This window comes from Variovorax sp. Root411, assembly GCF_001425205.1.
In the GTDB taxonomy this organism is placed as follows: Bacteria; Pseudomonadota; Gammaproteobacteria; order Burkholderiales; family Burkholderiaceae_C; genus Variovorax.
This window is the reverse complement of record NZ_LMDW01000019.1, coordinates 168,504-223,631: the sequence shown is the minus strand read 5'-3', so window position 1 is coordinate 223,631 and position 55,128 is coordinate 168,504. Positions and strand designations below refer to the sequence as shown.

Here is a 55,128-nt window from a genome sequence, read left to right as displayed (position 1 = left end):
GCTGGCCTATGCGAAGACCTTGCCGGGGCTTTTCGCCTCGGTGCTGGTGCCCAACTTGAAGGGTGCCGAGCGTGCCATCGCGGGCGAGGCCGATCTCATGATGGTGCCGTTGTCGGCCAGCCATGCCCACAGCCTTGCCAACCTGCGCAAGACGCCCGACGAGGTGGTGGCCGAGGTGGCCCGCATCCGCGCCGCACGCGACGCCGCGGGCTCGAAGACGCTCATCGACGGCGGCGTGGGCACGGCCTTCGGCTGCACGCTTCAGGGCCACGTTTCCCCCGACGAGGTGCTGCGGCTGATGCAGGCGCTGCTCGATGCGGGCGCCGACCGCGTGAGCCTCGCCGACACCGTCGGCTATGCCGATCCGGCGATGGTGCGCAGCCTGTTCGAGCGCGCGCTGCGCATCGCGGGCGACCGGCTGTGGTGCGGCCACTTCCATGACACGCGCGGCCTCGGGCTGGCCAATGTCTATGCCGCGCTGGAAGTCGGCGTCACGCGCTTCGACGCCTGTCTCGCCGGCATCGGCGGTTGCCCGCATGCGCCCGGGGCCAGCGGCAATGTCGATATCGAAGACCTCGTCTTCATGCTCGAGAGCATGGGCGTTGCGACCGGCGTCGATCTGCCGAAACTGCTCGACCTGCGCAAGCGCGTGGCGGGCTGGCTCGAAGGCGAAACGCTGCAGGGCACGGTATGGCGCGCAGGCTTCCCGAAAACCTTCGCGGCCACGGCGGGAGTTGCGGCATGAGCACGACCGGCACCCAAGAAAAGCGCCTGCCACTGGCCGGCATCCGCGTGGTCGAGTTCACCCACATGGTCATGGGACCGACCTGCGGCATGGTGCTCGCGGACCTGGGGGCGGAAGTCATCAAGGTCGAGCCCATCGAGGGCGACCGCACGCGGCACCTGCTGGGCGCGGGGGCGGGTTTCTTTCCCATGTTCAACCGCAACAAGAAGAGCATCGCGCTCGACCTCAAGAAGCCCGAGGGCATCGAGGCCGCGCTGCGCCTGTGCGCCACCGCCGACGTGGTGGCGCAGAACTTCAAGCCCGGCACCATGGACAAGTACGGCCTGGGCTACGCCGCCCTCGGCAAGCTCAACCCGCGCCTCGTGTATGTGAACCACACGGGCTTCCTGCCCGGCCCTTACGAACACCGCACCGCGCTCGACGAGGTGGTGCAGATGATGGGCGGACTGGCTTACATGACGGGCCGCCCCGGCGACCCGCTGCGCGCCGGCACCAGCGTGAACGACATCATGGGCGGCATGTTCGGTGCCATCGGCGCGATCGCCGCGCTGATGCAGCGCGCCGAGACCGGCAAGGGACAGGAGGTGCAGTCCGCGCTGTTCGAGAACAACGTGTTCCTGGTCGGCCAGCACATGCTGCAGTACGCCATCACGGGGCAGGCCGCAGCGCCGATGCCCGAGCGCATCTCGGCCTGGGCGCTGTACGACGTGTTCACCGTGAAGGACGGCGAGCAGATCTTCCTGGCCGCGGTGAGCGACGCGCAGTGGAAGACCTTCTGCGATGCGCTGGGCTTCGACGATCTGAAGGCCGACCCGGCCCTGCGCACCAACAACGACCGCGTGCGCTTGCGGCCCACGCTGCTGGCCGATCTGCGCCAGCGCCTGGCCGATCGTTCGGCGGCGGAGCTGTCGGCGATCTTCGAGGCGAAGGGCCTGCCGTTCGCGCCGATCACGCGGCCTGAAGACCTCTACGAGGACCCGCACCTGAAGGCCACGGGCGGCCTCGCGGACATCCGCCTGCCGGACGGCGAACGCGCCGGAGAAATGGCGCAGACGACGCTGTTCCCGATCACGCTCGGGGGCGAACGCCTCGGCGTTCGTATGCACCCGCCGACGCTGGGCGAGCACACCCGCGAACTGCTGGCGGAGCTGGGCTATGCGCGCGAGCAGGTCGACGCGCTGCACGCCGATTCCGCGGTGGCCTGATCGAAGCGATTTTCAAACCATAAAGAGAGACAAACCGATGACCAAGACGCTTTCCCCCATGAACCGCCGCACGGTGCTCGGCCTTGGCGCATGCGCCGCCGCCGTGGCCGCGTGCCCCGCGTTCGCGCAGGGCTCCGACAAGCCCATCCGCTTCATCCTGCCGATCAGCGCCGGCTCGGGTGTCGACACCATCGTGCGCGCGGCCTCGGTCGCGCTCGGCAAGGCTTTCGGCCAGCCGGTGGTGATCGAGAACCTGCCGGGCGCGGGCGGCATCACCGGCGCGGCGGCCATCGTCAAGGCCGCGCCCGACGGGCTCACGCTGGGCATGGTGTCGAACAACCACGTCATCAATCCGGCGGTGTTCAAGAAGATGCCCTTCGACGCGATCAACGACATCACGCCGATCTGCGTGGTGGGCGCGACGCCGCTGGTGCTGGTGGCGAACCCCAAGCTGCCGGCGAAGAACGTGCCCGAGCTGATCGCGCTGCTGCGCGCCAAGCCCGGCGGCTACAACTACGCGTCGTCGGGCAACGGCACCATCCTGCACCTGGCCGACGAGATGTTCATGGACGAGGCGGGCGTGAAGGCGCGGCACATCCCGTACAAGGGCACCGGGCCGATGATGACCGACATGATCGGCGGGCAGGTCGAGATGGGCGTGGTCGCGCTGCCGGCCGTGCAGCAGCACATCCGCAGCGGTGCGCTGCGGGCCATCGGCATGTGCGGCGCGACGCGCTCGCCGGCCGCGCCGGACATTCCGACCATCGCGGAGCAGGGGCTGCCGAACTACGTGGTCGAAGGCTGGTTCGCGGTGATCGGCCCGCCGAAGATGCAGGCCGCCGACGTGCAGCGCGTGCACGATGCGGTGGTCGCGGCCTTCACCAGCGCGGAGGTGAGCGAGGCGATGGACAAGCAGGGCAATGTGATCAAGCCGACGACGCCGCAGCAGGCGGCGAGTTTCTTCCGTAGCGAGGCCACGCGCTATGCCGCGCTGGTGAAGAAAGCGAACGTGGTGCTGGAGTGAAGTCTTGCTCCTTCCCCTTCCGGGGGAAGGCTGGGATGGGGGCAGCGCCCAACGAGCGCTGTTCGGAAGTCGAGGCCGCCGTGCCACCCCGACCCTCCCCCGGGAGGGGAGGGAGAAATGCAGGTCAAGCAGGCCCGACGGCGCGGTACAGCGCCCGCACGAAGTCCGACTGCGTGATCATCCCAGTCAACCGCTTCTCGCCGTCGATGATCGGAATGTGATGGTGCCCGCCCTCGGAGAACAACGGCACCAGGTCGACCACGGGCCGGTCGGCGCTGGCCACGCGCACCTGGCGCGTCATGATCTGGCCGACCACCTCCGGCTTGTCCGACATCACCGAGCGCGTGGCGCGGATCAGGTCGCGCAGCTTGCCTGCGATGCCGTCATGGTGCTGCAGGTCGAGCTGGCGGAAGAAGTCGGCCTGCGTGACGATGCCGACCACGCGGCGCGTGCGGTCGGTGACGGGCAGGGCCTTGATGTGTCGTTCGTGCATCAGCGCCCAGGCTTCCTGCAGCGGCGTGCCGAACTCCACCGAGATGGGCACGCTGGACATGATGTCCGCGCAGTGCAGCGTGCCCAGGCGCCGCTTGTACGACTCGAGCTCGGTCTGCTGGATCAGCGATTCGAGGTCGTCCCGGCTGATGTCGAGCACCTGGTTGTAGCGCGCCAGCACCGCGTCGATGTCGGCCTGGCTGAAGCGCGCATCGGCCGCGGGCGGGCGCACCACCTGCACGTGCGGATAGCGCCGCCCGGTCAGCGAGTTGTAGGCCACGCCGGCCAGCACCAGCAGCAGCGAATTGGTGAAGAAGGGAAAGAGGGCCGACGAGAAATGCGTGGTGTGGGTCAGCACCGCGAGCAGGGCCGCGGCGCCGCCGGGCGGATGGAGGCAGCGCGCGCTGAACATCACGCCGATGGCGCCGGCTACGGCCACTGCGGCGGCCAGTGCGGGGTCGGGAATCCAGCTGACGGCCGCGATGCCGACCACCGCCGACAGCGTGTTGCCGCCGATGACCGACCACGGCTGCGCGAGCGGGCTGGCTGGCACCGCGAACACCAGCACGGCGCTGGCGCCCAAAGGCGCGATCAGCCAGACGGTGGCGCCGAGCGGGCCGGCCATCCACCGGCACAGCAGCGCGGTGGCCAGCAGGCCGAGGCCGGCGCCCGCAACTGCGCGCAGGCGCTCGCGCGCATCGACGGTGGTGCGGCCCGGCAGCCAGGCGCGCGCATGAGTCAGGAGTGCCTCGAATCGCATCGCAACCCCCGTGCTCAGCCTTCGTGAGCCACCATGCGGCCGATCTCGGGCCATCGGCCGTGCAGCCACACCCAGGCGATCAGGCCGATGGCGAGCATGCCCATGGAGGTCAGCGCCAGCGCGAGCGTCGAATGCATCACCAGCGGCGCCACCGCGCCGGCCACGACGCCATTGGCGGTGGAGCCGATCACGGCCTGCAGCGACGAGGCCATGCCGCGGCGCTCCGGGTGCAGGTCGAGCACCAGCAGCGTGACCACCGGCACCATCAGCGCCCAGCCGAAGGCGAACACCGCGAGCGGCCACAGCGCCCAGGCCACGTGCGCCTCGAAGAAGGTGTTGGCCACCACGTTGACCACCGAGGTCGCCAGCATGATGACGAAGCCGTCGCGGATCTGCCGCTTGGGCGCCACCTTGCCGGCCATGCGCCCGCTGGCGCGCGCGCCGAGCATGATGCCGCCGATGGTCAGCAGGAAGAACCAGAAGAACTGCTGCGGCTGCAGCGCGAGGTGGTCGCCCAGGAACGCGGGCGCGGCCAGCACGTAGAGGAACATGCCGTTGAATGGCACGCCGCTCGCGAAGGCCAGCAGCAGGAAGCGCGGGTCGGAGCACAGGTCCCAGTAGCCGCGCAGCAGATGCCGCACCTGGAAGGGCTGGCGGTGGTCCTTGTGCAGCGTCTCGGGCAGCAGCTTGTAGTTGGCGGCGAACAGCACCACGCCCACGGCCACCAGGAACCAGAACACCGCATGCCAGCCCGCGTGCACGAACAGGAAGCCGCCGACGATCGGCGCGATGGCCGGGGCCACGCCGAAGTAGATCGTCACCTGGCTCATTACCCGCTGCGCCTCGGCCGGCGGGAACATGTCGCGGATCACTGCGCGCGAGACCACGATGCCGGCGCCGGTCGACAGGCCCTGCAGCCCGCGGAACAGCACGAGCTGCGTGATGTTCTGCGACAGCGCGCAGCCCAGCGAGGCGATGGTGAACACGGCCAGTCCCCAGAGCACCACGGGCCGTCGGCCGAAGCTGTCCGACAGCGCGCCGTGGAACAGGTTCATGAACGCGAAGCCGAACAGGTAGGCCGACAGCGTCTGCTGCATCTCGGCCGGCGTGGCACCGATGGATTGCGCAATGCCCGAGAAGGCAGGAATGTAGGTGTCGATGGAGAAGGGGCCCAGCATGCCGAGCACTGCGAGCAGCACGGCCAACGCCCAGCGCGGGGCTTGCCAGAGCTTGTCTGCATCGGGATTCATGAGGTTTGCTCCATTGTTCTTATCGTAAATGCCAAAAAAGAAAGCGCCCTTGCGGGCGCCTTCTCGTCAGAGAAATACCGGGTGACCGGCTTAGAGCGTATCAATAAAGCTGCGCAGCTTGTCGGAGCGGCTCGGGTGCTTCAGCTTGCGCAGCGCCTTGGCTTCGATCTGGCGGATGCGCTCGCGCGTCACGTCGAACTGCTTGCCGACTTCTTCCAGCGTGTGGTCGGTCGACATCTCGATGCCGAAGCGCATGCGCAGCACCTTGGCTTCGCGCGGCGTGAGCGAGTCCAGGATGTCCTTCACCACGTCACGCAGGCCGGCTTGCATGGCGGCCTCGATGGGCGCCGTGTTGCTGCTGTCCTCGATGAAGTCGCCCAGGTGCGAATCGTCGTCGTCGCCGATGGGAGTTTCCATCGAGATCGGCTCCTTCGCGATCTTCATGATCTTGCGGATCTTGTCTTCCGGGATCTCCATCTTCGCGGCCAGGATGCCGGCGTCGGGCTCGAAGCCGAACTCCTGCAAGTGCTGGCGCGAGATGCGGTTCATCTTGTTGATCGTCTCGATCATGTGCACCGGGATGCGGATGGTGCGCGCCTGGTCGGCGATCGAGCGGGTGATGGCCTGGCGGATCCACCACGTCGCGTAGGTCGAGAACTTGTAGCCGCGGCGGTATTCGAACTTGTCGACCGCCTTCATGAGGCCGATGTTGCCTTCCTGGATCAGATCGAGGAACTGCAGGCCGCGATTGGTGTACTTCTTGGCGATGGAGATCACGAGGCGCAGGTTGGCCTCGATCATTTCCTTCTTGGCGTCGCGCGACGACGACTCGCCTTCGTTCATGCGCTTGTTGATGTCCTTGAGCTGGGTCAGCGGCACCACCACGCGCGACTGGATGTCGGTCAGGCGTTGCTGCAGTTCCTGCACCGGTGGGATGTTGCGTGCGAGCACGGCGCTCCAGGGCTTGCCGGCGGCGGCCTGCTTCTCGACCCACTTGAGGTTCAGCAGGTTCGACGCGATGCGGTTGCCGTTCTTGTCAAAGCCGCTGAAGTCGCGGATGAACTCGTCCTGCGGGAAGCCGCACTTGTCCACGATGATGCGGCGCAGCTCGCGCTCCTTCTTGCGCACGTCGTCGACCTGCGTGCGCACCAGGTCGCACAGCTTCTCGATGGTCTTGGCCGTGAAGCGGATGGTCATCAGCTCTTCCGACAGGGACTCCTGGGCCTTGACGTACGCAGGCGTGCCGTAGCCTTCCTTGTCGTAGATCTTGTGGACCTTCTCGAACATTCCGGCGATGCGGTCGAAGCGCTCGAGCGCTTCGCGCTTGAGTTCCTCAAGCTTCTTGGTCAGGGCCTTGGAGCCGCCCTTGCCGTCATCGTCGTCTTCCTCGTCGAATTCGTCGAAGTCTTCTTCGGCCACGTAGTCGTCGGCCTCGTTGGGATTCGAGAAGCCGTCGACGATGGTCGAGATGACGACCTTGCCTTCGCGGATCTCGGCGGCCAGGCGCAGGATTTCGGCGATGGTGGCGGGGGAGGCCGAGATGGCTTCCATCATGGCCATCAGGCCGCCTTCGATGCGCTTGGCGATTTCGATTTCGCCTTCGCGCGTCAGCAGCTCGACCGTGCCCATTTCGCGCATGTACATGCGCACCGGGTCGGTGGTGCGGCCGAATTCGCTGTCCACCGTGGACAGGGCAGCTTCGGCTTCTTCCTCGGCTTCTTCCACCGTGGTGGCGGTGGGCGCGGTGTTGTTCAGCAGCAGGGTCTCGGCGTCGGGCGTCTGCTCGTACACCGCCACGCCCATGTCGTTGAGCATGGTGACCACGACTTCCATGGTCTCGGCATCGACCAGCTTGTCGGGCAGGTGGTCGGAGATTTCGCCGTGCGTGAGGTAACCGCGGGTCTTGCCCAGCGTGATCAGGGTCTTCAGGCGCGAACGGCGCTTGGCCAGGTCTTCTTCGGAGAGCACGGTCTCGTCGAGGCCGAACTCCTTCATCAAGGCGCGTTCCTTCGCCTTGCTGATCTTCATGCGCAGCGGCTTGACCTTTTCTTCAGTGGTCGTGGCAGCCGCGGGCTCGTCGCCGGCCAGATCTTCCTCGATGTCCGACAGGTCGATGTCGTTCTCGGGCGCATCCTTGTCAGCCTTGGGCTTGCGGCCGCGCTTGGCGCCGGTGGCAGGCGCGGCGGCGCCGGCGGCCTTGGGCGGGCGGCCGACTTTCTTGGCTGCCGGGGCGGCTGCTTTTTTGGGATCGTCGAGAGAGGTCGTTTTCGTGGGCACGGTTTTCACTTTCGTTGCGGCTGCCGATCCGGATGCGGCGGCGGCCGTCTTGGTTGCCGGCTTCGCGCCGGCTTTCAACGGTTTCTCTGCTGCGGGCTTGGTGGCGACGCTTTTGGCAAGTGAAGGAGCAGGCTTCTTTGAACTGGGCATACGACCTCGTTACGGCAAGAAAGAACAAGCGAAATCACAGGCGCACCGTCACGCGGACAGCGCCACCACAGCCCGTGCACAGGCACGGACTAAAAACAAATGGGAAAGAGGAATGAATTCCTCAACAGGCAAGATGTCGGGCGAACATTTGGTATGCAGTCCTTGCGGTTATTGACCCTTTCCGCCGGAATTTACCGTTGGAGTGCGTTGCGCTAGGGGTCGGCCCGGAGGTGCTGCTGTCGCTCTTGCCTAATTTCGCCAGTTGCGAAGCCCTACATTATAGCGTGTTGCGCAAATTTCAAGCAGTTTCTGAACCCGAGGCGCGCAGGCGGGCGCGCAATTCAAGCCGCCGGGTCTCCAGCGCCTTGTAGCGCTCCAGGGCTTTCGGGTCTTTCCCGACGGCCGCGATGGCTTCGCTCTGCTGGGTCTTGAGGCGGTCGTCGAGCATGAAATCGAGCACGTTGGCGAGTTCGCGGGCAGCGTCGGCCAGGTGCTGCGCTTCTTCGCCCTCGGGGATGGGGCCGGCTTCGGAGACGGACATCAACCGCTCGGCCAGCGGCTCGAAGCCGAGTCCGCGCAGGCCTTCGCGCAGGGCTGCCCAGGGCTGGACACCGTGCTCGTGCAGCTGGCTGTCGAGCCAGGTGAAGAGGGCGCCGTGGTGGCCGGGCAGTTCGCAGAGCATCAGGTGAAGCTCGTGCGACAGGGCTTCCCACTGCGCCATGTTCGACAGCAGCAGCCGCACCGCCACGTCGGGGCGGCTGGGCGGGGCGCCGCGGCCGCGCAGGGGCTCGATGGGTTCCTCGAACTTGCCGCCCCAGCGCTTTCCCTTGGTGAACTTGCCGCGCTGCTGGAACTTGGGCTTGCTATCGCTTTCATAGCGCGGCGGCTCGTAGTCCTGGGGCGGGGGCATGTCCGGGTAGTAGTCGTCGCCGCTTCCACCGCCGTAGCCGGGCGCCTCGCCATGGCGCTGCTGCTGCGCGGGGGCGCCCCCGGCCTTGCGCGGGCCGGGCGTCGAGGCCCAGAGGTCCGACAGCGCCGCCGCATCGAGCTGCACCAGCGTTGCGATCTCGCTCAGCAACTGGCGCTTGAGTGCGCCGTCGGGCATGGCGCTCCAGAGCGGGCGCACGTTGCTCGTCATGTGGGCGCGGCCCTCGGCGGAAGTCAGGTCGCAGCCTTCGCGGGCGGCTTCGAGCATGAAGCGCGACAACGGCGTCGCCTCGTTCACGAAGCGGGCGAACGCGTCGGCGCCATGTTCGCGGATGAAGCTGTCGGGGTCGTGCTCGGCCGGCAGGAACAAAAACTTGATGCTGCGCACATCGGTGGCATAGGGCAGCGCGCCGTCGAGCGCCTTGCGCGCGGCACGGCGGCCCGCGGCGTCGCCGTCGAAGCTGAACACCACCGATTCGGTGAAGCGGAAGAGCTTCTGCACGTGTTCCGTGGTGCAGGCCGTGCCGAGCGTGGCCACCGCGTTCGGAAAACCGAGCTGCGCCAGCGCCACCACGTCCATGTAGCCCTCGGTGACCAGCGCATAGCCGCGGTCGCGGAAGGCGGCGCGCGCTTCGTAGAGCCCGTAGAGCTCGCGGCCCTTGCTGAAAACGGGCGTTTCGGGCGAGTTCAGGTACTTGGGCTTCTCGTCGCCCAGCACCCGGCCGCCGAAGCCGATGCATTCGCCCTTCACGTTGCGAATCGGGAACATCACGCGGTCACGGAAGCGGTCGTAGCGCTTGGCCTCGGCCTCGCTGAGCTGGCCTTCCTCGTTGTTGACGATCACCAGCCCGCTCTCGGCAAGCAGCGGGTCGTCATAGTCGGGAAACACGCTGGCCAGCGCGCGCCAGCCGGCCGGTGCATAGCCGATGCCGAACTGCTTGGCCACTTCGCCCGACACCCCCCGTCCCTTCAGGTATTCGATGGCGCCGGGCGCCTGGCGCAGGTGCTTGCGGTAAGCGTCGCCGGCTTTTTCGAGCACGTCGGTCAGCGTGGCCTGCTTCTGGCGCTGGCTGGCGGCACGGGCGCGCTCGGCGGGGGAGGCGTCGTCTTCCGGCACCTGCAGGCCGTACTGGCCGGCAAGGTCGTGCACCGCCTCGACGAAGCCCATGCCCGCATGCTCCATCAGGAAGCCGATGGCGTTGCCATGCACCCCGCAGCCGAAGCAGTGATAGAACTGCTTGGTCGGGCTGACGGAGAAAGAGGGCGATTTCTCGCCATGGAACGGGCACAGGCCCATGAAATTGGCGCCGGCCTTCTTGAGCTGCACATAGCGGCCCACGATCTCGACCACATCGGCGCGCGCGATGAGTTCCTGGATGAATGAAGCGGGGATGGTCATGTAGGCGAAGAGCGGCAAATCATACGCAAGCGGGCGAAGCCTCGCGGCCCGGCGGCATACTGAAAGAGCGACCGGATCCACGCATGACGATGCCCAAACCCCTGCAACACATCGCGCCGCTGCTGCGCCACCCCCTGCGGTTCGCCTGGGACGCGCTCAAGGAATTTCGCGCCAACCAGGGCCTGCTGCTCGCGGGAGCGGTGGCGTACTACGCCCTGCTGTCCATCGTACCGCTGCTGATCGTGAGCGTGATTGCGCTGTCGCACGTCATCGAGCAGGCCGAATTGCTGCGCACCATCGGGCGGTACCTCGAATGGCTGTTGCCGGGGCAGTCGAAAGCCATCGTGGCCGAGCTGTCGAGCTTCCTGGACCATCGCGACGTGCTGGGGCCGGTGCTGCTGGTGACCATGATCTTCTTCAGCTCGCTGGCCTTCAGCGTGCTCGAAAGTGCCATGGCGGTGATCTTTCACCACCGCAAGGCCGATCACAAACGCCACTTCCTGGTATCAGTGGCCATGCCCTACGTCTACATCCTGTGCCTGTGCGTCGGGTTGCTGCTCGTCACGCTGGTGTCGGGCGCGCTGCAACTGGTGGGGCAGGAAAGCGTCGATCTGCTGGGACGCAGCTGGTCGCTGTCGGGTGTTTCGGGGCTGCTGCTGTACCTGCTGGGGCTGGGGGGCGAGATCTTCATGCTGACCTCGCTCTACCTCGTGATGCCGGCCGGGCGCATGTCGCTGCGCCATGCGCTGCTGGGCGGCGTGACAGCCGCGCTGCTGTGGGAGGCCACGCGGCGCGTGCTGATCTGGTACTTCTCGACGCTGTCGCAGGTCAACGTGGTCTACGGCTCGCTCACCACGGCCATCGTGGTGCTGCTGAGCCTGGAAATCGCCGCCACGCTGGTGCTGCTGGGCGCCCAGGTGATCGCGAACTACGAGCGCCTGGACCGCACCGGCAGCACGAAGCCGCCGAAATCCGCTCTCAGCGGGGAGCCAATCGAATCGCTCCGTCCAGACGAATCACCTCGCCGTTGAGCATGTCGTTCTCGATGATGTGCTTCGCGAGCTTCGCGTAGTCCTCCGGCGTGCCGAGGCGCGAAGGGAAGGGCACGCTGGCGGCCAGGGCGTCCTGCACTTCCTGCGGCATGCCGAACAGCATGGGCGTGCCGAAGATGCCGGGGGCGATGGTCATGTTGCGGATGCCGCTGCGCGCGAGGTCGCGGGCGATGGGCAGCGTCATGCCGACCACGCCGCCCTTCGAGGCGCTGTAGGCAGCCTGGCCGATCTGGCCGTCGTAGGCCGCGACCGAGGCGGTCGAGATCAGCACGCCGCGCTCGCCGGTGGCTTCGGGCTCGTTCCTGCCCATGGCGTCGGCCGTCAGGCGGATCATGTTGAAGCTGCCGAGCAGGTTGACCGTGACGGTCTTGCTGAACACGGCGAGCGCGTGCGGGCCGTTCTTGCCCACCGTCTTCTCGGCCGGTGCAATGCCGGCGCAGTTGACAAGGCCGACCAGCTTGCCGAGCTTGAGCGCGGCGGCCACCACGGCCTGGCCGTCGGCTTCCTGGCTCACGTCGCACTTGACGAACGCGCCGCCGATCTCGCGCGCGACGGCTTCGCCCTTGTCAGCCTGCATGTCGGCGATCACCACCTTGGCGCCATTGGCCGCCAGCATGCGCGCCGTGCCTTCGCCGAGGCCCGAAGCGCCACCGGTCACGATAAAAACCTTGCCGTCGATCTGCATGGAGAGTCTCCTGAAATAAGACCCGCATTATCGAAGAGGCCCGCCAGACGAAAAAAAGGCCTCGTCGTGAGACGAGGCCCTGAATTGGATCCGTGAGGACCCAAGGAGACAACTGGTGGTGGTCGCCAGCTTAGCGCTTGCGCGAAGCGGTTGCGGTCTTTGCGGCGGCAACGGCTTGCGTCGACACGGCATTGAAGTTGGCTTCGGCGACGTCCGATGCTTGCTTGACGGCCTTCTGGACCGATTCGAAAGCGTTGTTGGCGGCAGCCACGGCGCTCTTCAGGACGGCAACGGCGGTTTCCGAACCGGCGGGGGCGTTCTTGGAAGCGCTGTCGACCAGGCCGACGAAGGCTTGCTGGGCTTCCGAGGCCTTGGCTTCGAAGGCCTTGGTGAACTCGGCGCCGGTGCCTTGGGCGATGTCGTACAGGTGACGGCTGTAGGCAGCGGTCTTTTCAGCCAGGGGCTGGAACAGGCTGGCTTGCAGCGTCAGTAGCTCTTGGGCGTCCTTGACGCTCAGGGCGGCCTGGGCGGTGCTCTGGGCTTCGACCAGGGCAGCCTTCGAGGCGGTCACGTTCAGTTCGACGAGCTTCTCGACGCCTTCGAAAGCCTTGGTGGTCAGGCCGAAGAGGGTTTCGAGGTTTGCCTTTTGGGCGGCGAGGATTTGGTCAGCGGTCAGGGCCATTTGGGATCTCCAGAAGGGATGATTGAGTGGTCGGTTCACGTTGCGCTGTCTCGCCGTCTATGTTGCGGTGCAGCATGGCCTCAAGTATAGGCAGCTGAGTTTTGCGATCAAGGGTTTTTTGCTGCTGCGCAGCAATTTAGAAGCCGTCTTCTAAATTCGGCTTCCCGGGCAAAATGCCGCGCGATGAGCGCTCCGACCAAACCTATCCCCCAGGCCCGCGGCAGCTACCGCGCTTTTCGCAGCATCCCCACGCGCTGGGCCGACAACGACATGTACGGCCACGTCAACAACGTCGTCTACTACAGCTGGTTCGATACGGCGGTGAATGCGCTACTGATAGAGCGCGGCGCGCTCGACATCCACGAGGGCTCAACCATCGGCTTCGTGGTGGAGACGCAATGCCACTATTTCTCGCCCATCGCCTTCCCCCAAACGGTGGAGGCGGGCGTCCGGGTGGCGCAGGCGGGCCGGTCAAGCGTGCGCTATGAAATCGCGCTGTTCGCCGAGGACTCGGACACCGCCGCTGCGCAGGGCCACTTCATCCACGTCTACGTGGACCGCGTCACGCAGCGCCCGGTACCGCTACCCGAGGCGCTGCAACGCGTGGTCGATTCGCTCAAGGCTTGACCGGCGTGGGCCGCTCCGAAGTTCCGGCGGTCTTCTTCATTGCCTTGATGTCGGCCTTGCCCTGGGCTTCGTCCGCCTTGGCCTGCTTCACGCAGGCGCTCTTGGCATCGCCCTTCTGGTCGTCGCACTTTTCCTTCGCGACTTCGTAGGTGGCCTTCACCTTTTCTTCAGCCACGTTGCGGGCGTGGCTGTCGCTCGGCTGGTACTGCTGCTCCAGCTCGGCCTTGGCGACGTCTTCCTTGCCCTTGGCTTCCTTCTGGCAGACGTCCTTGGCGTTGTCCTTCATCGTGTCGCACTGGGCCTTCGCGACCTTGTAGTCGGCCTCGATCTTTTCCTTGGCGACCTTGTATTCGTCCTTGGTCATGGCGCTGGCCTGCGTGGCGATGAAGCAGGTGGAGGCGAGGGCCAGCATGAGGAGATGCTTTTTCATGGGATGTTTCCTTCGGGAGTGGATGAAATTCAGGAGCCGCTCAATAGCGTTCGAACCAGAGCGCGTCCGGCGTGCGGCCATCGCGCGATTCCCAATCCTTGACCTGTTTCTCGGCTTCTTCGCGGCTGATGCCGTGGCGCTCCTGGATGCGGCCGAGCAGCTGGTCGCGCTTGCCGGCGATGACGTCGAAGTCGTCGTCGGTCAGTTTGCCCCATCGCTCCTTGACCTTGCCCTTGAGCTGTTTCCAGTTGCCTTCGATGGTGTCCTTGTTCATGCGAACCTCCTTTGACTTAGACCGGGTTGATGCGGCGGGCCGTGTGCTCGCCGTAGAGTCACTGTCATCGGGGGGATTCACCCTCACGGTAGGACGTGCAGTTCAGGCCCCGTAGGCAGAGGCCGACTCACCCCGTGATAATCGAACGGACGCCGAAAGTTTGAGACACCGCGCACAGCACCATGATCATTCACAGCCTGCTCGACACCGACCTCTACAAGTTCACGATGATGCAGGTGGTCCTGCATCACTTCCCCGGGGCCCGGGTCGAGTACCGCTTCAAGTGCCGCAACCCGGGTGTCGACCTGGCGCAGTTCGCCGGACAGATCCGGGACGAGGTGCGCAGCCTGTGCTCGCTGCAGTTCCGCGACGCCGAGCTGGCCTACCTGCGCTCGATGCGCTTCATCAAGAGCGACTTCGTCGACTTCCTCGGGCTCTTCCGGCTCAACGAGAAGTACATCAACATCGTTCCCCAGCCTTCGGGCGAACTCGAGATCCGCATCAAGGGGCCGTGGCTGCACACCATCCTGTTCGAGATCCCGGTGCTGGCCATCGTCAACGAGGTGTACTTCCGCAATACGCAGAAGAAGCCCGACATCGAGGAAGGCCGCCGCCGCCTCGAAACCAAGATCGCCCAGTTGCAGGACGCCGGCCTCTCCGACCTGAAAATCGCCGACTACGGCACGCGCCGCCGCTTCTCCAAGGACTGGCACGAAGAGGTGCTGCGCACGCTGACCGCCCGCCTCGGCGCCGTCACCTCGCCGCCGGTGCAGGCGCCGCCCGGCACGCGGCTGCCGCAGCTCGCGGGCACCAGCAACGTGCTGTACGCCATGAAGCTCGGCCTGATCCCGCTGGGCACCATGGCGCACGAATACCTGCAGGCCTGCCAGGCGCTCGGCCCGCGGCTGCGCGACAGCCAGATCTTCGGCTTCGAGAGCTGGGCGCGCGAGTACCGCGGCGACCTGGGCATCGCGCTGTCCGACGTGTACGGCATGAACGCGTTCCTGCGCGACTTCGACATGTACTTCTGCAAGCTCTTCGACGGCGCCCGCCACGACAGCGGCGACCCGTTCCAGTGGGGTGAGCGCATGCTGGCGCACTACATCGCCAACCGGGTCGATCCGCGCACCAAGACGCTGATATTCAGCGACGGCCTCACCGTGCCGCGCACCATCGAGCTCTACCAGCAGTTCCGCGGCCGCTGCCAGCTGGCCTTCGGCATCGGCACCAACCTCACCAACGACCTGGGCTACGAGCCGCTGCAGATCGTCATCAAGATGATCCACTGCAATGACCAGCCGGTGGCCAAGCTGTCGGACACGCCATCCAAGAACATGTGCGAAGACGAAAAATACCTGGCCTACCTGCGCCAGGTGTTCGAAATCGAACAGCCCCCGGCCTGAAGCTGTACTGACCCCTCTGGTACGGTACGGCCCCATGAAAAAGCCTCTTCGCCTCGCGGCGGCCGTGCTGCTGCCGCTGATGTTCCCCGCAATGGCGATGGCCGCCGAGTTCGACGGCACCGTGCTGTCGCCGCTGTGGGGTGTGCCGTTCGCCGGCATCCTGTTGTCGATCGCGCTGTTCCCGCTGCTGGCACCGGCCATCTGGCACCACCACTACGGCAAGATATCGGCGGCCTGGGCACTGGCCTTCCTGCTGCCCTTTGCCGCGGCCTACGGGGCGCCGCTGGCGGGTGCGCAACTCGTGCATGCGATGGTGGAGGAGTACATCCCGTTCATCATCCTGCTCACGGCGCTGTTCACGGTGGCAGGCGGCATCCACATCCGGGGCAACCTGCACGGCGCGCCGGGCCTCAATACCGCGCTGCTCGCCATCGGCGCGGTGCTCGCGAGCTTCATGGGGACCACCGGCGCGTCGATGCTGCTGATCCGTCCGCTCATTCGCGCCAACGACAACCGCATGCACCGGGCCCACGTGGTCGTGTTCTTCATCTTCATCGTTTCCAACGTGGGTGGCTCGCTCACGCCGCTGGGCGATCCGCCGTTGTTCCTCGGCTTCCTGAAGGGCGTCGACTTCTTCTGGACCGCGAAGAACATCCTGCCCGACACGCTCTTCGTCCTGGGCGTGCTGCTTGCGCTGTTCTACGCCATCGATCGCCATTACTACTTGAAGGAGGGCGTGCTGCCGGTCGACCCGACGCCCGATACAAAACGCATCGGCTTCGATGGCGCCATCAACTTCTGGCTATTGGGCGGCGTGATCGCCTTCGTGCTGCTCAGCGGCTTCTGGAAGTCGCCCGTCGGCTTCGACCTCTTCGGCACCCGGGTAGGCCTGCCGGGCCTGGTGCGCGACGTGGGCCTGATCGCCATCACGCTGCTCTCGCTGAAGATCACGCCGGCCAAGGTGCACGCCGACAACCAGTTCGAGTGGGGCCCCATGGCCGAAGTGGCCAAGCTGTTCGCGGGCATCTTCCTGACCATCATCCCGGTGATCGCGATGCTCAAGGCCGGCACGCAGGGCCCGTTCGGTGCCATCGTCTCGGCTGTGACGCGCGCCAATGGCCAGCCCGATCCGGCGATGTACTTCTGGGCCACCGGCGTGCTCAGTTCGTTCCTCGACAACGCGCCGACCTACCTGGTGTTCTTCAACACCGCGGGCGGCGACCCGGCCGCGCTGATGACCACCTACGCCACCACGCTGGCCGCCATTTCGGCGGGCGCGGTGTTCATGGGCGCCAACACCTACATCGGCAACGCGCCCAACCTCATGGTCAAGGCCATTGCCGAAAGCCGCGGCGTGCGCATGCCGAGCTTCTTCGGCTACATGGCGTGGTCGATGACCATCCTGGTTCCACTGTTCGTTCTTTCCACCTTCATCTTCTTTCGCTGAGTGCAAATATCATGAGCAAGCCCAAGATCCTGGTCGCGCGTGCGATCTTTCCCGAGACCATCGAGCGCCTGTCGCAGCATTTCGAGGTCGAGTCGAACCAGTCCGACGAAAGCTGGAGCAAGGAACAGCTGATCGCGAAGCTGCAAGGCAAGCAGGGCGCCTTCACCACCGGCAGCGAGCGCATCGACGCCGCGGTGCTCGACGCCTGCCCCGGCCTGAAGATCTGCGCCAACATGGCGGTGGGCTACAACAACTTCGACGTCGACGCGATGGCCGCGCACGGCGTGCTCGGCACCAACGCGCCCGACGTGCTGACCGAGACCACGGCCGACTTCGGCTTCGCGCTGCTCATGGCCACGGCGCGCCGCATCACGGAGAGCGAACACTTCCTGCGCGCGGGCAAGTGGCAGAAGTGGAGCTTCGACATGTTCGCGGGCTCGGACATCCACGGCTCGACGCTCGGCATCATCGGCATGGGCCGCATCGGGCAGGGCATTGCGAAGCGCGGCGCGCACGGCTTCGGCATGAAGGTGGTCTATCACAACCGCTCCAAACTCGACGCGACGCTCGAAGCCGAATGCAAGGCCAGCTACCTGAGCAAGGAGGAGCTGCTCAAGACGGCGGACCACGTGGTGCTTGTGGTGCCTTATTCGCCGGCCTCGCACCACACGATCGGTGCGGCCGAGATCGCGCTGATGAAGCCGACCGCCACGCTCGTCAACATCGCGCGCGGCGGCATCGTCGACGACGCGGCGCTGGCCACGGCCCTGCGCGAAAAGCGCATCGCAGCCGCCGGCCTCGACGTGTTCGAGGGCGAGCCCAAGGTGCACCCCGACCTGCTGACCGTGCCCAACGTGGTACTGACGCCGCACATCGCCAGCGCCACCGTGCCCACGCGCCGCGCCATGGCCGACCTTGCTGCGGACAACCTCATCGCGTACTTCGGCGGCAAGGGGCCGCTGACGCCCGTGACGCCTGTGCCTTCGGCCAGCAAATAAGCAGAGGCAGTACCGCAACCTTGGACGCTTCGCTGATCCTCATCGGACTGGCCGCACTCGCGGTCATCCAACTCGTGCTGGTGATCTGGCTGCTGGCCCGCCGGCAGCCCCCCTCCGACCATAGCGACGTGTTGCGCGTGCTGGCCGCCCTGGGCTCGGCCAACGAACGCACCGAGCGCGAACTGCGCCACGACATCGGCGAAAGCTCTCGCGGCGTGCGGCAGGAAACCGCGCAGGCCTTCGCTACTTTCCAGCAGGCGCTGGTGCAGCAGGGCGCCGAAGCCACGCGCACGCAGAATGCGCAGCTCGACGCGTTCTCCCTGCAGCTCGCGTCCTTGCAGAAGACGCTGGCCGACACGCTCAGCACACAGCTGCAGGGTTTGAGCGAATCGAATGCGCGCCGCCTGTCCGAAGTGCGCGCGACCATGGAAACGCAGCTCGCACAGCTGCAGCAGACCAACGCCGCCAAGCTCGACGAGATGCGCAAGACGGTCGACGAGAAGCTGCAGAGCACGCTCGAGGCGCGCCTCGGCGAGAGCTTCAAGCAGGTGGCCGACCGGCTCGAGCAGGTGCACAAGGGGCTCGGCGAAATGCAGACGCTGGCCGTGGGCGTCGGCAGCCTGCAGCGCGTGCTGACCAACGTGAAGACGCGTGGCGTTTTCGGCGAAGTGCAGCTCGAGGCGCTGCTCGAACAGGTGCTCACGCCCGACCAGTACGCCAAGCAGATCGAGACCAAGCCGCGCAGCGGGCAGCGCGTTGATTTCGCGATCCGCTTTCCGGGGCGCGGCGAGGACGGTGCGCCGGTGTGGCTGCCCATCGATGCCAAGTTTCCGCGCGACGACTACGAGCGGCTCGTCGATGCGCACGAACGCGCCGATGCCGTGGGTGCCGACCTGGCGGCCAAGGCGCTCGAAGCGCGCATCCGCACCGAGGCCAGATCGATCGCCGATAACTACCTCGCCGCACCGCACACCACCGATTTCGCCATCCTCTTCCTCCCGGTCGAGAGCCTCTATGCCGAGGTGCTGCGCCGGCCCGGCCTGATGGATGCCATCCAGCGCCAGCACCGCGTGACGCTGGCCGGCCCGACCACCTTGCTCGCGATGCTCAACAGCCTGCACATGGGCTTTCGCACGCTCGCGCTGGAGCAGCAGGCCTCCGAAGTCTGGAAGGTGCTGGGCGCGGTGAAGACCGAGTTCGAGCGCTACGGCGAATGGGTCGCGCGCATCAAGGAGCAGGTGGCCAAGGCCTCCGACACGCTCGACAAGGCCGACACGCGCGCCAAGCAGATGCGCCTGGCGCTGCGCAAGGTCGAGGCGCTGCCCGAGGCGCAGTCGCAGGCTTTGCTGCCGCCCACCGCCGACAGCGAGGGCGAAGAAACCCCGTGAAAGGTTCCGAACTGCTGCGCGTGATCGGTGCCCAGGTGTGCCTGCACGCGACGATGGCCGGCATGCGGCTCGCCACGCCGCTGCTGGCGCTGCAGCAGGGCTACAGCGCCGCGGCGGTCGGCCTGCTGATCTCGCTGTTTGCGCTGACGCAGGTCTTTCTGGCCTTGCCCGCCGGACGCTTTGCCGACCGATATGGCTTCAAGCGGCCGCTGTGGCTGTCGGTCATTGCGGCAGTCGTTGGCGCGGGGCTCGTGGTGATCTTCCCGATCTTTCCGGTGATGTGCATTGCAGCCCTGCTGACAGGCGGCGCCACGGGTGCGACGGTCATCGCGCTGCAGCGGCACGTCGGCCGCTCGGCCACCGACGCAACGCAGCTCAAGCGCGTGTTCAGCTGGCTCGCCATCGCGCCGGCCGTGGCCAATTTCGTCGGGCCCTTCCTGGCCGGCATGCTGATCGACCATGCGGGCCGCTCGCCCGCGGACATGCTCGCGTTCCGCATCTCCTTCGCGGTGATGGCGGCGCTGCCCATCCTCTGCTGGATGCTCGCGCGCGGCGCGCACGAGCCGCCGCCCGCCGCGCCCGTGCCGGGCGCTACGCCGACCCGCGCCTGGGACCTGCTGCGCGAGCCGATGTTCCGCCGCCTGCTGTTCGTGAACTGGCTGCAGTCGTCGAGCTGGGACGTGCATGCCTTCGTGCTGCCGGTGCTGGGGCACGACCGGGGCATCAGCGCCTCGGTGATCGGCTCGATCCTCGGCGCCTTCGCGATAGCAGCGGCGGTCGTTCGCGTGGTGCTGCCTGTGATCGCCTCGCGCGCTTCGGAGCGCAGCGTGATCCTGAGTTCCACGGCCGTCACGGCGATGGTGTTCGCGGTCTATCCGCTGCTGGACTCGGCCCTGAGCATGGGCGTGTGCTCGGTGGTGCTCGGCTTTGCGCTGGGCGCCGTGCAGCCGATGGTGATGAGCATGCTCCACCAGATCACGCCGCACGCCCGCCACGGCGAGGCACTGGGCCTGCGGCTCATGACCATCAACGCGTCGAGCGTGGCGATGCCGATGCTGTTCGGCTCGCTCGGCGCGCTGATCGGCATCGGGGGCGTGTTCTGGGTGGTGGGAGGCGTTGTGGCGCTCGGCGCGCGCGCCACATGGGGCCTCAAGGTCTGAAGAGCGAGCCTAGAGCTTGTAGAAGCGCTTGATTGCGCTCCATGCGTCGTCGGGCGCGTCGACGTATTCGAAGAGCTTCACGTCGCCCGGCGAAATCACGCCCTCGTCGACCAGGAAGTCGAAGTCGATCATCCGCTTCCAGTAGTCCGAACCGAATAGCACGATCGGCACCGGCTTCGACTTCTTCGTCTGCACCAGCGTGATCACCTCGAACAGCTCGTCGAGCGTGCCGAAGCCGCCCGGAAACGCCACCAGCGCCTTCGCACGCATCATGAAATGCATCTTGCGGATGGCGAAATAGTGGAACTTGAAGCTCAGCGCTGGCGTGACGTACGGGTTGGCTTCTTCTTCCATCGGCAGCGCGATGGCCAGGCCGACCGAGAGGCCGCCGCCTTCGTGCGCGCCGCGGTTGGCCGCCTGCATGATGCCGGGGCCGCCGCCGGTGCAGACGAAGAGCTTGTCCTGCGGTTCCTTGTCGTTGCTGTACTGCGCGACCAGCTTGCCGAAGGCGCGCGCCTTCTCGTAGTAGTGCGAATTGCGCGCCAGCCGGCGCCAGCGCTCGGATGCCACGGCGTCGCCAGCGGCATCGGCCTGCGCGATCATGGCGGCGGCGTCTTCCTCGCTGCGAAAGCGTGCGCTGCCGAACACCACCACCGTGTTCTCGATGCCATGGGCGCGCTGTTCGAGATCGGGCTTCATCAGCTCGAGCTGCATGCGGATGCCGCGCGTCTCGCGGCGCAGCAGGAACTCGGGGTCGGCGAAGGCGATGCGCGAGGGATCGGGGTCGAGCGGGAGGCCGTGGTCCGCGTGGGACTGGAGCGTGGCCCAGGCATCGGCCAGGCGTTTGTCGTGAAGGTCGTGCGTGTTGTTCATGAAGAAACCAGACAGATGGATCCCGGTGATTGTGCAACGTTGCAATCGCCGTGCCCATCAACGAAAAAGGCTCCTTGCGGAGCCTTTCGGGGGTGTCATCCGGTAAGCCCAGGCCTGGGCCTGGGCAGCGGGCTCAGACGCGCTTGCGGTATTCGCCGGTGCGCGTGTCGATTTCGATCTTGTCGCCTTGCGACACGAAGAGGGGCACGGGCACTTCGAAGCCGGTGGCGATCTTGGCGGGCTTGAGCACCTTGCCCGAGGTATCGCCCTTGACGGCGGGTTCGGTCCAGGTGATTTCGCGCTCGACGCTGGTCGGCAGTTCGACCGAGATGGCCTTGCCGTCGTAGAACACCACTTCGACGGCCATGCCGTCTTCGAGGTAGTTCAGGGCGTCGCCCATGTTCTCGGCTTCGACTTCGTACTGGTTGTAGTCGGCGTCCATGCAGACGTACATCGGGTCGGCGAAGTAGGAGTAGGTGCAGTCCTTCTTCTCGAGCACGATCTGGTCGATCTTGTCGTCGGCCTTGAAGACCACTTCGGTGTTGAAGTTGGCGATCAGGCTCTTCATCTTCATGCGCACGGTGGCGGAGTTGCGGCCGCCGCGGCTGTATTCGGTCTTGAGGACGACCATCGGGTCCTTGCCGTGCATGATGACGTTGCCGGCGCGGATTTCTTGAGCGATTTTCATAACAGGGTCTCTGGATGTTGGCCGCTCGGTGCACGGGGCTGTCGGCGATGCTTGCCGGCATTGTTGGCCCCGCGGTACAGGTCCCGCGGCAGGTTTAGCGGAGAGCATCTCGAATCGTTGAGATCCGGGCCGAAATCCGCAAAGCCCGCTATTTTAGCTTTTTTGGCCGATCAGTTTCCGCAGTTGCGTGACCAGATCGTCCTGGGCGAGCAGCCGCGTGCGGGCGTCCAGCGCCGTTTCGAGCCACGGGCCCTGTGTTTCAGGCAGCGGCAGGGCACCGTCGACGAAGCCGTTCCAGGCGTGGTGGAAAAGCCGCAGCGAGGGCGGGGCGCCGAGCCAGTCCAGCCAGGCGTTCAGCTTGACGTGGTGGGCGTCGTCGTCCTGCGGGTAGATCTGCCAGACCAGCGGTGCGCCGGCCCAGAGGGCGCGCACCAGCGAATCTTCGCCGCGCACGAGATTCAGGTCGCAGGCCCAGAGCAGGTGATCGAAATCGGGCTGCGTGAGGTAGGGGATATATGAAATTGATAGCGCACCGCCCCCGTGGGACCATGGGGCGCCCCCAAAAAAAGCCTGGACCGCCTGCGTGGCGCGGCCCGCCGTCACCAGCAGGCGCGTAGGTTCCGGGCCTTGGGCCAGCCGGGTCAGCAAGGCGGCCAGGGCAGGCGGTTCGTAGCAGAAGAGGGAAATCAGGCGCTCGCTGCCCTGCCACGGAATCTGTTTTGCGGCCAGCCACTGCGAGCGGTCGAAGCGCGTGCGGCGTTCCATCAGGTCGGGCTCGCGCAGCAGCCCGCCCGTGGTGGGAGTGAAGCCCGGATAGAAAAAGCGCTTGGTCAACCCGGCGCCGGGCCCTTTGAACACCGGCGACGGCAACCCGTGCAGCCGCTCCACATAGGGCTCGGCCGACAGGTACTCGAGATTGATCCACGCCAGGCCCGGCCTTTCGGCGAAGCGGGCGATCAACTCCGGCGCCGGCTCGCAGCCGAAGGCTTCTATCAGCACGTCGGGCGCCGGCCTCGCCACGGCAGCCTGAAGCGCAGCGGCGTCGAGCCAGTCGATCACCTCCACGCCGTCGCGGCCAGCGAGAGCCTCGGGTGCCATCCAGCGCAGCGCCGCCGCATCGTCGATCCACAGCCGCGCGCGTTCGCCGAGCGCGGCCAGTTGGCAGGCCAGCCGCCAGCAGACGCCGAGGTCGCCGTGGTTGTCGATGACCCTGCAGAAGATGTCCCATTGCCTGGATTGCATGGCCGCGAGTGTGCCCGTGTTCTCTGGAGGTGCTTGCTATGCTGTCCGGCACAACCACCACCGGAGAGAGAACCCATGAGGATGAAGACCTTCCGTGCCGCGAGAACCGTGCTCGCCGTCTCACTGGCCCTGTGCGGCATGACCGCTGCCATGGCGCAGACCCAGACCCCGCCGACCCTCACGCCGCAGCAGCAGCGCTTCCACGACATCTACAAGGAGTTGATCGAGATCAACACCAGCCATTCGGTGGGCGACAACACGGTGGCCGCGCGCGCCATGGAAAAGCGCTTGATCGAATCAGGCTTCGCACCGGGCGACATCCAGATCTTCGAACCCTTCCCGAAGAAGGGCAACCTGGTGCTGCGCTTCAAGGGCGACGGCAGCAAGAAGCCGCTGCTGTTGCTGGCCCACATCGACGTGGTGGAGGCCCGGCGCGAAGACTGGAAGACCGACCCGTTCAAGCTGCAGGAAACCGGCGGCTACTTCACCGCGCGTGGCGCCATCGACGACAAGGCGATGGCCTCGGCGCTGGTCTCGGTGATGGGGCAGCTGAAGCAGGAGGGCTTCAAGCCCAGGCGCGACATCATCCTGGCGCTGACGGCCGACGAAGAGCGTGGCGATGCGCTCAGCAACGGCGCCTTCTGGCTCATCAACAACAAGCCCGAGTTGCTGCAGGCGGAGTTCGGCATCAACGAAGGCGGCGGCGGCGAACTGCGCGGCGGCAAGCCCAACCTGCACCGCATGCAGGTGGCCGAGAAGATGTACACCACCTATATGCTGGAGGTGCGCGACGTAGGCGGCCACAGCTCGGTGCCGACCAAGACCAACCCGATCTATGCGCTGTCCGCCGGCCTGGAGCGGCTGGGCAACTTCAGCTTCCCGGTGAAGCTCGCGGACGTCACAAAGACCTACTTCGCGCGCAGCGCACCGTTCGCCACCGGCCAGTTGGCCGACGACATGCGCGCGGTGGGCGCCGGCAACCCCGACGCCGCGGTCATCGATCGCATGTCGGCCAACCCGGCCTACAGCGCGCAGTTCCGCACCACCTGCGTCGCGACGATGGTGCAGGCCGGCCACGCCGAGAACGCGCTGCCGCAATCGGCCAAGGCCACGGTCAACTGCCGCATCCTGCCGCACGACGATCCCGAGGAAGTGGAGCGCCTGCTGACCCAGGCGGTCGGCAACGACAAGATCGTGGTGCGCAACATGGGCAAGCCGCTGCGCAGCCCGGCGTCGCCGCTGAACGGCGATCTCGTGAAGACCGTGGAGTCGCTCACGCAGCAGATGTGGCCCGGCGTGCCCGTGGTGCCCGCGATGAGCACCGGCGCCACCGACAGCCGCTTCATGCGCAACGCGGGCATTCCGATGTACGGCGTGAGCGGCATATTCGTGGAGCCGTCCGATGCGCGCGCGCACGGGCTCGACGAGCGCATCGAGATCCAGCGGCTTTATGACGGCCGGGAGTTCCTGTACCGGCTGGTGTCGGAGCTGGCGAAGTAGGCGTGCTGAGGGGCGACGCCTGCGAACACCACTTCGTGCAGGCCAACGCCCTCAGGGCGCGAAGGTATCGCCCAGCACGATGCCTTCGCGCCGCGGGTCGGCGCCGCCGGTCAGCACGGTCTTGCCGCCGACGTTGGTGCGGATGATGGTGCTCACGCCGCTGGACTGCGCCGAGACAGACACCTTGTGACCCAGTCCGATCAGCCCGGCGACGAGCGGGTCGTTGAGGCCCGAGTTCGTCGCGTCGATGTTCGGATGCTCGCCGCCGACATTGGTGGTCGCGCTGTTGGAGGCACCGAAGTCGACCAGTGACGTGGCCTGCTGGGCGTCGAGCCCCCAGTCGAGCGCACCGACCAGCGTCTTCACGACGTACTGGATGATGGTGCCGCCGCCCGGCGAACCGGTGCCCATGACGAACTCGCCCATGCTGCCATCGGCCTGCTTCCTGAATACCAGCGTCGGCGCCATCGTGCTGCGCGGGCGCTTGCCCGGTGCGACGCGGTTGGCCACCTTGATGCTCGGATCGACCGTGTCGTTCGGGTTGGCCGAGAAATCGGTCAGCTGGTTGTTCAGCATGAAGCCCTGCGTCATGTGGAACGAACCGAGCGTGCTTTCAACCGTGGTGGTCATCACGACCACGTTGCCCTGCTTGTCGACGATGGTGAAGTGCGTGGTGCCATGCTCCTCGGTCTTGTCGATGCCCAGCGGCACCGCGCCCAGGTTGCCGGCCTGGGCAACGCCCATGCTCTTCGCCAGGCTGATGAGGCTGGCGCGGCTCTGCAGATAGGGCTTGTTGATCATGGTGTCGACCGAGCCGCCCGGCAGCGGGACGAAGTCGGTGTCGGCCACGTACTTGTCGCGGTCTGCGTACGCCAGGCGCTCGGCTTCGCTCACCAGGTGCACGCCCATCACGGTCGGCTTGCCGCCCTCGATGTCGATGGCGGTCGGCTTGTACAGGCCCATGTTGAAGGTCTCGAGGATGCCCAGGCTCGCCACCACCGCGATGCCCCCCGAGGACGGCGGCGACATGCTGCACACGTAGTAGTCGCGATAGGTGCCGCAGACCGGGTCGCGCCGCTTGGCCCTGTAGTTGGCCAGGTCGGCCAGCGTGGTCTTGCCGGGCGTGATGGCCGAGCCGTCGTTCGCGGCGGCCGTGACGCCGATCTTGTCGACGATGCCCTGGGCGATGTCGCCCGTGTAGAAGGCGTTGGCGCCTTGCGTCGCGATGGTGGTCAGCGTCTTGGCGTAGGCCGGGTTCTGCAGGCGGGTGCCCAGCGCTTTCGGCGTGCCGTCGGCGTTGAAGAAGTAGGCCGTGGCCTCGGCGTCGCGCTTGAGGCTGGCGGCCGACGACGAGATGGCGGCGGTCATGCGCCCGCCGATCAGGAAGCCGTCGGAGGCCAGCGTGATGCCGTAGCCGAAGAGGTCTTTCCAGGGCAGCTTGCCGTGGTCCTGGTAGGCGATGTCGAGCATGCGCACCGCGCCGGGCGTGCCGATCGAGCGGCCGCTGGCGCGCGCGCCGCCGGGCTTGGGCAGGCTGGTGTCGGTGGCGTCGTCGACGTAGCGCAGGTAGTTCTCGGTGGCCGCGGCGGGCGCGGTCTCACGGCCGTCGTAGGCCTGCACCTTCTTCGTCGCGGCATCGTAGTGGAGCATGAAGGCGCCGCCGCCCAGGCCGCTCGATTGCGGCTCGACCAGTCCCAGCACGGCCTGCACGGCCACCGCCGCATCGACGGCGCTGCCGCCGGCCTTCAGCACGTCGCAGCCGGCGCGCGTGGCCAGCGGGTGGTTGGCGACCACCATGTAATTCTTCGCGTAGACCAGCTTGTGGCCCGGCGCGTAGCCCGAGGCCGCCTCGGGCGCGGCCGGATCGCCGGCATCCCCCGAGCCGACCACCACGGAGGAATTGCCGGTCGAGGTGAGGCAGCCGTTGTCGGGTGCGGGCGGGGCAGGTGGCTGGTTGGCTGCGTTGATTGCGGCGATGGTTGCAAGAATCGTTGCCGTGTCTTGCGCGTCGTTGCGGGAGGCGCCGCCGCAGCCCGCGAGGCTCAGCGAAAGCGCGATGGGAGAGAGCGCCCACCAGGCGCGCCTGTTGTTCTTGTTCATGCAGATTTCCCGAATAGGTATGTTGAAAAACCCGGGCGCTCCTCGCGCCCGTGGCCATCTTCAGCAGGTTTCGTTCCAGCCGCGTCGGGGTTTGCGCGCAGGCGGGCGCCCGGCCGCGTGCCGCGCGCCACAATAGCCGCCATGTCAGACGTGCATTCCGATCAATTGCTCAGCGAAGTCGCGGCCCTGCCGCAGCTGCCGGGCGTCTACCGCTACTTCGACGCGGCGGGCGCGGTGCTCTACGTGGGCAAGGCGCGCAACCTCAGGAAGCGGGTCGCCAACTACTTCCAGAAGAGCCATGGCGGCACCCGCATCGGCCACATGATCTCGAAGATCGTGCGCATGGAAACCACGGTGGTGCGTTCCGAGGCCGAGGCGCTTCTGCTCGAGAACAACCTGATCAAGACGCTCAAGCCGCGCTACAACATCCTGTTCCGTGACGACAAGAGCTACCCCTATCTCAAGATCGCGTCGCACCAGTTCCCCCGGCTGGCCTACTACCGCGGCGCGGTCGACAAGAAGCACCGCTACTTCGGGCCGTACCCGAGCGCCTGGGCGGTGAAGGAATCGATCCAGCTGCTGCAGAAGGTGTTCCGCCTGCGAACCTGTGAAGACACGGTGTACGCCAACCGCACGCGGCCATGCCTGCTCTACCAGATCAAGCGCTGCAGCGGGCCGTGCGTCGGCTACGTCGCGCCCGATGCCTACGCGCAGGACGTGGCCAGCGCGGAGGCCTTCCTGATGGGCGACACGCAGCTCGTGCTCTCCAAGCTCGAACAGCGCATGACGACGCATGCCGAGAAGCTCGAGTTCGAGCAGGCGGCCGAGTTGCGCAACCAGATGTCCGCCATCTCGCGCGTGTTGCACCAGCAGTCGATCGAGATCGCGTCCGACAAGGACGTGGACATCCTGGCCGTGAAGGTGCAGGGCGGCAAGGCCTGCGTGAACCTGGCGATGGTGCGCGGCGGCCGGCACCTGGGCGACCGGCCGTACTTTCCCGTGCATGTGGAAGACGCGGCGCAGATCCACCACGGCGAACTCGACGACGAAGAGGAGGGTGGTCCGCCCGCCGCGGCCGATCCGATCGAGGTGCAGGTGCTCGAGGCCTTCATCGCCCAGCACTACATCGACGTGCCGGTGCCGGCCACGCTGGTGCTGAGCGAGCAGGTGGGCCGCGAGCTGATCGAGGCGATCTCGCTGCAGGCCGGCACGCGCGTGACGGCGGTGTTCCAGCCGCGCGAGCAGCGCCGGCACTGGCTCGAAATGGCCGAGACCAACGCCAAACTGCAGCTGGCCCGGCTGCTTGCCGAAGAGGGCTCGCAGCAGGCACGCACGCGCGCGTTGGCCGATGCGTTGGAGCTGGCGTCGGACGACCTCGACAACTTCCGCGTCGAGTGCTTCGACATCTCGCACACCGCGGGCGAGGCGACGCAGGCATCGTGCGTGGTGTTCGAGCACCACGCCATGCAGAACAAGGAGTACCGCCGCTACAACATCGAGGGCATCACGCCAGGCGACGACTACGCGGCCATGCGCCAGGTGCTGCACCGCCGCTACGGCAAGCTGGCCGAGGCGATGGCGGCCGAGACCGACGCCCTGCCTCCGGGCGACGCCGAGAGCGACGGCAGCGAGGCGCCGGTGAAGATCAAGGCCGCGCGCATGCCCGACCTGGTGCTGGTCGACGGCGGCAAGGGGCAGGTGTCGATGGCGCGCGAGGTGTTCAGCGAACTGGGCCTGCCGCTGTCGCTGATCGTCGGGGTCGAGAAGGGCGAGGGCCGCAAGGTCGGGCTCGAGGAACTGGTGTTCGCCGACGGCCGCGAGAAGGTCTACCTGGGCAAGGACTCGGCCGCGCTGATGCTGGTGGCCCAGATCCGCGACGAGGCGCACCGCTTCGCCATCACCGGCATGCGAGCCAGGCGCGCCAAGGTGCGGGTCGGCGGCAGCCAGCTCGAAGACATTCCGGGCATCGGACCGAAGCGGCGTGCGCGGCTGCTGCAGCGCTTCGGCGGCATCCGCGGCGTGGCCGCGGCGAGCGTGGAAGACATCGCATCGGTCGAGGGGATCGCCTCCGACCTGGCGGAGGAAATCTACAAGGCCCTGCATTGAGGGCGTGACCCCGCAGGGGGTTAATGCCGCCATGACACAATCAAGCGATGTTCTGGACCCTGCCGACCATCATGACCTGGACGCGCATCGTCGCGATCCCTTTGATCGTCGGCGTGTTCTACCTGCCGATCAGCGAGCCGATGCGCAACCTGATCGCCACGGTGATGTTCATCGTCTTCGCCGCCACCGACTGGCTCGACGGCTTCCTGGCGCGCCGGCTCAACCAGACTTCGGCCTTCGGCGCCTTCCTCGATCCGGTGGCCGACAAGTTCCTGGTGTGCGCCTCGCTGCTGGTGCTGGTGCACCTGAACCGGGCCGACGTGTTCGTGGCGCTGATCATCATCGGCCGCGAGATCGCCATCTCGGCGCTGCGCGAATGGATGGCGCAGATCGGTGCGAGCAAGAGCGTGGCGGTCCACATGATCGGCAAGGTCAAGACGACCGTGCAGATGATTGCCATTCCATTCCTGCTTTTTGACGGGCACCTGTTCCGGGTGATCGACACCGGCGTCTGGGGCCAGTGGCTGATCTGGATCTCGGCCGTGCTCACGATCTGGTCGATGGTGTACTACCTGCAGAAGGCCATTCCGGAAATCCGGGCCCGCACCAAATGACCGCGGCGGCCACGGCCCGCAGCGCGGGCTGGCTGCGGGCGATGCCTGCGGTCTTCGTGCTGATCTGGAGCACCGGCTTCATCGTCGCGCGCTACGGCATGCCGTATGCGCCACCCCTCAAGTTCCTGGCCGTGCGCTATGCGTTGTCGCTGGCCTGCTTCGGCGTGTGGGTCGCGCTCGCGCGGGTCGCGTGGCCGAAGCAGCGCGCGCAGTGGGGGCACCTGGCGGCCACGGGCATCCTGATGCAGGCCGGTTACCTGGGCGGTGTGTGGGCCGCGGTGCGGGAAGGCATGGGTGCGGGGCTGGTGGCACTGCTGGTCGGCATCCAGCCGGTGCTGACGGCGGTATGGCTGTCTTTCCACGGCGGCCGCATCTCGCAGCGGCAGTGGGCCGGGCTGGGGCTCGGTTTCGCGGGCCTGGTGCTCGTGGTGCTGCGCAAGCTCGGGCAGGGCGGCGAGGTGAGCGTGCTGACGATGGGGCTCACGCTGATGGCGCTGGTATCGATCACGGCGGGCACGCTGTACCAGAAGCGCTTTGTCGCGCCCTGCGACGTGCGCAGTGCAAGCGCGGTGCAGATGGCGGCTGCGCTGCTCGTCACATTGCCCTTCGCGGCGCTGGAGTCCGAGAGCATCCAGTGGAACCTGCACTCCGGCGGCGCGATGGCGTGGTCCGTACTGGCGCTGTCGCTGGGCGGCAGTTCGCTGCTCTACATGCTGATCCAGCGCGGCACGGCCACGGCCGTCACGAGCCTGCTGTACCTGGTGCCGCCCTGCACGGCCGTGATGGCGTGGCTGATGTTCTCCGAGCCGATAACGCTGGTGACGGTGCTGGGCATTGCGCTCACCGCGGTGGGCGTGAGCCTCGTGGTGCGCAACGGCCGCTGAGCGCCGGCGCTTTTCTCTTCAGCGCGTACCGGCCTTGCCCGGCTTCCAGGGCTCGCCGCGGAACTGTTCCACCAGGTGATCGACCAGCAGGCGCACCCGCCGCGGCGTCTTCGGCCGCCAGGGCGCGATCCAGTGGATGTCTGCTTCCGCCATCGCGTATTGCGGCAGCACGCGCACCAGTTCGCCGCTCGCGAGTTGGGGCGCGATGTCCCACAGGCTGCGCAGCATGACGCCATGCCCGGCCACGCACCAGTCGCGCACCATCTCGCCCGAGTTGCTGGCCAGCGGCCCCTGCACACGCACGCGCGCCGTGCAGCCGTCGCGCAAATGGCGCAGGGTCCAGAGTGCGTACTGGCGCTGGCTGGCATCGCCGTTCTCGCGCGCGACCAGGCAATCGTGCGAAGCCAGCGCCTCGACGGTGCCCGGCGTGCCGCGGCGCTTCAGGTAGGCGGGCGAGGCGGCCAGCACGCGCTGGTTGCGCGCGATGCGCCGCGAGACCCAGTCGGCCGCGCGGCGCTGCTGCACCGCCCAGAGCCAGACTGCGCCGTCGTAGGCCTCGGCGCCGAGGTCGGGCAGTTGCTCGGTCAGCAACAGTTCGATCTGCAGTGCAGGATGCCGCGCCTGGAAGGCGGCCAACGCCGGCCCCAGCCAGCGGCGGCCGAAGCCGAAGGTCGCGGCCAGGCGGACGGTGCCGGTCAGTTCGTTCTGGCGTTCTCCGAGTTCGCTTTCGAGCGCGGCGAAGCCGTCGAGCAGCGCTCTCGCATGCAGGCAGACCGCCTCGCCTTCGGCCGTGACGCTGAGCCGCCGGGTGGTGCGCTCGAAAAGACGCTGGCCCAGGCGCGCCTCCAGCGCACCCAGCCGCTTGGTGATGACCGAGGGCACGACATCGAGCGTGGCCGCCGCGCCCGCCAGGCTGCCCTGGTCGCGAATGGCCAGCACCAGTGCCAGGTCGCCGCGGTCCATCGAGAGAGGATTCATGCCATATCGGAAAGTATGAATTGGCTGATTGTTGCTTGATGATCGTCGGGGCGCAACGCACAATCGTTCGCGTGACGGCTTCCTTCCTCTCCTTTCCTACTTTCGACATCGAGCGCGATGGCGTGGGCATCCACGGCCGCATCGGCGGGCGCGGTGCTCCCTTGCTGCTGCTGCACGGCCATCCGCAGACGCATGCGATCTGGCATCGCGTGGCTCCGGCGCTGGCCGAGCGGTTCACCGTGGTCGCTGTCGACCTGCGCGGGTATGGCGATTCGGGCCGGCCGGCGGCCGACGCCGAACACGCGGTCTACAGCAAGCGCGAGATGGCGCTGGACGCGCTCGCCGCCATGCGGCACCACGGCTTCGAACGTTTCGGCGTTCTGGCGCACGACCGCGGCGCGCGCGTGGCGCACCGGCTCGCGGCGGACCATCCCGCCGCAGTCGAGCGGATGCTGCTGCTCGACATCGCACCCACGCTCGCGATGTACGAGCACACTTCCGGTGCCTTCGCCAAGGCCTACTGGCACTGGTTTTTCCTGATCCAGCCGCCGCCATTGCCCGAGGCGCTGATCGCGTCCGATCCGGTGCGCTACGTGCGCAGCGTGATGGGCGGGCGGCATGCCGGCCTCGCGCCCTTCGCGCCCGAGGTGCTGGCCGAGTACGAACGCTGCGCCGGCATCGCGGGAACCGCCGAATCCATCTGCGAGGACTATCGCGCCTCCGCCACCATCGATCTCGTGCACGACCGCGTCGACATCGCCGCCGGCCAGCGCCTGGCACAGCCGCTGCGCGTGCTGTGGGGCGAGCACGGCGCGGTCGGCAAGGCCTTCGACGTGCTCGCGCTGTGGCGCGAACGCGCCGCCGAAGTGTCGGGCCGCGCGTTGCCGTGCGGCCACTACGTTCCCGAGGAAGCGCCGGGCGAGTTGCTCGCCGAAGCGCAGGCATTCTTTTCACCTTTCACCCATCCCGAACGAGCAGGAGCCACACCATGAGCACCCACAGAATCGCAGTCATCGCCGGTGACGGCATTGGCAAGGAAACCATGCCCGAGGGCCTGCGCGTGCTCGATGCTGCTGCGCGCAAATTCGGCATCGACCTGAAGTTCGACCACTTCGATTTCTCGAGCTGGGACTACTACGAGAAGCATGGCCAGATGCTGCCCGACAACTGGAAGGACCAGATCGGCGGGCACGACGCCATCTTCTTCGGCGCGGTCGGCTGGCCCGAGAAGATCGCCGACCACGTCTCGCTGTGGGGCTCGCTGCTGATGTTCCGCCGCGAGTTCGACCAGTACATCAACCTGCGTCCCGCGCGCCTCATGCCCGGCATCATCGCGCCCGTGGTGCGGCGCGACGGCACGCCGCGCGAGCCCGGCGAGATCGACATGTACATCGTGCGCGAGAACACCGAGGGCGAGTACTCCAGCATCGGCGGGCGCATGTACCAGGGCACGCCGCGCGAGATCGTGGTGCAGGAAACCGTGATGTCGCGCATCGGCGTCGACCGGGTGCTGAAGTTCGCGTTCGAGCTCGCGCAGTCGCGGCCTAAGAAGCACCTGACCAGCGCCACCAAGTCGAACGGCATCTCGATCACCATGCCGTACTGGGACGAGCGCGTGGCCGAGATGGGCAAGAACTACCCGGGCATCAAGCTCGACAAGTTCCACATCGACATCCTCACCGCGCACTTCGTGCAGCGGCCCGACTTCTTTGACGTGGTGGTGGCGAGCAACCTGTTCGGCGACATCCTGTCGGACCTGGGGCCGGCCTGCACCGGCACCATCGGCATCGCGCCGAGCGCCAACCTGAATCCCGATCGCACCGCGCCGTCGCTGTTCGAACCGGTGCACGGCTCGGCGCCAGACATCGCCGGCAAAGGCATCGCGAACCCGATCGGGCAGATCTGGTGCGGCGCGATGATGCTGGAATTCCTGGGCCACAAGCAGGCGCACGACGCCATTCTTTCGACCATCGAGAAGGTGCTCGCGCCCCAAAGCGGAGCGCCGCGCACCCCCGACATCGGCGGAACGGCCAGCACCAGCGACGTGGGCAAGGCGATCGCCGCCGCCCTTTGAGCCGCCCTGGAAAAGGGCTTCACGAAACGCCCCTAGAATCGCGCGCTCCGCTGATCAGCATGGCTTCGTGTCTTATTGACACCCTGCAGACCAGTGGTTGTAATCCTCGCTGGCAGCGCGCTGCCGAGGCGTCAGTCTTGCCAGGCTCTTGGGTCGCTCCGTTGCGGCCAGGTCGCAGCTGACGGAAGCCGACCAACTTTTTCCTACAAGGGGCCCTTGTGAACAAGACCGAACTGATTGAGCACATCGCGAAGAACGCCGATATTTCCAAAGCCGCAGCGACGCGTGCACTCGAATCCACTATTGGCGCCATTCGCACCACGCTCAAGAAAGGCGGCTCCGTTTCGCTCGTCGGTTTCGGCACTTTTGCAGTAGGCAAGCGCGCGGCCCGCACCGGCCGAAATCCCCGCACCGGCGACGCGATTAAAATCAAGGCAGCCAAGATCCCGAAGTTCCGTCCGGGCAAGGCGCTGAAAGACGCGCTCAACTAAGACGTTAAACTCGGAAAGTATTCCCGGTGGGGTGCTTAGCTCAGTTGGTAGAGCGGCGCCCTTACAAGGCGTAGGTCGGGGGTTCGAGCCCCTCAGCACCCACCACCCACCCGATGCAAAGGCGAACCGCAAGTTCGCCTTTTTTATTGCCGTCCGACAGCCGTCGAAAAAGAGTGTTCAAGCATGTTTGATACCTTCCGCAAGTACAACAAGGTCGTCATGATTTTCTTGTTCTTGCTGATCATTCCCTCGTTCGTGTTCTTCGGTGTCGAGCGCTATCAGGGATTCGGCCGCGACGAGAAGGTCGCCCGCATCGAAGGGCACGACATCACGAAGCCCGAATGGGATCAGCAGCACCGCGTCGAGACGGACCGCATTCGCCAGCAGTCGCCCAACGTCGATCCGACCTTGCTCGAATCGGATGCATTGCGCTACGCCACGCTGGAGCGCATGGTGCGCGACCGCGTGCTGGCAGCCGCGGCGGCCAAGGTCAACATGACGGTGTCCGAAGAGCGCCTGTCGCGCATCTTCGCGCAGGACCCTGGCCTGGCCGCATTCCGCACACCCGACGGCAAGTTCGACCGCGAGGCCTTCCAGCGCGTGACCGGCCGCACGCCGGAGCAGTACGAGGCTTCGGTGCGCTCCGACATGGCAACGCAGCAGGTGCTGCTGGGCGTCTCGGGCACGGCCTTCACGCCGCCGGCTTTGGCCGCCACGACCATCAATGCCTTCTACGACAGCCGCGAAATCCAGGTGGCGCGCTTCGGCCCCGACAGCTTCGCTTCGAAGGTGACGGTGAGCGATGCCGACATCGAGGCCTACTACAAGGGCCACACGGCGCAGTTCCAGGCGCCCGAGCAGGCCAGCATCGAATACCTCGTGCTCGACCTCGATGCGGCCAAGAAGAACGTCGTCGTGAACGAGGCCGACCTCAAGACCTACTACGAACAGAATGCCTCGCGCTTCGGCACCAAGGAAGAGCGCCGTGCGAGCCACATCCTGATCACCGCGCCGTCCAGCATGCCCGCGGCCGATCGCGAAAAGGCCAAGGCCAAGGCCGAGCAGTTGCTGGCCGAAGTGAAGAAGTCGCCTGCCAGCTTCGCCGAAGTTGCACGCAAGAATTCGCAGGACCCGGGTTCGGCGGAGAAGGGCGGCGACCTCGACTTCGTGACGAAGGGCGCCATGGTCAAGCCTTTCGAAGACGCGATGTTTGCGCTCAAGAAGGGCGAGACCAGCGGCGTCGTCGAAACCGAATTCGGCTATCACATCATTCGCCTGACCGACATCAAGCCGGCCGTGGTGCCGCCTTTCGAGCAGGTGCGCGCGACCATCGAGAACGACATGCGCTCGCAGCAGGCCACGCAGGAGTTCGCGAAGGCCGCCGAAGCATTCACCGACGCCGTCTACCAGTCGCCCGACAGCCTCAAGCCCGCTGCCGAGAAGCTGAAGCTCACGATCCAGACGGCCAACAACGTTGCGCGCGTGCCCGCACCGGGCGGCACCGGCCCACTGGCCAGCCGCAATTTCCTGAGCGCGCTTTTCGCAACCGATTCGCTCGAGCGCAAGCAGAACACCGAGGCAATCGAAGTCGGCCCGAGCCAACTCGCATCGGGCCGCGTGACGAAGTACACGCCGGCGCATCCGGTGCCGCTGGCCGACGTCAAGGACAAGATCCGTGCGCAACTCATTGCCGAGCGCGCTGCGGTGCTGGCCAAGACCGAGGGCGAAGCCAAGCTCGCCGCGTGGACTGCCAAGGCGGACGGCGCGACTTTCGGCGCCCCGGTCACGGTGTCGCGCCGCGAAGCGCAGTCGCAGCCGTTGCCGGTCATCGATGCTGCGCTGCGCGCCGATCCCTCCAAGCTGCCCGCACTCGTGGGCGTGGACCTCGGCGCGCAAGGCTATGCCGTGGTTCGCGTGACCAAGGTCGTTCCGCGCACGCCGCCGGCGCCCGAACTCGCGAAGCAGGAACAGGCGCAGGTGGGCCAGTCCGTGGCTGCGGCAGAAGACGCTGCCTACTACAACATGCTGAAGGACCGTTTCAAGGCCGAGATCCTGGTGCCGAAGCCGACAGAGACGCTACCGCCCGCCGCCGGCCGCTGACGTACACAGCGCTGCCAGAGACAGCCCGAGCCGACCGCTCGGGCTTTTTTCTGGCCCCGTGAACCGGTCGCCCGAGGGACAAGCTGTGCTTCGGCTTCTTGCCAGAATCCCGTGCATGGGAACCCTCTATCTCGTGCGCCACGGACAGGCCAGTTTTGGCGCTGCCGACTATGACAACCTGAGCGAACTCGGGCACCGTCAGTCCGTTCGCCTGGGCGAGTACTGGCGCGAGCGTGGCATGAAGTTCGATGCCGTCATCACCGGCACGTTGAAGCGCCATCGCCAGACGTGGGAGGGCATCGCCAAGGGCCTCGACCTGGAGCGCGACGACGTGCTGCCGTGGCCCGGCCTCAACGAGTATGACAGCGAGGCGGTCATCGCCACCATCCACGAAGGCAAGCTGGAGAAGCCCGATTCGCCGGAGATGTACCGCCATCACTTCCGCCTGCTGCGCGAGGGGCTGGGCGCGTGGATGCAGGGCAGGACGGCGCCGACAGGAATGCCGAGCTATGTCGACTTCATGGCGGGCGTGACGACGGCGCTCGACCACGTGCGCGGCAAGCACCATGGCGCAAAGGTGCTGGTGGTGTCGAGCGGAGGGCCGATCAGCACGGCGGTAGGCCATGTCCTGGGGACAAGCGCAGAGACGACGATCGAACTCAACCTGCGTATTCGCAACACGTCGGTGACCGAGTTCGCCTTCACGCCCAAGCGGCACATGCTCGTGACCTACAACACGCTGCCGCATCTGGACGGCCCTGCCTACGAAGGTTGGGTCACCTACTCCTGAAGTCCTCGCCGCCGCGTCAGGCCTGCCACACGCCGTAGCCGGCCTTGCGCAGCGCGATGCCGAGATCGACCTCCATCAGGCGCGCGTCCTCGTAGGTCATGGGGTTGTAGCGTTCATAGAGCGCCGGCAGCAGGTGCAGGCCGAACTCCTGAACGAAGCTGTTGGCCTGGATGCCGGCCTTGTGCTTGTCGAAGCGGATGTCGGGGTCCAGGCCGGTCATGCCGACGTAGACGAAGGGCTTGCCGGGTTGGTAATCGGGGTTTGCCCGCCTGAAGCGGCGGCTGTTCCATACGCGGTCATCGAGCTCGACCACGTAGACATGATGCCTGGCGCGCGCTTTGCGGGGCATCATGATGGCCGTGCGCGTGAAGCGGCACGACCCATTCTTCGCATCAGCTCTTGCGCTTGATCAAGCCGTAGATGATGAGCAGCACGATCGCGCCCAGCACCGATGCGATGAAACCCGCGCCCTGGCCGGCGGTGTACCAGCCCAGCGATTGGCCGACGTAGGTGACGATCAGCGAACCGGCAACGCCGATGATGGTCGTGACGATGAAGCCGGCAGAGTCATCGCCTGGCTTGACGGCCCGCGCCACAAGACCCACGACGAACCCGATCAGGATGGTCCAGACGATGCTCATGAAGAAATTCCTTTGATGTGGTGAGTGGAGATGGCCGGAAGCCATGCCCGTCGGCGCGGGTCGCATTCATGATAGCGGAGCGATATGCATGTCGGTGCCGGCGATGAAGATCGGACAGGCGGGCGAGAATTTTTGCCGATCACCGCGATCGCGAGAGGCATGATGCGCCGGCGTCGATCCCGGCGGTGAGGCGAAATGTAGCTTTCGAGCCTCGCCATTGATCGGCGTCGTCAAAACAGCGATTTTTAACGCTACAATAGTAGGCTCTGCGGTGGCTGTAGCTCAGCTGGTAGAGTCCCAGATTGTGATTCTGGTCGTCGTGGGTTCGAGTCCCATCAGCCACCCCAAAATATCTCCTTTGTGCTATTGCGCAATAGCCCTCAAAGGATCACAGCGCCGGGTTTGCCCGGCGCTGTCATTTCCGGCCCCCGCATCTTCTTCTGCCTGCGCGCCGCTCCTCCCTCTTTTTTCCTCGCCTTGCCCGCATATAAAGCGCCCATGGCGGCAGACTTTATGTTGCGAGTTGTTGCAATAACGCTATGCGCCGCCTTTTTTTTCGCCCGGCGGGATGCTTGTGGCAAATGTAAATTGAATTAAGATCCACCTGTTTTCAATTTTCAGGAGTCCAACAATGGCTTCGACCCTCGCCGATATCAATTCCCAGATCAAGAAGCATGACGAGCAGATTGCGCAATTGCGCAAGCAGGCCGAAGACCTGCGCAACCAGGAACGCGCAGGCGTGGTCGAAGAGTTGCGCAAGAAGATCGCCGAATACGGTTTGACGGCCTCCGATCTGAAACTCACCGGCCGTGCGGGCGCCGTCAAGCGCAGTGCGGGCGTCGCGCCCGCCAAGGCTGCCGCAAAATACCGCGGCCCGACGGGCGAAACCTGGTCGGGTGGCCGTGGCCGCAAGCCGCGTTGGGTGACCGAGGTATTGGCTGCGGGCAAGTCGCTTTCCGAGTACGAGATCAAGTAAGCGCCCCCGGCTTCGCTGGGCAGTTACCCAATAAAAATGCCCGCATGCGCGGGCTTTTTTATTGGGCGTTCGCGGGTGGTGCGCTCAGTTCACCATCACCAGTTTTCCTTTGACGCCGCGCGAGCCCATGTGGGCATAGGCGGCCTTCAATTCAGCCATCGGCATCGTGCTGTCGATCACCGGCTTGATCTTTCCCTGGCCGTACCACTGCGCCAATTCGGCCATCATCTGCGCATTGGCCTTGGGCTCGCGCCTGGCGAAATCGCCCCAGAACACGCCGACCAGCGAGGCGCCTTTCAGCAGTGTCAGGTTCAATGGCAGCGATGGAATCGGACCGGACGCAAAACCGACGACCAAATAGCGGCCGCGCCACCCAATGGAGCGAAAGGCGGGCTCTGCGAAATCGCCGCCCACCGGGTCGTAAATGACATCCGGTCCTTTGCCGTCGGTGGCGGCCTTGACGGCATCGCGAAAACCGTTGGGCAGTGCATGCGTCGTGTAGTTGATCGTCGCGTCGGCGCCGATGGAGCGGCAAAGCTCGCATTTTTCGTCGGTGGAGGCTGCTGCAATCACTCTGGCCCCGGCAGCCTTTGCGATCTGGATGGCCGCCGTGCCCACGCCGCCCGCCGCGCCGAGCACCAGCACGGTTTCGCCGGCCTTGAGTTGCGCCCGGTCCATCAGTGCATGCCACGAGGTGGCGTAGATCATGATGAAAGCCGCGGCATCGACGTGGCCGAAACCTTCGGGCAGCGGCATGCACAGGGCCGCGGGTGCAAGTGTGTGGGTGCCGAAGCCGCCCGTGCCCGACAGGCAGGCCACGTTCTGCCCGACCTTGAGGTGCGTGACGCCGTCGCCGACCGCCTGGACGACGCCTGCATATTCGGAGCCCGGCACGAAGGGCAGGGGCGGCTTCATCTGGTATTTGTTCTGCACGATCAGCAGATCGGGGAAATTCAGGCTCGCTGCCTTGATTTCGATCAGCACCTGACCCGGGCCCGGGGTCGGGGTCGGCAGTTCCTTCCAGGTCAGCGCGTCGACGCCGGTGGGGTTTTCGCAAAGCCATGCGTGCATGCTCGAGTCTCCTTCGTGTGAGTCGGATGGGGCCAAAGAATGCGGGCGATGATAGGCGGCGCGGCAGGGTGGGCTTGTCCCTGCTGCGACGCACCCGGCGCCTACAATCCCCCGCACCCAGGACACCATGAAGATACTAATTTCCAACGACGATGGCTTTCAGGCGCCGGGCATCGTCGCACTGCACGACGCGCTCAAGGACATCGCCGAGGTCGAGGTGGTTGCGCCCGAGCACAACAACAGCGCCAAATCGAACGCGCTGACCCTGGCGGCACCGCTCTACGTGCGCGAGGCGCACAACGGCTTTCGCTACGTGACGGGCACGCCGGCCGATTGCGTGCACATCGCGCTCAAGGGCCTGCTCGACTACCGGCCCGACCTGGTGGTCTCCGGCATCAACAACGGCGCCAACATGGGCGACGACACCATCTATTCGGGCACGGTCGGCGCGGCGATGGAAGCCTATCTGTTCGGCATTCCGGCCATTGCGTTCTCGCAGATCGAAAAGGGCTGGGCGCATGTGGATGCGGCCGCCCAGGTGGCGCGGCGGCTGGTGCAGCAGATCGAGCGCGAGCGCATGCTGGGAGGCGCCGCCTTCCTGCTCAACGTGAATGTGCCGAACCTGCCTTTCGACGAGCTGAAGCCCGTCAAGGTCTGCAGGCTCGGCCGCCGCCATGCGGCGGAGAAGGTGATCACGCAGGACAGCCCGCGAGGCGAAACCATGTACTGGATCGCCGGCGCAGGCGGCGCCAAGGACAGCGGCGAAGGCACCGACTTCCATGCCACTGCCGCCGGCCACATCGCGCTGACACCGCTGCAGATCGACCTGACGGACCACGCCAACCTCGGCCAATGGCGCGAGACGGTGGCCCGTCTCGGCAATTGACATGGCCACGCAGCGGCCCAGTTTCCCCGTTCGCCTGACACCCACCGCTTCGGCCGCCACGCGAGGGCGCATGCCCGCCGTGCCGGCCAAGCCGATGGTGCCGTCCACGCCTTCGATGGCTTCCGATGCCGTGCGCGCGCGCATGGTGCAGAGGCTCGCGGCGCAGGGCATCTCCGATCCGCGGGTGCTGCGCGCAATGGGCGCCGTGGAGCGGCATCGTTTTGTCGACAGTGCGCTGGTCAACCAGGCCTATGAAGATACGAGCCTGCCGATCGGGTTGGGGCAGACCATCTCGAAGCCCAACGTGGTGGCCCGCATGATCGAACTCCTGATGGGCGCACCCGCGCTGGCTGGAAAGCCGCAGGACAAGCTCGGCCGCGTGCTCGAGATCGGTACCGGTTGCGGCTATCAGGCCGCGGTGCTGAATCATGTGGCCACCGAGGTCTACAGCATCGAGCGCCTGCGCGGCCTGCACGAGCGCGCGCGCGCCAATCTGCGGCACTTCCGCCTGGCCACAGTGCATCTGATGCTGGGCGACGGGATGATCGGCTACGCCAAGGGCGCGCCCTACGCCGGCATCATTGCCGCGGCTGGCGGCGAAGCCGTGCCCGAGGCCTGGATTGCGCAGCTCGCGGTGGGTGGCCGCATCGTGGCACCGACCCATTCTGCAAGCGGTGGCCAGGCCCTTGTCGTCATCGACAAGACCCCGCGGGGACTGGAGCGCCTCATTCTTGAGGCGGTTCACTTTGTCCCCCTAAAATCAGGCATCGCTTGAAGGAATAACAAATGCAGGGTTTTGGCAATCGGAGTTGGTTCGCTGGCGTCACGTTGGCCTTTGTGCTCGTGATCGCGGGCTGTTCCACACCGCGCGGGCCGGCGCCGGTCGAAGACCGCGGCACCATGGCGCGCGCGCCTGGCGCATCAGTGCCCGGCGGCCCGCCCATCACCACCGACGCCAACGGCAAGCCGCTCGCCGGCATCGAAAACTATGGCAAGCCCGGCTACTACGCCGTGCGTCCCGGCGACACCATTCGCCGCATCGGTGCCGACACCGGCCAGCGCTGGCAGGACATCGTTCGCTGGAACAACATCGAGAACCCGGACCTGATCGAAGTCGGCCAGGTGCTGCGCGTGATTCCGCCGGCCGGTTCGGGAACGGTCGTCGCGGCCGCGCCCGCAATACCGCCTGCCGCTTCGCCCGAAGGTGCGGTCACGAAGCCCGTGACGCCGCAGCCTGCGGTGGTGCCCTCGGCGCCCGCCAGCAGCGCGACGACCAAGCCGCCGGTCACGGCTTCGCCGGCCGGTCCCGGCAGCGGAAATGTGGGTGATGAAGACATCGGCTGGATCTGGCCTGCGAGCGGTTCGCTGATTGCGGGCTTCGATGAGGCCAAGAACAAGGGCTACGACATCAGCGGCAAGGCGGGCGACCCGGTGCTGGCCGCCGCCGACGGTCGCGTGGTCTATGCGGGCGCAGGCCTGCGCGGCTACGGCAACCTGATCATCCTGAAGCACAACAACACCTACCTCACGGCGTATGCCCACAATCAGACGCTGCTCGTGAAGGAAGACCAGTCGGTTCAAAAGGGCCAGAAGATCGCCGAAATGGGTAACAGCGACGCCGATCGCGTGAAGCTGCATTTCGAGATCCGCCGCCAGGGCAAGCCCGTCGATCCTTCGCGCTACCTGCCCGGCCGGTGATGCCATGGCTGCTTCCCGCCCCCGCCGCACGCTGTTGCCCGTGCGCGGGTTGGCGGGCAGGGGCAGCCCCTCTCCCGACAACGGTCGTCATGAGTTCAACGGTGAGAGCGCTCACCCGCCACCGGAAGAGGGCTTAGAACCACCAGCGGCAGACGGCGTGCTGCCTGCCGGCACTGCGAGCGAACAAATCGGCGGCGAAGGCGCGGATGCATTGACCATCTACCTGCGCCAGGTCCGTCGCACCGAACTCTTCACGCCTGCGCAGGAGTACCAGACCGCATGCGCCGCGCGAGCCGGCGACTTCGCGGCGCGGCAATCGATGATCGAGCACAACCTGCGACTCGTGGTCAATATCGCCAAGAGCTACCTGGGCCGTGGCGTGCCGCTGTCGGACCTCATCGAGGAAGGCAATCTCGGCCTGATGCACGCCATCACCAAGTTCGAGCCCGAACGTGGTTTTCGCTTTTCCACTTACGCGACCTGGTGGATCCGCCAGTCCGTCGAGCGCGCGGTCATGACGCAGGCGCGCGCGATCCGGTTGCCGGTGCATGTGGTGCGTGAGCTGCAGCAGGTGCTGCGGGCCCGCCGCACACTCGAAGGCGACGCCGAATTCCTCGCGCACCGGCCCGATGGCGTGCGCGTGGAAGACATCGCCGCGCTGCTCGGCCGCGAGGTGCAAGCGGTGGCCGACCTGCTGGCCCTGTCCGAGGCCCCGCGTTCGCTGGACGCGGGTGACGCGCGCGGGGACGAGGGCTTCACGCTGGCCGACACCGTGGCTTCCGAGGATGGGCAGGGCAGCCCGACCGACGTGACGCACATGCACGAGGTGGAGCGCCTGCTCGACCAGTGGGTGCACGCCCTCGATGCGCGCGAACGCGAGGTGCTGGAGGGGCGCTATGGCCTGCATGACCGCGAGCCCGAAACGCTGGAGGTGCTGAGCGTGCGCCTCGGCCTCACGCGCGAGCGCGTCAGGCAGATCCAGAACGAGGCGCTGGCCAAGATGCGTCGCCAACTGGCCCGCTCCGGCGTCGGGCGCGACGCGCTGTTCTAGCTGCCTCGGCCACGCTGAGACAATCGGGGGATGACGGAATCCATCGAAGAAAACAAAGCCCCCGCGAAAGTCCCCACGAATCCCGGTGAAGAGTGGCTGCAGGTCGAGTCTCTCGACCTCGACGCGCAGGGCGTATCGCACAAGGCCGACGGCATGGTCGTGTTCATCGAAGGCGCATTGCCTTTCGAGGAAGTGCGGTTCAATGTCCATCGCCGCAAGAACAACTGGGAGCAGGGCACGGTCACGGCCATCCGCCGCGAATCGTCGCAGCGCGTGCGCCCGGGCTGCCCCCATTTCGGCCTGCACACGGGCGCCTGCGGCGGCTGCAAGATGCAGCACCTGGATGCGGCCGCCCAGGTGGCCGTGAAGCAGCGCGCACTGGAAGACAACCTTTGGCACCTCGGCAAGGTCAAGCCCGAGAACCTGCTGCGGCCGCTCGAGGGGCCGACCTGGCACTACCGCTACCGCGCGCGCCTCTCGGTGCGCCACGTGGTCAAGAAGGGCACGGTGCTGATCGGTTTCCACGAGCGCAAGAGCCGCTACTTGGCCGACATGCAGGTGTGCCCCGTGTTGCCGAAGCAGGTCAGCGAGATGCTGATGCCGCTGCGCGCGCTCATCGGTTCGATGGATGCGCGCGAAACCTGTCCGCAGATCGAACTGGCCTGCGGCGACGCCCCGGACTCAACGCGGCTCGGCACCATCGCGCTGGTGCTGCGGCATCTTGAACCGCTCTCGCGTGCGGACATCGACCGGCTGAAGGCCTTTGCCGAGAAGAACGAGGGCGTTCAATGGTGGCTGCAGGCCAAGGGGCCGGACACCGTGAAGCTGCTGGAAGAGGGCGGCACGCCGCTGGCATACCGGCTGCCCGAGTTCGGCGTCACGATGCCGTTCAAGCCCACTGACTTCACGCAGGTCAATCCGCACATCAACCGGGCGCTGGTGGGCAAGGCGCTGCGTTTGCTCGACGTGCAGCCCGACGAGCGCGTGATCGACTGGTTCTGCGGTCTCGGCAACTTCACCTTGCCGCTGGCGAGCCGGGCTCGCGAGGTGCTGGGCATCGAGGGCAGCGACACGCTGGTGGCACGCGCGACCGACAATTTCAACAGGAATCAGCCAGCGACGTCGGCCCGGCGGGCACTGTCGCCCGCCACTTTCGTGGCGCGCAACCTGTTCGACATGACGCCGGAAATGCTCGTGGCCGACGGCAGTGCCGACAAGTGGCTGGTCGATCCGCCGCGCGAAGGCGCCTTCGCGCTGGCCAAGGCCATGGCCGACCTTCATCAGCAGCCCGAACTGCGAACCGATGGCTGGACACCGCCGAAGCGCATCGTGTACGTGAGCTGCAATCCGTCGACGCTTGCGCGCGATGCCGGCTTGCTGGTGCACCAGGCGGGCTACCGCTGCACCTTCGCGGGGGTGGTCAACATGTTCCCGCACACCGCGCACGTCGAGTCGATTGCAGTCTTCGAACTGGAATGAAAAAAGGGCCCTTCCGGGCCCTTGCTCTTGCTGTGCGTGATTCGCTCAGTCGCGTTCGCCGCCGAAGATGCCCAGCAGCGCCAGCAGGCTCTGAAACACGTTGAACAGGTCGAGGTACAGCGCGAGCGTGGCGCTGATGTAGTTGGTTTCGCCACCGTCCATGATCTGCTTCAGGTCATAGAGCATGTAGGCCGAGAAGATGCCGATGGCGGCCACCGAGATCACCAGCATGCCCGTCGTCGAACCGACGAACACGTTGATGATCGCGCCGAACATCAGCACCAGCGCGCCGACGAACAGGAACTTGCCCATGCTCGACAGGTCGCGCTTGATGATCGTTGCCAGCGAGGCCATCACGAGGAACACGCCGGCGGTGCCGCCGAAGGCGGTCATGACGAGTTCGGAGCCGTTCTTGAAGCCCAGCACCATCGCGATCAGGCGCGACAGCATCAGGCCCATGAAGAAGGTAAAGGCCAGCAGCACGGGCACGCCGGCGGCGGAGTTCTTGGTCTTTTCGATGGCGAACATGAAACCGAACGCGCCGCCCATGAAGACGATGAGGCCGAGGCCGCCCGTGAGCGAGCGGGTGATGCCGGTGCTGACGCCGATCCATGCGCCTAGCACGGTGGGCAGCATGCTCAGCGCGAGCAGCCAGTAGGTGTTGCGCAGCACGCGCTGGCGTTCAGCCTGCGCCAACGGCTGGCCATAGCCAGCGGAAGTGTCTAGGGTGGTGACGCGGTCGTTCATGGCCGGAGCTCCTGTGGTTGCTGCAGTGACGCAGTTTGGGCGCATTCTAGGGGGCTGCAAGAGGGGGTGCCGAAAAGACCGTATGCGGGGTGTTCCCAAGCCCTGAAGACACCCCTGGCGGCATGGCCGTTATGCTGTCGGGTTTTCACGAAACCAGAGCCCATCATGAAGACCAAGTCATTCCTCGAACTCGCCGACGTCAAGGCCGTGGCCGCAGCGGCCGAAGCCGAGGCCCTCAAGAACAACTGGGCGGTGACCATCGCCATCTCCGACGACGCGGGCAACCTGCTCTGGCTGCAGCGGCTGGATGGCGCCGCGGCATTGTCCTCGCACATCGCGCCTGCCAAGGCCCACACGGCAGCCATGGGCCGGCGCGAAAGCAAGGTCTATGAAGACATCATCAACGGCGGCCGCACGGCGTTCCTGACGGCGCCTGAAGTGCAGGGCTTGCTCGAAGGCGGCGTGCCGATCATCAAGGATGGCCACGTGATCGGCGCCGTCGGCGTGAGCGGCGTGAAGTCGAACGAAGACGCGCAGATCGCCAAGGCAGGCATCGCAGCCCTCGGCCTCTGAGTTTTTGTTCCGCGCAAAGCAAAACGCCGACTTCGAGGTCGGCGTTTTCTTTTGGGTGCTTCAGCGTGAAAAAAAGCTTGGCTAGTCGGCGAACCGTTGGCTAGCAAAAAACGACCCTTTGGAGATGAATCTCCTCGAGTCGCCCCACGATGAAACTTGCGCGAAGGGCGGACTGGACGACCTACTTGGTCAGGATCAGCTTGCCGAGTTTGGTGGCTTGAAGCCGGTAGAGGGAGCCGTTGTGCATGATGCCGACCGTCTTGCTTCCTTTCAGAAGCTCGGTGCTCTCGACCATTGGCGCCGGACGCGTTGCCTGGATGGACGCATGGCCGCCACCCGATTGGTCGAGCGAAGGATGGTTCAGGACAGAAAAGGCATTCGGTGTGGCTGGCATCTGGGTTTCCCTATCGAAGCGATGAGTTAATGATAATGATTCGCAATAAAAAGTCAATCGTCACGATCGACTTTTTTGGCTTGCGATTTCAGATCACTTCGCTTCGGGCTCCGTGATGAAGCCGATCTTGCGCACGCCGGCTTCGCGGGCTTCCGACATCGCCTTGGCCACGCGCTCGTAGCGCACGGCCTTGTCGCCGCGGATGTGCAGCTCGGGCTGCGGTTCCTTGGCAGCTTCGGCCGCGAGGCGGGCGGGCAGTTCGCCGTCGTCGATCTTCTGCTCGTTCCAGTAGTACGAGCCGTCGGCCGTCACGCTGAACAGGATGTTCTGCGGCTTCGGCTGCTCGGGTTCGCTGGTGGCGCGCGGCAGGTCGATGTTGACCGCGTGCTTCATCACCGGCACGGTGATGATGAAGATGATGAGGAGCACCAGCATGACGTCGACCAGCGGCGTCATGTTGATCTCGTTCATCACCTCATCGGGTTCGTCTTGTGTACCGAAGGCCATGGCGCTCAGCCCTTCTTGAGCGGAACCACGACGGCTTCGCTGCCGCTTTGAACGCGGGCGCCGGTCACGAAGTAGGCATGCAGGTCGTGCGCGAAGGCGTTGAGCTTGGTCAGCACGAACTTGTTGCCGCGCACCAGGGCGTTGTAGCCCAGCACCGCGGGAATGGCCACCGCCAGCCCCAGGGCCGTCATGATCAGCGCCTCACCGATCGGGCCGGCCACCTTGTCGATGGTTGCCTGGCCGACCGAACTGATGCTCATCAGCGCGTGATAGATGCCCCAGACCGTGCCGAACAGGCCGATGAAGGGGGCGGTCGAGCCGACCGATGCCAGCACGGCCAGGCCGGTCTGCAGGCGGGCGGTGAAGGCGTCGATGCCGTTGCGCAGGGCGCGCGTGATCCAGTCGCTCACGTCGAGCGCGTCATGCAGATGGGCCTTGGTGTTGCGGTGGTGCGCTGCTGCTTCGCGGCCTTCGAGGGCCAGCGCACGGAACGGGTTGCTGTCGTCCTTGCCGAGCTTGTTCAGCGCGGTGGCGAAGTCTTCGCTGTGCCAGAAGTCTTGCGAATGCTTGGCGAGGCGCTTGTATTTGATGACGTCGAGCGCCTTCACGATGATGACGATCCACGACGCGAGCGACATGCCGATCAACAGTACCGCGACGGCCTTGGTGACGAAGTCGCCCTGATGCCAGACGTTCATCAGGCCAAATTGGGAATCCATACGAAGTTGCTCCAGAGAAAAATTAGTTCAAGACGTAGTTGACGGGGGCGTCATAGGACATGGCCTGGACCACGCCGTTGACCTTGCCGGGCACGAAGCGGCATTTCATGATGTATTCGACCGCCGCTTCGTCGAGGCGATCGAAGCCGCTGGATTTCTTGACCTCGGCACTCTTGGGCAGGCCGTCGACACCGACGAGCACCCGCACGACGACCTTGCCCTGTTCGCCGAGCCGTTTGCTCATGGCGGGGTAGGTTGCCTTGGGGTTTTGAAGGTAGTCGGCGTTGCTCGAGGGCATCTGCACCGCTGGAGGCGCGGGTGGTGCAGGTGGTGGTGCGGGCGGCGTCGGCGGAGCGGGAGGTGCCGGCGGCGTTGCCGGAGGCGGCGGTTCCGTGGTGCCGACGGGCGCCTGGGGCGCCGGCGTGGGCTTCGGCTCGCGGATGGCCTGGGGCCGCGGCGGAGGCGGGGCCTTGGCTTTGAGCTGGGGCGGTGGTGGGGGCGGCGGAGGCGGATCTGCCTTCGGCTTCGGCGGCTCGACGAACTGGCTCAGTATTTCGACTGGAATCACCACCTCGGCGGCGCGGCGTAGCAACCCGCTCTGCAGCGCCCAGAGCGCAGCCGCATGGAACAGGATGACGCCGCCGGCAATGACGACATTGCGCGAAAGGCCGAGGACGGAAGGGGGGGGAGCAAAGCGGTCAGACACGATCAACCATTCGAATGCGGGCGCCGTGAAAGGTGCCCCGATTTCAGCAAAACCGCTACGAAGACAGCACTTGCGCCAGTTGCGCTACTTGCGAAAGATCCACCAGACCGAGCCTGCAACCAGGATCAGGCTGCCGCCGAGTGTCGAGAAGAGTTCCATGCCTTGCTTTCCTTGATGGAGTTGGCAAGCTGGATCGCCCTCGGACCCGATTCGCAGCTCAGCGCGGCGACCGGATGCGAAGCGCTGCACTGCGCGACGATATCTCGCGCGCACCCTTCACATTGGCCACACTGGGTGGCCACGCCAAGTTCGAACTGAACCTCGTCGAAAGTCATGCCGGCCCGCACGTGGCGTGCGATTTCTCGGTCGGAGACTCGGCGGCAGACGCAAACGATCATGGCTGTGAAAGCGGCAGTTGGCTGGCTGTTGGATTTGCTTGATTATAAATAAGAATCCGTCGCATTCACAATAACCATGTGTTACTGATTCATGCAAGAGCCAGCCCGCTGAACTCAAACCTCGGACCAGAGCCGAAGCAGGTTGTGGTAGTGGCCGGTCAGGGCCACGGTTTCCTCGCATTCGCCCAGGCGCGCACGAAGTTTCTGGATGTTCTGGTCGAGTTCGTACAGCATGCCGCGCTGCTGATCGCTGCGCACCATGCTCTGCAGCCAGAAAAACGAACAGACCCGCACCCCCCGGGTCACGGGGTGGACGCGGTGCAGGCTGCTGGCCGGATAAAGAATGAGGTCGCCGGCCGGCAGCTTCACTTCGTGCGAGCCATAGGTGTCGATGACCTCCAACTCGCCGCCCTCGTAGTCCTCGGGGTCGCACAGGAAAAGCGTGCACGACAGGTCGGTGCGCAGTTGCAGGTTGGCGCCGGGCAAGGCCCGCACCGCACCGTCGACGTGAACGCCGTAGTGGTCGCCTCCCTCGTAGCGGTTGAACAGGGGCGGCACGAAGCGCAACGGCAGCGCGGCCGAGAAGAAAAGCGCGTGCCGGGCCAGCGCGGCCAGCACGGTGTTGCCGAGCTCTCGCCCCACGGGAGACTGCTCCGGCAACTGGCGGTTGCGCTTGACTTGTGCGCCTTGTGCACCCACCGTCTCGCGGCCGTCGGTCCATTGCGTGGCGTCGAGTGCGGTGCGCATTTCGCGCACCTTGTCGGGACTCAGCACATCGGGCACATGCAGCATCATTTTTCAGGATCTCCGCAATGAGAAAAGCCCCAGCGCGCGCCGGGGCTCGAGTGTCGCACCGCGCCGGGAGTGCCCGGCGCGGTCAAGGACCGTCAGAACGCGAAGTTCGCGGTGATCTTCGCCGAGCGAGGGGTGCCCGGCGTGTAGCGATAGCCGCTCTTGTTGATGGCCGCCACGTAGTCCTTGTCGAACAGGTTGTACAGGTTCAGCTGGATGTCGATGTTCTTGTTGATGCGATACGACGCCATCGCATCGACCACCCAGTACGAATCGACGTACGCCGGCGTTCCCACCGCGCTGTCGGTGCCGCGCTGCAGCTTGCCGTTGTAGCGCGCGCCGCCGCCGATGGTCAGGCCGAACGGAAACTGGTAGGTGGTCCAGAGCGTGAAGGCCTTCTTTGGCGTGTAGGCGAGGGCGGTCGACCCATCGGCCAGCACCGAGGCGCCGCTCAGCACGCGCGTGTTCATGGTAGTGAAGCCCGAACTCACGCCCCAGTTGTCGGTCAGTGCGCCCGACACGCCCAGCTCGACGCCCTGCACGCGCTTCTTGCCGGTCTGGAAGTACTGCTGCGAGACCGCGTCCTGCACGACTTCGTTGCTCACGTCGGTGCGGTACAGCGCTGCAGTCAGCGCCACGCGCTTGTTCATCACGTCCCACTTGGTGCCGACCTCGTAGGTCTTGGCCTTTTGCGGCAAGAAGTCGGTGCGCCCGGTGCTGTTGCCGGTGCCGCCGGCGGCCAGCTGGAAGTTGGCGCCGCCCGGCGGCTGCGCGGCGGTGCCGTAGGCCGCGTAGACGCTGCCGTTCTCGGTCGGTTTGTAGACCAGGCCGATCTTGCCGGAGAGCAGGTTGTCCGACAGCTTCAGGTTGGTCGGCGTGATCGTCGAGGTTTGCGGGCCGTTGCCGGTGCGCGCCAGCGCCAGCGTGGTGGCGTTGTACGTGGTCGAGTAGTGGTCGTAGCGCAGGCCGGCGGTCAGCTGCCATTGCTCGTTGAACTTGAGCGTGTCGAAGGCGTAGAGGCCTATGGTGTCGGTGCTGCCGTCCGAGCCCGTGCCGTTGGCGATGCGGTTGTAGCCGTTCACGTACGGATTCGGGTTGTACAGGTTGGCGGCAGGCCACGAGCCGGCCGCGGCCAGCGTGGTGCCCACACTCGGGTAACCCGCGGCGTAGTAGTTGTTGGCGCGCTGCGTCTCGCGGACGAATTCGAGGCCGCCGTTGAACGAGTGGCCGATGCTGCCCGTGTTGAACTTCGCCGACACGCTCGTCTGGTTGGTGAAGATCGTGTTTTCCTGGTCCTTGTTGGTGGGCAGGTTGCGCGTGATGGTCCAGCTCGCGGGAATCGCCGGGATCACCGTGTTGATGAAGCCCGCGTTCGCGGCCGGCAGCTGGCCGGCACCCGTTGCCGATGCCGTGAGACCGCCGCCCATGAACGACGTCAGCATGTAGTCCTGCGACGTCTTGCCGTAGCGGGTGGTGTTGCGGATGGTAATGTCGGGCGTCAGGTCGTGCTCGATGCGTGCGGTGAACATGTCGGCCTTCACGTTGTCGAAGTCCGAGTTCGTGCCGTAGAAATTGCTCGAATCCACGCGCGCGGCGGAGTTCAGGTAGGTGCGGCGCGCCAGGCCTCGCGTGATCGCGGTGGCATCCGGCGTGCTGGAGCCCGGCAGGCCGATGGTGGGCACGCCGCCATCGGGAATGTTGTTCTGCTCGACGTGCAGGTAGTCGAGGAAGATGCGCGTCGGGCTGTTCAGGCCGAGGGCCAGCGACGGGGCGATGGCCGTGCGCTTGTTCTTGACGAAATCGCGGCCGGCAACGCCGCCGTCTTCGGTCACCGCGTTCAGGCGGAAGGCCGCACCGATGCCGTTGGCGCTGCTCAGCGACTTGTTCCAGTCGACGCTGCCGCGTTTGAAATCGGCGCTGCCGAAGCTCATCGAACCCAGGAAGCTGTCTTCGAGCTTGGGCTTCTTCGTGACGAGATTGATGTAGCCGGTCGGAGAGGTGCGGCCCACGTCGGTGCCCGACGGGCCCTTCACGACCTCCACCTGTTCGATGTTGAACACGTCGCGCGACACCGAGCCCAGGTCGCGGATGCCGTCCACGAAGATCGCGCTCGAGCTGTCGAAGCCGCGCATGAAGACCGCGTCCCCGGTGTTGGTGTTGCCGTTCTCCCCGAGGAAGAAGGTGCCCACGCCGGGCGTGTTGCGCAGCGCCTCGGTCAGCGTGGTTGCGCCCTGTTCGCGAATGATCTGTTCCTTGATGACCTGGATGGTCTGGGGCGTGTTCACCAGCGGGGCCGTGAACTTGGGATTCGACGAGTTGTCGGCTTTGTAGTCGGCGGCGGTGGTGTCCTGCACCCGGACTTCAGGCAGTGCGCCACTGGACTGGGCGAGGGCGGCGGGGGCTGCGATGGCGATCAGCGTGGCGGCGGCGGCACTCGAAAGGTGTGGAACGGCGCGCACAACGGTGTGTTTGCGGCTCTTGATGTAGGCCATGAAGTTTTCTCCGGAAAGGACGGGCGTCAGGACTCGACTGGCGATGTCTTGGCAGCCTGCGTTCTCTGTCTGGGAGAAGCGGGGCGGACTGGCTGGGTGAGTCGATTTGCAAAGGGCTTGTAAATCGATGCGAATGATATTGTTTCTCAATACGAAAGCGCGCAACCCAACCCGTACTAATTCAAAAGTTGTCTCGATTTGTTGCTATCGCGCAACTGCTGACGGAAGCGGAGGCTCAGTAAACATCGCGGCGATATTGCCCGCTTGCCGCCAGCTCGCTCATCAGCGTCTCGCCAGCGACCTGCCGCAATGCTGCGTCGACACCGGACGCCATGCCCCGCAGGCTTCCGCAGACATAGACAGCCGCGCCGTCGTTCAGCCACCGCAGCAGGGTGTCGGCCGACTGCAGCAACCGGTGCTGGACGTAGAAGCGCTCTGCCTGATCGCGCGAAAACACCATGTCGAGCCGATGCAGCACGCCGCCGGCCTGCCAGGCTTCGATTTCTTCGCGGTACAGGAAATCGTGCGCGGCTTGGCGTTCGCCGAACACCAGCCAGTTGTCGTGCCTGCCCGCGGCGGCACGGGCTCGCAGATGGGCGCGCAGTCCGGCCAGCCCGGTGCCGTTGCCGATGAGGATCAGGGGGCGCATCTCGTTGCCGTCCAGGCGGAAACCCCGATGGGGCCGCAAACGCAGGGCGACCGTGTCGCCAACGCTGAGGGTGGAGGTGAGCAGCCCCGATGCCGCTCCCAGCGTGCCGTCGGGATGCTGCTCCTGTCGGACGAGTAACTGCAATTCGCCGTCAGCGTGCACGGATGCGATCGAGTAGTCGCGCGGGCGGGCCGGATCGCTCGCCACGGCCACCTGCGCCAGGTCGCCCGACATCCAATGCGGCATCGCACCCATCTGCGGAACCAGTCCGAGATGGAACACCGGCGCGCCGACGCTGCCCGGATTGAGCCGCTCGCGCGCAATGAGCCGCCACTGCGTGAAGCTGGTTGCCGCCCCCTCGATGCCGAGCGTCGGCGCTTCGCCCCATTGGGCCTGCCATGCAGCCAGTGCGGCAGGCTCGCCGTTGTCGACTTCGATGCGATCGAACTCGCGCGTGGCGCCCGTTGCAAGAAGCCACTCGTCGAGCATGCGGCCGAAGCCGCAGAAGTTGGCGTATTGACGGTCGCCCAGGGCCAGTACTGCGTAGCGCAGCGAGGGCAGCGCGGGCGGTGAATCCATCACGCGTTCGGCGAACACGCTGGCCCCGTCGGGCGCGTCGCCTTCGCCGTAGGTGCTGGCGATGAAGAGCGCGCGCCGCGCGGCGGCCAGCGTCGGGGCATCGAGCGCGTTGAGTTCCATCACGCGTGCTGGCGTGCCTGCTGCGCTCAATTGCCGTGCGGTCTGCCAGGCGATGGCTTCGGCCTGGCCGGTCTGGCTCGCGAACAGCACAAGGACGGGGGGCTCGCCGCTGCCTTCCGAAAGCGCTGCCGCATTGCGCGCGGCGGCCGCTCGCCGCCTGCGCTCGCGCAGGTAGACCGACGCGCAGAGCGCCGCATACGCAGCCACGGTGGAACCCGCGCCAAGCGCGCGCCAGCCAATGTCGTTCATGCCCCGGCCGGTGTGGGCCACGCGCGCGTAGCCCGCACCGCAGGCGATGCGTCGCCATGGCTTACGAGCAGCGCGGCAATGTCGTGCCGCTGCGCGAAGTCAAATCCTTCGTCCGGCCCCAGTACCGTCAGCAGGGTGGCCAGCGCGTCGGCCTGCATGCATTCGGTGTGCAGCACGGTGACGCTGGCCAATGCATGGGCGGCCGGCTCACCGGTGCGCGGATCGATGGTGTGCGACCAGTTGCGCCCCTGATGCGTGCGGCGGTGCCATCGATCGCCCGAAGTGGCGATCGCCATGTCGGCAAGCGCCACGCGCTGCGCTACGGCCGGGTCGCCGTCGACGAGCACCTGCCAAGGCTGGCCACCGGGGCGTCGCCCGATGCCTCGCAGTTCGCCGCCGACTTCAAGGAGAAGGTCCGTAATGCCGAGCGCGCGCAAGGCTTCGACGCCACAGTCGACCGCGAAGCCCTTGGCGATACCCGAAAGATCGAGCGCAACGCCACCCGGTTGCAGCAGCGAGCCATCAGCCGCATCGAACGCCAGCCGCGGCCAGCCGACGCGCGCACGCGCATCGGCCAGGACCTGCGCAGAAGGCAGGCCGCCTTCGTGTGCTTCAGGGCCGAAGCCCCAGCAGGCGACCAGCGGACCGATCGTCGGATCGATCGCGCCACCGCTGGCCGTTGCCCATCGGTCCGCGCAGCGCATCACTTCGGCGAACTCCGCGGGCAGCACGTGGCGTGACCCGGCTGGCGCCCGGTTGAACCGGCTGATGTCGGAGTCCGGCTCCCAGTTGCTCATCTGCGTGACCACGCGGCCAAGCGCCGACTCGACCGCCGCACGAACCTCCGCCAACGGCAGCATCCGCGGATTGTCGAAGCGCAGCGACCAGGTGGTGCCCATGGTCTGCCCGCCCGACTGCTGGAGCGTGGCGGGATCGGCGGCGCGGGGGACGGCCGCGTTGGCGTAGCCGCCGGCGCGCCAGGTGCTGAACGAAAGGCCCAAGGTGGTCGGCTGCCGCGTCAGGGCATCACTTCAAGGGTCGCTGCGTAGCTCAGGCGGCGTTCCTTGGCTTGCGGCACCGTGGTCTTGGTGTCCTTGGTGCTGGCGTCGAGCCAGTACATCCCGGCGGCGGGCCAGGTCACGCTGAACTGGCCCTTGTCGTCGGTCTTGAGCTTGATTTCCTCGAGCTTGTCGCGGTACTGGGTGTTGCCTGCCGTCACGGTCACTTCGAGGCCTTTGGCGGGCTGGCCGTCGAGGTTCAGCGTGAAGGTGGCCTTCTCGCCCTTGACCAGGTCGGTCGGGCTGCCGGTGGAGATCAGTTCCAGCCCCTGGCCGACCGGCTTGAGCGCCGAAGGCTTGCCGACGGTCACGAAGGTCTCGATGCGGCCGGACGATTGGGTGATCGTCACCTCCTGTGCATCGGCCGGGATCTCCTTGCCGATGGTTTCGGCCGTGCCGCGTGCGCGCTTGGCCTGGCCTGTGGCTTTGTCCTTCCAGCTTGCGAAGGCGCCGGCGTTGATCACCGCGATGCGGTAGGTGCCCGGTTGCGCCACGCTCACGTCGAACACGTTGCGCAGCTTGAGCTTG

Annotated in this window: 55 protein-coding genes and 2 tRNA genes (2 of these 57 running past the window's edge); 29 read left to right on the top strand and 28 right to left on the bottom strand. The window is 66.1% G+C overall.

All coding sequences use genetic code 11. The features are described 5' to 3' along the window. The 3 genes in view from ASC92_RS24030 to ASC92_RS24020 are tightly spaced (at most 37 nt apart) and all read left to right on the top strand, a layout consistent with a single transcriptional unit that may run on beyond the window. Positions 1–745, top strand: partial view of a hydroxymethylglutaryl-CoA lyase gene (locus tag ASC92_RS24030; RefSeq protein ID WP_056520762.1) — the 3' portion only. 203 nt of this gene lie to the left of the window's left edge; only the last 745 of its 948 coding nucleotides appear in the window; its start codon lies beyond the left edge, outside the window; its stop codon occupies positions 743–745. Then, a complete protein-coding gene (locus tag ASC92_RS24025) occupies positions 742–1,950 on the top strand; it encodes a CaiB/BaiF CoA transferase family protein (protein WP_056520760.1) in 1,209 nt (402 codons plus the stop codon). The genes ASC92_RS24030 and ASC92_RS24025 overlap by 4 nt, the downstream gene beginning before the upstream one ends. Before the next feature lie 37 nt (positions 1,951–1,987). Further along, on the top strand, positions 1,988–2,974 hold the full coding sequence (locus ASC92_RS24020) for a tripartite tricarboxylate transporter substrate binding protein (RefSeq protein WP_056520757.1): 987 nt from the start codon (positions 1,988–1,990) through the stop codon (positions 2,972–2,974). Positions 2,975–3,098: 124 nt separating this feature from the next. Here the strand turns inward: ASC92_RS24020 and ASC92_RS24015 are convergent, their stop codons facing one another. The 3 genes from ASC92_RS24015 to rpoD all read right to left on the bottom strand — a co-directional run bounded on the left by ASC92_RS24015 (position 3,099) and on the right by rpoD (position 7,753). Further along, positions 3,099–4,226 carry an HPP family protein gene (locus ASC92_RS24015; protein WP_056520755.1) on the bottom strand — a complete coding sequence of 376 codons (1,128 nt, stop codon included), beginning with the start codon at positions 4,224–4,226 and terminating at the stop codon, positions 3,099–3,101. 14 nt (positions 4,227–4,240) lie between these two features. After that, positions 4,241–5,476 carry a multidrug effflux MFS transporter gene (locus ASC92_RS24010; protein WP_056520753.1) on the bottom strand — a complete coding sequence of 412 codons (1,236 nt, stop codon included), beginning with the start codon at positions 5,474–5,476 and terminating at the stop codon, positions 4,241–4,243. A gap of 90 nt (positions 5,477–5,566) precedes the next feature. Continuing rightward, positions 5,567–7,753 carry an RNA polymerase sigma factor RpoD gene (rpoD, locus tag ASC92_RS24005; protein ID WP_235505980.1) on the bottom strand — a complete coding sequence of 729 codons (2,187 nt, stop codon included), beginning with the start codon at positions 7,751–7,753 and terminating at the stop codon, positions 5,567–5,569. On the opposite strand from rpoD, the gene ASC92_RS29440 reads away from it, so the two are divergent. Further along, entirely contained in the window at positions 7,746–8,078 is a 333-nt protein-coding gene (locus tag ASC92_RS29440; protein ID WP_235505979.1) for a hypothetical protein, read from the top strand. The genes rpoD and ASC92_RS29440 overlap by 8 nt on opposite strands. A 123-nt stretch (positions 8,079–8,201) precedes the next feature. Here the strand turns inward: ASC92_RS29440 and dnaG are convergent, their stop codons facing one another. Then, complete coding sequence (gene dnaG, locus ASC92_RS24000) at positions 8,202–10,229, bottom strand: DNA primase (protein ID WP_056520977.1); 2,028 nt, start codon at positions 10,227–10,229, stop codon at positions 8,202–8,204. Positions 10,230–10,312: 83 nt separating this feature from the next. Here dnaG and ASC92_RS23995 point away from each other — a divergent pair, with 83 nt between their 5' ends. Next, positions 10,313–11,260, top strand: coding sequence for a YihY/virulence factor BrkB family protein (locus ASC92_RS23995; RefSeq protein ID WP_007830662.1), 948 nt, complete (start codon positions 10,313–10,315; stop codon positions 11,258–11,260). On the opposite strand, the gene ASC92_RS23990 is transcribed toward ASC92_RS23995, so the two are convergent. Both ASC92_RS23990 and ASC92_RS23985 read right to left on the bottom strand, forming a co-directional pair. Continuing rightward, complete coding sequence (locus ASC92_RS23990; RefSeq protein WP_056520749.1) at positions 11,208–11,966, bottom strand: 3-hydroxyacyl-CoA dehydrogenase; 759 nt, start codon at positions 11,964–11,966, stop codon at positions 11,208–11,210. The two genes, ASC92_RS23995 and ASC92_RS23990, sit on opposite strands and share 53 nt — an antisense overlap. Before the next feature lie 130 nt (positions 11,967–12,096). Then, a complete protein-coding gene (locus ASC92_RS23985) occupies positions 12,097–12,648 on the bottom strand; it encodes a phasin family protein (RefSeq protein ID WP_056520747.1) in 552 nt (183 codons plus the stop codon). Between the two features lie 183 nt (positions 12,649–12,831). On the opposite strand from ASC92_RS23985, the gene ASC92_RS23980 reads away from it, so the two are divergent. Beyond that, positions 12,832–13,275 (top strand): acyl-CoA thioesterase, encoded by a 444-nt coding sequence (locus tag ASC92_RS23980; RefSeq protein ID WP_056520745.1) that lies wholly within the window; start codon positions 12,832–12,834, stop codon positions 13,273–13,275. Here ASC92_RS23980 and ASC92_RS23975 read toward each other — a convergent pair. Further along, positions 13,265–13,705, bottom strand: a complete 441-nt coding sequence (locus ASC92_RS23975) for a hypothetical protein (RefSeq protein ID WP_056520743.1) — start codon at positions 13,703–13,705, stop codon at positions 13,265–13,267. The two genes, ASC92_RS23980 and ASC92_RS23975, sit on opposite strands and share 11 nt — an antisense overlap. Before the next feature lie 40 nt (positions 13,706–13,745). Continuing rightward, positions 13,746–13,979 (bottom strand): CsbD family protein, encoded by a 234-nt coding sequence (locus ASC92_RS23970; protein WP_056520741.1) that lies wholly within the window; start codon positions 13,977–13,979, stop codon positions 13,746–13,748. A 182-nt stretch (positions 13,980–14,161) separates the two neighbouring features. On the opposite strand from ASC92_RS23970, the gene pncB reads away from it, so the two are divergent. Genes pncB through ASC92_RS23945 form a run of 5 tightly spaced genes read left to right on the top strand, consistent with a single transcriptional unit; the run spans position 14,162 to position 20,375 of the window. After that, positions 14,162–15,382 carry a nicotinate phosphoribosyltransferase gene (pncB, locus tag ASC92_RS23965; protein WP_056520739.1) on the top strand — a complete coding sequence of 407 codons (1,221 nt, stop codon included), beginning with the start codon at positions 14,162–14,164 and terminating at the stop codon, positions 15,380–15,382. Positions 15,383–15,416: 34 nt separating this feature from the next. After that, positions 15,417–16,829, top strand: coding sequence for a sodium:proton antiporter (locus tag ASC92_RS23960; protein ID WP_056520736.1), 1,413 nt, complete (start codon positions 15,417–15,419; stop codon positions 16,827–16,829). Positions 16,830–16,840: 11 nt separating this feature from the next. Then, the gene (locus ASC92_RS23955) at positions 16,841–17,827 is read left to right on the top strand and encodes a 2-hydroxyacid dehydrogenase (protein WP_056520735.1); all 987 of its coding nucleotides are present in this window, start codon (positions 16,841–16,843) and stop codon (positions 17,825–17,827) included. Positions 17,828–17,847: 20 nt separating this feature from the next. Beyond that, entirely contained in the window at positions 17,848–19,215 is a 1,368-nt protein-coding gene (locus tag ASC92_RS23950) for a DNA recombination protein RmuC (protein WP_056520733.1), read from the top strand. Then, positions 19,212–20,375: an MFS transporter gene (locus tag ASC92_RS23945; protein WP_056520732.1), complete on the top strand. Its 1,164-nt coding sequence runs from the start codon at positions 19,212–19,214 to the stop codon at positions 20,373–20,375. The genes ASC92_RS23950 and ASC92_RS23945 overlap by 4 nt, the downstream gene beginning before the upstream one ends. A 9-nt stretch (positions 20,376–20,384) precedes the next feature. Here ASC92_RS23945 and ASC92_RS23940 read toward each other — a convergent pair whose 3' ends face one another. From ASC92_RS23940 to earP, 3 genes are all read right to left on the bottom strand, one after another. Continuing rightward, positions 20,385–21,248 carry a TIGR00730 family Rossman fold protein gene (locus ASC92_RS23940; RefSeq protein ID WP_056520975.1) on the bottom strand — a complete coding sequence of 288 codons (864 nt, stop codon included), beginning with the start codon at positions 21,246–21,248 and terminating at the stop codon, positions 20,385–20,387. Between the two features lie 133 nt (positions 21,249–21,381). After that, a complete protein-coding gene (efp, locus tag ASC92_RS23935) occupies positions 21,382–21,936 on the bottom strand; it encodes an elongation factor P (RefSeq protein ID WP_007830687.1) in 555 nt (184 codons plus the stop codon). Between the two features lie 153 nt (positions 21,937–22,089). Next, entirely contained in the window at positions 22,090–23,178 is a 1,089-nt protein-coding gene (gene earP, locus ASC92_RS23930) for an elongation factor P maturation arginine rhamnosyltransferase EarP (protein WP_056520729.1), read from the bottom strand. 75 nt (positions 23,179–23,253) lie between these two features. Here earP and ASC92_RS23925 point away from each other — a divergent pair, with 75 nt between their 5' ends. After that, complete coding sequence (locus tag ASC92_RS23925) at positions 23,254–24,678, top strand: M20/M25/M40 family metallo-hydrolase (protein ID WP_056520727.1); 1,425 nt, start codon at positions 23,254–23,256, stop codon at positions 24,676–24,678. Between the two features lie 51 nt (positions 24,679–24,729). Here the strand turns inward: ASC92_RS23925 and ggt are convergent, their stop codons facing one another. After that, on the bottom strand, positions 24,730–26,778 hold the full coding sequence (ggt, locus tag ASC92_RS23920; protein WP_056520726.1) for a gamma-glutamyltransferase: 2,049 nt from the start codon (positions 26,776–26,778) through the stop codon (positions 24,730–24,732). Between the two features lie 141 nt (positions 26,779–26,919). Between ggt and uvrC the strand changes: the two genes are divergently transcribed. From uvrC to ASC92_RS23905, 3 genes are read left to right on the top strand one after another with little or no spacing between them, the layout of a single operon-like run. Continuing rightward, positions 26,920–28,884 (top strand): excinuclease ABC subunit UvrC, encoded by a 1,965-nt coding sequence (gene uvrC, locus ASC92_RS23915; RefSeq protein WP_056520724.1) that lies wholly within the window; start codon positions 26,920–26,922, stop codon positions 28,882–28,884. 47 nt (positions 28,885–28,931) lie between these two features. Further along, positions 28,932–29,498, top strand: coding sequence for a CDP-diacylglycerol--glycerol-3-phosphate 3-phosphatidyltransferase (gene pgsA, locus ASC92_RS23910; protein ID WP_007830693.1), 567 nt, complete (start codon positions 28,932–28,934; stop codon positions 29,496–29,498). Continuing rightward, entirely contained in the window at positions 29,495–30,382 is an 888-nt protein-coding gene (locus ASC92_RS23905; protein WP_056520722.1) for a DMT family transporter, read from the top strand. Before pgsA ends, ASC92_RS23905 begins: the two co-directional genes overlap by 4 nt. Positions 30,383–30,400: 18 nt before the next feature. Here ASC92_RS23905 and ASC92_RS23900 read toward each other — a convergent pair whose 3' ends face one another. Continuing rightward, positions 30,401–31,360, bottom strand: a complete 960-nt coding sequence (locus tag ASC92_RS23900) for a LysR substrate-binding domain-containing protein (RefSeq protein WP_082519700.1) — start codon at positions 31,358–31,360, stop codon at positions 30,401–30,403. A 71-nt stretch (positions 31,361–31,431) separates the two neighbouring features. Between ASC92_RS23900 and ASC92_RS23895 the strand changes: the two genes are divergently transcribed. The 6 genes from ASC92_RS23895 (at position 31,432) to ASC92_RS23870 (ending at position 36,815) form a co-directional block, all read left to right on the top strand. Then, positions 31,432–32,352: an alpha/beta fold hydrolase gene (locus tag ASC92_RS23895; RefSeq protein WP_056520973.1), complete on the top strand. Its 921-nt coding sequence runs from the start codon at positions 31,432–31,434 to the stop codon at positions 32,350–32,352. Then, entirely contained in the window at positions 32,349–33,434 is a 1,086-nt protein-coding gene (locus ASC92_RS23890; RefSeq protein ID WP_056520719.1) for a tartrate dehydrogenase, read from the top strand. Before ASC92_RS23895 ends, ASC92_RS23890 begins: the two co-directional genes overlap by 4 nt. A 218-nt stretch (positions 33,435–33,652) precedes the next feature. Beyond that, on the top strand, positions 33,653–33,925 hold the full coding sequence (locus tag ASC92_RS23885) for an HU family DNA-binding protein (RefSeq protein WP_007830705.1): 273 nt from the start codon (positions 33,653–33,655) through the stop codon (positions 33,923–33,925). A gap of 29 nt (positions 33,926–33,954) precedes the next feature. Beyond that, positions 33,955–34,030: transfer RNA gene (locus ASC92_RS23880), tRNA-Val, on the top strand. 78 nt (positions 34,031–34,108) lie between these two features. Then, positions 34,109–36,025, top strand: a complete 1,917-nt coding sequence (locus ASC92_RS23875) for a SurA N-terminal domain-containing protein (protein WP_056520717.1) — start codon at positions 34,109–34,111, stop codon at positions 36,023–36,025. Positions 36,026–36,140: 115 nt separating this feature from the next. Beyond that, positions 36,141–36,815 (top strand): histidine phosphatase family protein, encoded by a 675-nt coding sequence (locus ASC92_RS23870; RefSeq protein ID WP_056520715.1) that lies wholly within the window; start codon positions 36,141–36,143, stop codon positions 36,813–36,815. 16 nt (positions 36,816–36,831) lie between these two features. On the opposite strand, the gene ASC92_RS23865 is transcribed toward ASC92_RS23870, so the two are convergent. The 3 genes from ASC92_RS23865 to ASC92_RS28945 form a co-directional block, all read right to left on the bottom strand. Next, the gene (locus ASC92_RS23865) at positions 36,832–37,167 is read right to left on the bottom strand and encodes a hypothetical protein (protein ID WP_056520713.1); all 336 of its coding nucleotides are present in this window, start codon (positions 37,165–37,167) and stop codon (positions 36,832–36,834) included. 40 nt (positions 37,168–37,207) lie between these two features. Next, entirely contained in the window at positions 37,208–37,456 is a 249-nt protein-coding gene (locus ASC92_RS23860) for a GlsB/YeaQ/YmgE family stress response membrane protein (protein WP_007830716.1), read from the bottom strand. A gap of 66 nt (positions 37,457–37,522) precedes the next feature. Next, positions 37,523–37,690: a hypothetical protein gene (locus ASC92_RS28945; RefSeq protein ID WP_162245738.1), complete on the bottom strand. Its 168-nt coding sequence runs from the start codon at positions 37,688–37,690 to the stop codon at positions 37,523–37,525. Between the two features lie 37 nt (positions 37,691–37,727). Between ASC92_RS28945 and ASC92_RS23855 the strand changes: the two genes are divergently transcribed. Both ASC92_RS23855 and ASC92_RS23850 read left to right on the top strand, forming a co-directional pair. After that, positions 37,728–37,803: transfer RNA gene (locus tag ASC92_RS23855), tRNA-His, on the top strand. 284 nt (positions 37,804–38,087) lie between these two features. Next, positions 38,088–38,432 carry an H-NS family nucleoid-associated regulatory protein gene (locus ASC92_RS23850; RefSeq protein ID WP_056520711.1) on the top strand — a complete coding sequence of 115 codons (345 nt, stop codon included), beginning with the start codon at positions 38,088–38,090 and terminating at the stop codon, positions 38,430–38,432. Between the two features lie 84 nt (positions 38,433–38,516). Here ASC92_RS23850 and ASC92_RS23845 read toward each other — a convergent pair whose 3' ends face one another. Next, on the bottom strand, positions 38,517–39,503 hold the full coding sequence (locus tag ASC92_RS23845; RefSeq protein ID WP_007830720.1) for an NADPH:quinone oxidoreductase family protein: 987 nt from the start codon (positions 39,501–39,503) through the stop codon (positions 38,517–38,519). Between the two features lie 127 nt (positions 39,504–39,630). On the opposite strand from ASC92_RS23845, the gene surE reads away from it, so the two are divergent. Genes surE through rlmD form a run of 5 tightly spaced genes read left to right on the top strand, consistent with a single transcriptional unit; the run spans position 39,631 to position 44,617 of the window. After that, positions 39,631–40,389 carry a 5'/3'-nucleotidase SurE gene (surE, locus tag ASC92_RS23840; protein ID WP_056520709.1) on the top strand — a complete coding sequence of 253 codons (759 nt, stop codon included), beginning with the start codon at positions 39,631–39,633 and terminating at the stop codon, positions 40,387–40,389. A 1-nt stretch (position 40,390) separates the two neighbouring features. Next, a complete protein-coding gene (locus ASC92_RS23835) occupies positions 40,391–41,164 on the top strand; it encodes a protein-L-isoaspartate(D-aspartate) O-methyltransferase (protein WP_056520707.1) in 774 nt (257 codons plus the stop codon). Positions 41,165–41,175: 11 nt separating this feature from the next. Then, positions 41,176–42,087, top strand: coding sequence for a peptidoglycan DD-metalloendopeptidase family protein (locus ASC92_RS23830; protein ID WP_056520705.1), 912 nt, complete (start codon positions 41,176–41,178; stop codon positions 42,085–42,087). A gap of 4 nt (positions 42,088–42,091) precedes the next feature. After that, positions 42,092–43,138 carry a sigma-70 family RNA polymerase sigma factor gene (locus tag ASC92_RS23825; protein WP_056520703.1) on the top strand — a complete coding sequence of 349 codons (1,047 nt, stop codon included), beginning with the start codon at positions 42,092–42,094 and terminating at the stop codon, positions 43,136–43,138. Between the two features lie 30 nt (positions 43,139–43,168). Continuing rightward, positions 43,169–44,617: a 23S rRNA (uracil(1939)-C(5))-methyltransferase RlmD gene (gene rlmD, locus ASC92_RS23820; protein ID WP_056520702.1), complete on the top strand. Its 1,449-nt coding sequence runs from the start codon at positions 43,169–43,171 to the stop codon at positions 44,615–44,617. Positions 44,618–44,662: 45 nt separating this feature from the next. Here the strand turns inward: rlmD and ASC92_RS23815 are convergent, their stop codons facing one another. Next, the gene (locus ASC92_RS23815; RefSeq protein WP_056520700.1) at positions 44,663–45,364 is read right to left on the bottom strand and encodes a Bax inhibitor-1/YccA family protein; all 702 of its coding nucleotides are present in this window, start codon (positions 45,362–45,364) and stop codon (positions 44,663–44,665) included. A gap of 165 nt (positions 45,365–45,529) precedes the next feature. On the opposite strand from ASC92_RS23815, the gene ASC92_RS23810 reads away from it, so the two are divergent. Then, positions 45,530–45,937: a GlcG/HbpS family heme-binding protein gene (locus ASC92_RS23810; protein ID WP_056520698.1), complete on the top strand. Its 408-nt coding sequence runs from the start codon at positions 45,530–45,532 to the stop codon at positions 45,935–45,937. 181 nt (positions 45,938–46,118) lie between these two features. Here ASC92_RS23810 and hemP read toward each other — a convergent pair whose 3' ends face one another. The 10 genes from hemP to ASC92_RS23765 all read right to left on the bottom strand — a co-directional run. Further along, positions 46,119–46,331: a hemin uptake protein HemP gene (gene hemP / locus ASC92_RS23805; RefSeq protein WP_056520696.1), complete on the bottom strand. Its 213-nt coding sequence runs from the start codon at positions 46,329–46,331 to the stop codon at positions 46,119–46,121. Between the two features lie 93 nt (positions 46,332–46,424). Continuing rightward, positions 46,425–46,838 (bottom strand): ExbD/TolR family protein, encoded by a 414-nt coding sequence (locus ASC92_RS23800; RefSeq protein ID WP_056520694.1) that lies wholly within the window; start codon positions 46,836–46,838, stop codon positions 46,425–46,427. Positions 46,839–46,843: 5 nt separating this feature from the next. Beyond that, complete coding sequence (locus ASC92_RS23795; protein ID WP_007830742.1) at positions 46,844–47,557, bottom strand: MotA/TolQ/ExbB proton channel family protein; 714 nt, start codon at positions 47,555–47,557, stop codon at positions 46,844–46,846. Between the two features lie 22 nt (positions 47,558–47,579). Continuing rightward, positions 47,580–48,266, bottom strand: a complete 687-nt coding sequence (locus ASC92_RS23790; RefSeq protein WP_056520972.1) for an energy transducer TonB — start codon at positions 48,264–48,266, stop codon at positions 47,580–47,582. Between the two features lie 122 nt (positions 48,267–48,388). Beyond that, entirely contained in the window at positions 48,389–48,661 is a 273-nt protein-coding gene (locus ASC92_RS28265; protein ID WP_081502622.1) for a bacterioferritin-associated ferredoxin, read from the bottom strand. A 114-nt stretch (positions 48,662–48,775) separates the two neighbouring features. After that, positions 48,776–49,456, bottom strand: a complete 681-nt coding sequence (locus ASC92_RS23785; protein WP_056520692.1) for a Fe2+-dependent dioxygenase — start codon at positions 49,454–49,456, stop codon at positions 48,776–48,778. Between the two features lie 92 nt (positions 49,457–49,548). Beyond that, positions 49,549–51,945 carry a catecholate siderophore receptor Fiu gene (locus ASC92_RS23780; RefSeq protein WP_056520690.1) on the bottom strand — a complete coding sequence of 799 codons (2,397 nt, stop codon included), beginning with the start codon at positions 51,943–51,945 and terminating at the stop codon, positions 49,549–49,551. Positions 51,946–52,180: 235 nt separating this feature from the next. Then, complete coding sequence (locus ASC92_RS23775) at positions 52,181–53,542, bottom strand: sulfite reductase subunit alpha (protein WP_056520969.1); 1,362 nt, start codon at positions 53,540–53,542, stop codon at positions 52,181–52,183. Next, positions 53,539–54,543 carry an FAD:protein FMN transferase gene (locus ASC92_RS23770; RefSeq protein ID WP_056520688.1) on the bottom strand — a complete coding sequence of 335 codons (1,005 nt, stop codon included), beginning with the start codon at positions 54,541–54,543 and terminating at the stop codon, positions 53,539–53,541. Before ASC92_RS23770 ends, ASC92_RS23775 begins: the two co-directional genes overlap by 4 nt. Before the next feature lie 17 nt (positions 54,544–54,560). Beyond that, a protein-coding gene (locus ASC92_RS23765) for a DUF4198 domain-containing protein (RefSeq protein WP_082519699.1) crosses the window boundary here: on the bottom strand, positions 54,561–55,128 show its 3' portion. Its footprint extends 242 nt past the window's final position; 568 of the gene's 810 nt are visible here — the last part of the coding sequence; the start codon falls outside the window, past its right edge; the stop codon is at positions 54,561–54,563.

Coding starts and splice junctions, on each gene's coding strand:
- ASC92_RS24015 (WP_056520755.1), bottom strand. CDS start 4,226: ATGCGATTCGAGGCACTCCTGACTCATGCGCGCGCCTGGCTGCCGGGC.
- ASC92_RS23830 (WP_056520705.1), top strand. CDS start 41,176: ATGCAGGGTTTTGGCAATCGGAGTTGGTTCGCTGGCGTCACGTTGGCC.
- ASC92_RS23890 (WP_056520719.1), top strand. CDS start 32,349: ATGAGCACCCACAGAATCGCAGTCATCGCCGGTGACGGCATTGGCAAG.
- ASC92_RS24025 (WP_056520760.1), top strand. CDS start 742: ATGAGCACGACCGGCACCCAAGAAAAGCGCCTGCCACTGGCCGGCATC.
- ASC92_RS23860 (WP_007830716.1), bottom strand. CDS start 37,456: ATGAGCATCGTCTGGACCATCCTGATCGGGTTCGTCGTGGGTCTTGTG.
- ggt (WP_056520726.1), bottom strand. CDS start 26,778: ATGAACAAGAACAACAGGCGCGCCTGGTGGGCGCTCTCTCCCATCGCG.
- ASC92_RS23870 (WP_056520715.1), top strand. CDS start 36,141: ATGGGAACCCTCTATCTCGTGCGCCACGGACAGGCCAGTTTTGGCGCT.
- pgsA (WP_007830693.1), top strand. CDS start 28,932: ATGTTCTGGACCCTGCCGACCATCATGACCTGGACGCGCATCGTCGCG.
- uvrC (WP_056520724.1), top strand. CDS start 26,920: ATGTCAGACGTGCATTCCGATCAATTGCTCAGCGAAGTCGCGGCCCTG.
- ASC92_RS23980 (WP_056520745.1), top strand. CDS start 12,832: ATGAGCGCTCCGACCAAACCTATCCCCCAGGCCCGCGGCAGCTACCGC.
- pncB (WP_056520739.1), top strand. CDS start 14,162: ATGATCATTCACAGCCTGCTCGACACCGACCTCTACAAGTTCACGATG.
- ASC92_RS23960 (WP_056520736.1), top strand. CDS start 15,417: ATGAAAAAGCCTCTTCGCCTCGCGGCGGCCGTGCTGCTGCCGCTGATG.
- ASC92_RS23785 (WP_056520692.1), bottom strand. CDS start 49,456: ATGATGCTGCATGTGCCCGATGTGCTGAGTCCCGACAAGGTGCGCGAA.
- ASC92_RS23875 (WP_056520717.1), top strand. CDS start 34,109: ATGTTTGATACCTTCCGCAAGTACAACAAGGTCGTCATGATTTTCTTG.
- surE (WP_056520709.1), top strand. CDS start 39,631: ATGAAGATACTAATTTCCAACGACGATGGCTTTCAGGCGCCGGGCATC.
- ASC92_RS24020 (WP_056520757.1), top strand. CDS start 1,988: ATGACCAAGACGCTTTCCCCCATGAACCGCCGCACGGTGCTCGGCCTT.
- ASC92_RS23865 (WP_056520713.1), bottom strand. CDS start 37,167: ATGATGCCCCGCAAAGCGCGCGCCAGGCATCATGTCTACGTGGTCGAG.
- ASC92_RS23990 (WP_056520749.1), bottom strand. CDS start 11,966: ATGCAGATCGACGGCAAGGTTTTTATCGTGACCGGTGGCGCTTCGGGC.
- dnaG (WP_056520977.1), bottom strand. CDS start 10,229: ATGACCATCCCCGCTTCATTCATCCAGGAACTCATCGCGCGCGCCGAT.
- rlmD (WP_056520702.1), top strand. CDS start 43,169: ATGACGGAATCCATCGAAGAAAACAAAGCCCCCGCGAAAGTCCCCACG.
- earP (WP_056520729.1), bottom strand. CDS start 23,178: ATGCAATCCAGGCAATGGGACATCTTCTGCAGGGTCATCGACAACCAC.
- ASC92_RS23925 (WP_056520727.1), top strand. CDS start 23,254: ATGAGGATGAAGACCTTCCGTGCCGCGAGAACCGTGCTCGCCGTCTCA.
- ASC92_RS23810 (WP_056520698.1), top strand. CDS start 45,530: ATGAAGACCAAGTCATTCCTCGAACTCGCCGACGTCAAGGCCGTGGCC.
- efp (WP_007830687.1), bottom strand. CDS start 21,936: ATGAAAATCGCTCAAGAAATCCGCGCCGGCAACGTCATCATGCACGGC.
- ASC92_RS23970 (WP_056520741.1), bottom strand. CDS start 13,979: ATGAACAAGGACACCATCGAAGGCAACTGGAAACAGCTCAAGGGCAAG.
- ASC92_RS23815 (WP_056520700.1), bottom strand. CDS start 45,364: ATGAACGACCGCGTCACCACCCTAGACACTTCCGCTGGCTATGGCCAG.
- ASC92_RS23850 (WP_056520711.1), top strand. CDS start 38,088: ATGGCTTCGACCCTCGCCGATATCAATTCCCAGATCAAGAAGCATGAC.
- ASC92_RS23800 (WP_056520694.1), bottom strand. CDS start 46,838: ATGGCCTTCGGTACACAAGACGAACCCGATGAGGTGATGAACGAGATC.
- ASC92_RS23845 (WP_007830720.1), bottom strand. CDS start 39,503: ATGCACGCATGGCTTTGCGAAAACCCCACCGGCGTCGACGCGCTGACC.
- ASC92_RS23995 (WP_007830662.1), top strand. CDS start 10,313: ATGACGATGCCCAAACCCCTGCAACACATCGCGCCGCTGCTGCGCCAC.
- ASC92_RS23835 (WP_056520707.1), top strand. CDS start 40,391: ATGGCCACGCAGCGGCCCAGTTTCCCCGTTCGCCTGACACCCACCGCT.
- ASC92_RS23940 (WP_056520975.1), bottom strand. CDS start 21,248: ATGAACAACACGCACGACCTTCACGACAAACGCCTGGCCGATGCCTGG.
- ASC92_RS23780 (WP_056520690.1), bottom strand. CDS start 51,945: ATGGCCTACATCAAGAGCCGCAAACACACCGTTGTGCGCGCCGTTCCA.
- hemP (WP_056520696.1), bottom strand. CDS start 46,331: ATGCCAGCCACACCGAATGCCTTTTCTGTCCTGAACCATCCTTCGCTC.
- ASC92_RS24010 (WP_056520753.1), bottom strand. CDS start 5,476: ATGAATCCCGATGCAGACAAGCTCTGGCAAGCCCCGCGCTGGGCGTTG.
- ASC92_RS23775 (WP_056520969.1), bottom strand. CDS start 53,542: ATGAACGACATTGGCTGGCGCGCGCTTGGCGCGGGTTCCACCGTGGCT.
- ASC92_RS28265 (WP_081502622.1), bottom strand. CDS start 48,661: ATGATCGTTTGCGTCTGCCGCCGAGTCTCCGACCGAGAAATCGCACGC.
- ASC92_RS23795 (WP_007830742.1), bottom strand. CDS start 47,557: ATGGATTCCCAATTTGGCCTGATGAACGTCTGGCATCAGGGCGACTTC.
- ASC92_RS23900 (WP_082519700.1), bottom strand. CDS start 31,360: ATGAATCCTCTCTCGATGGACCGCGGCGACCTGGCACTGGTGCTGGCC.
- ASC92_RS23825 (WP_056520703.1), top strand. CDS start 42,092: ATGGCTGCTTCCCGCCCCCGCCGCACGCTGTTGCCCGTGCGCGGGTTG.
- ASC92_RS23905 (WP_056520722.1), top strand. CDS start 29,495: ATGACCGCGGCGGCCACGGCCCGCAGCGCGGGCTGGCTGCGGGCGATG.
- ASC92_RS23955 (WP_056520735.1), top strand. CDS start 16,841: ATGAGCAAGCCCAAGATCCTGGTCGCGCGTGCGATCTTTCCCGAGACC.
- ASC92_RS23985 (WP_056520747.1), bottom strand. CDS start 12,648: ATGGCCCTGACCGCTGACCAAATCCTCGCCGCCCAAAAGGCAAACCTC.
- ASC92_RS23975 (WP_056520743.1), bottom strand. CDS start 13,705: ATGAAAAAGCATCTCCTCATGCTGGCCCTCGCCTCCACCTGCTTCATC.